The 57,487-nt window shown below is 40.5% G+C and carries 48 protein-coding genes, 3 tRNA genes, 1 other RNA gene and 3 pseudogenes; 7 read left to right on the top strand and 48 right to left on the bottom strand.

The window, feature by feature from the left end:
* Positions 1-268 precede the first annotated feature (268 nt).
* From HT678_RS04955 to HT678_RS04935, 5 genes are all read right to left on the bottom strand, one after another.
* Complete coding sequence (locus HT678_RS04955; protein ID WP_172924642.1) at positions 269-1,435, bottom strand: ATP-grasp domain-containing protein; 1,167 nt, start codon at positions 1,433-1,435, stop codon at positions 269-271.
* A 12-nt stretch (positions 1,436-1,447) separates the two neighbouring features.
* Positions 1,448-2,188, bottom strand: a complete 741-nt coding sequence (locus HT678_RS04950) for an esterase family protein (protein ID WP_119946949.1) — start codon at positions 2,186-2,188, stop codon at positions 1,448-1,450.
* A 20-nt stretch (positions 2,189-2,208) separates the two neighbouring features.
* Positions 2,209-3,033, bottom strand: coding sequence for an alpha/beta hydrolase (locus tag HT678_RS04945; protein ID WP_172924640.1), 825 nt, complete (start codon positions 3,031-3,033; stop codon positions 2,209-2,211).
* A 136-nt stretch (positions 3,034-3,169) separates the two neighbouring features.
* Positions 3,170-4,384 (bottom strand): tRNA uracil 4-sulfurtransferase ThiI, encoded by a 1,215-nt coding sequence (thiI, locus tag HT678_RS04940; RefSeq protein ID WP_001200054.1) that lies wholly within the window; start codon positions 4,382-4,384, stop codon positions 3,170-3,172.
* An 8-nt stretch (positions 4,385-4,392) separates the two neighbouring features.
* Entirely contained in the window at positions 4,393-5,535 is a 1,143-nt protein-coding gene (locus tag HT678_RS04935; RefSeq protein ID WP_000638947.1) for a cysteine desulfurase family protein, read from the bottom strand.
* Between the two features lie 139 nt (positions 5,536-5,674).
* Between HT678_RS04935 and HT678_RS04930 the strand changes: the two are divergent.
* Positions 5,675-6,107, top strand: a pseudogene (locus tag HT678_RS04930) (DUF6556 family protein).
* A gap of 164 nt (positions 6,108-6,271) precedes the next feature.
* Here HT678_RS04930 and HT678_RS04925 read toward each other — a convergent pair.
* The 4 genes from HT678_RS04925 to HT678_RS04910 form a co-directional block, all read right to left on the bottom strand.
* The gene (locus HT678_RS04925) at positions 6,272-8,575 is read right to left on the bottom strand and encodes a DNA translocase FtsK (RefSeq protein ID WP_078138006.1); all 2,304 of its coding nucleotides are present in this window, start codon (positions 8,573-8,575) and stop codon (positions 6,272-6,274) included.
* Positions 8,576-8,663: 88 nt separating this feature from the next.
* A complete protein-coding gene (locus tag HT678_RS04920) occupies positions 8,664-10,616 on the bottom strand; it encodes a fructose-specific PTS transporter subunit EIIC (protein WP_172924638.1) in 1,953 nt (650 codons plus the stop codon).
* Positions 10,613-11,524 carry a 1-phosphofructokinase gene (gene pfkB / locus HT678_RS04915; RefSeq protein WP_172924637.1) on the bottom strand — a complete coding sequence of 304 codons (912 nt, stop codon included), beginning with the start codon at positions 11,522-11,524 and terminating at the stop codon, positions 10,613-10,615. The genes HT678_RS04920 and pfkB overlap by 4 nt, the downstream gene beginning before the upstream one ends.
* On the bottom strand, positions 11,521-12,261 hold the full coding sequence (locus tag HT678_RS04910; protein ID WP_172924635.1) for a DeoR family transcriptional regulator: 741 nt from the start codon (positions 12,259-12,261) through the stop codon (positions 11,521-11,523). The genes pfkB and HT678_RS04910 overlap by 4 nt, the downstream gene beginning before the upstream one ends.
* 161 nt (positions 12,262-12,422) lie before the next feature.
* On the opposite strand from HT678_RS04910, the gene HT678_RS04905 reads away from it, so the two are divergent.
* A tRNA-Ser gene (locus tag HT678_RS04905) sits at positions 12,423-12,510 on the top strand.
* Between the two features lie 78 nt (positions 12,511-12,588).
* On the opposite strand, the gene HT678_RS04900 is transcribed toward HT678_RS04905, so the two are convergent.
* The 3 genes from HT678_RS04900 to cozE form a co-directional block, all read right to left on the bottom strand.
* Positions 12,589-13,923 carry an Nramp family divalent metal transporter gene (locus HT678_RS04900; protein ID WP_000094595.1) on the bottom strand — a complete coding sequence of 445 codons (1,335 nt, stop codon included), beginning with the start codon at positions 13,921-13,923 and terminating at the stop codon, positions 12,589-12,591.
* Positions 13,924-14,228: 305 nt separating this feature from the next.
* Positions 14,229-14,576, bottom strand: a transfer-messenger RNA (tmRNA) gene (gene ssrA, locus HT678_RS04895).
* Positions 14,577-15,116: 540 nt separating this feature from the next.
* Positions 15,117-16,226, bottom strand: a complete 1,110-nt coding sequence (gene cozE / locus HT678_RS04890; protein ID WP_050219086.1) for a cell elongation protein CozE — start codon at positions 16,224-16,226, stop codon at positions 15,117-15,119.
* Between the two features lie 102 nt (positions 16,227-16,328).
* Between cozE and pbp3 the strand changes: the two genes are divergently transcribed.
* Positions 16,329-17,570: a D-alanyl-D-alanine carboxypeptidase PBP3 gene (gene pbp3, locus HT678_RS04885; RefSeq protein ID WP_172924634.1), complete on the top strand. Its 1,242-nt coding sequence runs from the start codon at positions 16,329-16,331 to the stop codon at positions 17,568-17,570.
* Between the two features lie 226 nt (positions 17,571-17,796).
* Here the strand turns inward: pbp3 and sufB are convergent, their stop codons facing one another.
* The 24 genes and pseudogenes from sufB to parE form a co-directional block, all read right to left on the bottom strand.
* Positions 17,797-19,209 carry a Fe-S cluster assembly protein SufB gene (gene sufB, locus HT678_RS04880; protein WP_000797052.1) on the bottom strand — a complete coding sequence of 471 codons (1,413 nt, stop codon included), beginning with the start codon at positions 19,207-19,209 and terminating at the stop codon, positions 17,797-17,799.
* Between the two features lie 57 nt (positions 19,210-19,266).
* Positions 19,267-19,707 carry a Fe-S cluster assembly sulfur transfer protein SufU gene (sufU, locus tag HT678_RS04875; protein ID WP_001218477.1) on the bottom strand — a complete coding sequence of 147 codons (441 nt, stop codon included), beginning with the start codon at positions 19,705-19,707 and terminating at the stop codon, positions 19,267-19,269.
* Positions 19,694-20,920, bottom strand: coding sequence for a cysteine desulfurase (locus HT678_RS04870; protein WP_138704281.1), 1,227 nt, complete (start codon positions 20,918-20,920; stop codon positions 19,694-19,696). The genes sufU and HT678_RS04870 overlap by 14 nt, the downstream gene beginning before the upstream one ends.
* A gap of 10 nt (positions 20,921-20,930) precedes the next feature.
* Positions 20,931-22,193, bottom strand: coding sequence for a Fe-S cluster assembly protein SufD (gene sufD, locus HT678_RS04865; protein ID WP_138707233.1), 1,263 nt, complete (start codon positions 22,191-22,193; stop codon positions 20,931-20,933).
* Between the two features lie 27 nt (positions 22,194-22,220).
* The gene (gene sufC, locus HT678_RS04860) at positions 22,221-22,991 is read right to left on the bottom strand and encodes a Fe-S cluster assembly ATPase SufC (RefSeq protein ID WP_000114489.1); all 771 of its coding nucleotides are present in this window, start codon (positions 22,989-22,991) and stop codon (positions 22,221-22,223) included.
* Positions 22,992-23,255: 264 nt separating this feature from the next.
* Complete coding sequence (locus HT678_RS04855) at positions 23,256-23,450, bottom strand: DUF3272 domain-containing protein (protein ID WP_001041547.1); 195 nt, start codon at positions 23,448-23,450, stop codon at positions 23,256-23,258.
* 27 nt (positions 23,451-23,477) lie between these two features.
* Complete coding sequence (dnaX, locus tag HT678_RS04850; RefSeq protein ID WP_000283809.1) at positions 23,478-25,133, bottom strand: DNA polymerase III subunit gamma/tau; 1,656 nt, start codon at positions 25,131-25,133, stop codon at positions 23,478-23,480.
* A complete protein-coding gene (locus HT678_RS04845; RefSeq protein WP_000920156.1) occupies positions 25,133-25,630 on the bottom strand; it encodes a GAF domain-containing protein in 498 nt (165 codons plus the stop codon). The genes dnaX and HT678_RS04845 overlap by 1 nt, the downstream gene beginning before the upstream one ends.
* 86 nt (positions 25,631-25,716) lie before the next feature.
* The gene (rpsA, locus tag HT678_RS04840) at positions 25,717-26,919 is read right to left on the bottom strand and encodes a 30S ribosomal protein S1 (RefSeq protein WP_001001629.1); all 1,203 of its coding nucleotides are present in this window, start codon (positions 26,917-26,919) and stop codon (positions 25,717-25,719) included.
* Positions 26,920-27,081: 162 nt separating this feature from the next.
* Positions 27,082-27,153: transfer RNA gene (locus HT678_RS04835), tRNA-Gln, on the bottom strand.
* A gap of 9 nt (positions 27,154-27,162) precedes the next feature.
* Positions 27,163-27,243, bottom strand: a tRNA-Tyr gene (locus tag HT678_RS04830).
* A 49-nt stretch (positions 27,244-27,292) separates the two neighbouring features.
* Complete coding sequence (locus tag HT678_RS04825; RefSeq protein WP_172924633.1) at positions 27,293-27,523, bottom strand: DUF2969 domain-containing protein; 231 nt, start codon at positions 27,521-27,523, stop codon at positions 27,293-27,295.
* 167 nt (positions 27,524-27,690) lie between these two features.
* A complete protein-coding gene (pcp, locus tag HT678_RS04820) occupies positions 27,691-28,335 on the bottom strand; it encodes a pyroglutamyl-peptidase I (RefSeq protein ID WP_000699369.1) in 645 nt (214 codons plus the stop codon).
* Between the two features lie 14 nt (positions 28,336-28,349).
* A complete protein-coding gene (locus tag HT678_RS04815) occupies positions 28,350-29,273 on the bottom strand; it encodes a DUF979 domain-containing protein (protein ID WP_000137265.1) in 924 nt (307 codons plus the stop codon).
* Entirely contained in the window at positions 29,270-29,959 is a 690-nt protein-coding gene (locus tag HT678_RS04810) for a DUF969 domain-containing protein (RefSeq protein ID WP_000454809.1), read from the bottom strand. The genes HT678_RS04815 and HT678_RS04810 overlap by 4 nt, the downstream gene beginning before the upstream one ends.
* A 64-nt stretch (positions 29,960-30,023) precedes the next feature.
* Positions 30,024-31,989, bottom strand: a pseudogene (locus tag HT678_RS04805) (peptide ABC transporter substrate-binding protein).
* A 22-nt stretch (positions 31,990-32,011) separates the two neighbouring features.
* Positions 32,012-33,034 carry a branched-chain amino acid aminotransferase gene (locus HT678_RS04800; RefSeq protein ID WP_023936685.1) on the bottom strand — a complete coding sequence of 341 codons (1,023 nt, stop codon included), beginning with the start codon at positions 33,032-33,034 and terminating at the stop codon, positions 32,012-32,014.
* A 134-nt stretch (positions 33,035-33,168) separates the two neighbouring features.
* Positions 33,169-35,640, bottom strand: a complete 2,472-nt coding sequence (gene parC, locus HT678_RS04795) for a DNA topoisomerase IV subunit A (RefSeq protein WP_078929788.1) — start codon at positions 35,638-35,640, stop codon at positions 33,169-33,171.
* Positions 35,641-35,993: 353 nt separating this feature from the next.
* Positions 35,994-36,554, bottom strand: a complete 561-nt coding sequence (locus HT678_RS04790) for a GTP pyrophosphokinase (protein WP_050222938.1) — start codon at positions 36,552-36,554, stop codon at positions 35,994-35,996.
* Positions 36,551-37,411, bottom strand: coding sequence for an aminoglycoside 6-adenylyltransferase (locus tag HT678_RS04785; RefSeq protein WP_050222937.1), 861 nt, complete (start codon positions 37,409-37,411; stop codon positions 36,551-36,553). Before HT678_RS04785 ends, HT678_RS04790 begins: the two co-directional genes overlap by 4 nt.
* A gap of 64 nt (positions 37,412-37,475) precedes the next feature.
* Entirely contained in the window at positions 37,476-38,078 is a 603-nt protein-coding gene (locus HT678_RS04780) for a Fic family protein (protein ID WP_050222936.1), read from the bottom strand.
* Positions 38,079-38,112: 34 nt separating this feature from the next.
* Complete coding sequence (locus tag HT678_RS04775) at positions 38,113-38,931, bottom strand: Eco47II family restriction endonuclease (protein WP_050222935.1); 819 nt, start codon at positions 38,929-38,931, stop codon at positions 38,113-38,115.
* On the bottom strand, positions 38,928-39,929 hold the full coding sequence (locus tag HT678_RS04770) for a DNA cytosine methyltransferase (RefSeq protein WP_050207868.1): 1,002 nt from the start codon (positions 39,927-39,929) through the stop codon (positions 38,928-38,930). Before HT678_RS04770 ends, HT678_RS04775 begins: the two co-directional genes overlap by 4 nt.
* A 23-nt stretch (positions 39,930-39,952) precedes the next feature.
* Positions 39,953-41,896 carry a DNA topoisomerase IV subunit B gene (parE, locus tag HT678_RS04765; protein WP_172924632.1) on the bottom strand — a complete coding sequence of 648 codons (1,944 nt, stop codon included), beginning with the start codon at positions 41,894-41,896 and terminating at the stop codon, positions 39,953-39,955.
* Positions 41,897-42,031: 135 nt separating this feature from the next.
* On the opposite strand from parE, the gene plsY reads away from it, so the two are divergent.
* Entirely contained in the window at positions 42,032-42,673 is a 642-nt protein-coding gene (gene plsY / locus HT678_RS04760) for a glycerol-3-phosphate 1-O-acyltransferase PlsY (RefSeq protein ID WP_023936666.1), read from the top strand.
* Between the two features lie 37 nt (positions 42,674-42,710).
* Here the strand turns inward: plsY and HT678_RS04755 are convergent, their stop codons facing one another.
* The 9 genes from HT678_RS04755 to HT678_RS04715 all read right to left on the bottom strand — a co-directional run bounded on the left by HT678_RS04755 (position 42,711) and on the right by HT678_RS04715 (position 51,077).
* Positions 42,711-43,667, bottom strand: coding sequence for an ABC transporter permease (locus HT678_RS04755; RefSeq protein WP_023940960.1), 957 nt, complete (start codon positions 43,665-43,667; stop codon positions 42,711-42,713).
* 2 nt (positions 43,668-43,669) lie between these two features.
* Positions 43,670-44,728 (bottom strand): ABC transporter permease, encoded by a 1,059-nt coding sequence (locus tag HT678_RS04750; protein WP_172924631.1) that lies wholly within the window; start codon positions 44,726-44,728, stop codon positions 43,670-43,672.
* Positions 44,721-46,256 carry an ABC transporter ATP-binding protein gene (locus HT678_RS04745; RefSeq protein ID WP_000929841.1) on the bottom strand — a complete coding sequence of 512 codons (1,536 nt, stop codon included), beginning with the start codon at positions 46,254-46,256 and terminating at the stop codon, positions 44,721-44,723. The genes HT678_RS04750 and HT678_RS04745 overlap by 8 nt, the downstream gene beginning before the upstream one ends.
* A gap of 143 nt (positions 46,257-46,399) precedes the next feature.
* On the bottom strand, positions 46,400-47,452 hold the full coding sequence (locus HT678_RS04740; RefSeq protein ID WP_050222932.1) for a BMP family protein: 1,053 nt from the start codon (positions 47,450-47,452) through the stop codon (positions 46,400-46,402).
* A gap of 89 nt (positions 47,453-47,541) precedes the next feature.
* Positions 47,542-47,931 (bottom strand): cytidine deaminase, encoded by a 390-nt coding sequence (locus HT678_RS04735; RefSeq protein WP_050207872.1) that lies wholly within the window; start codon positions 47,929-47,931, stop codon positions 47,542-47,544.
* Complete coding sequence (deoC, locus tag HT678_RS04730; protein WP_050207873.1) at positions 47,918-48,580, bottom strand: deoxyribose-phosphate aldolase; 663 nt, start codon at positions 48,578-48,580, stop codon at positions 47,918-47,920. The genes HT678_RS04735 and deoC overlap by 14 nt, the downstream gene beginning before the upstream one ends.
* 19 nt (positions 48,581-48,599) lie before the next feature.
* Positions 48,600-49,877: a pyrimidine-nucleoside phosphorylase gene (locus HT678_RS04725; protein ID WP_050207874.1), complete on the bottom strand. Its 1,278-nt coding sequence runs from the start codon at positions 49,875-49,877 to the stop codon at positions 48,600-48,602.
* Positions 49,874-50,464, bottom strand: a complete 591-nt coding sequence (locus tag HT678_RS04720) for a class I SAM-dependent methyltransferase (protein WP_078374311.1) — start codon at positions 50,462-50,464, stop codon at positions 49,874-49,876. Before HT678_RS04720 ends, HT678_RS04725 begins: the two co-directional genes overlap by 4 nt.
* Before the next feature lie 208 nt (positions 50,465-50,672).
* Positions 50,673-51,077: a hypothetical protein gene (locus HT678_RS04715; RefSeq protein ID WP_050207875.1), complete on the bottom strand. Its 405-nt coding sequence runs from the start codon at positions 51,075-51,077 to the stop codon at positions 50,673-50,675.
* A 199-nt stretch (positions 51,078-51,276) separates the two neighbouring features.
* Here HT678_RS04715 and coaA point away from each other — a divergent pair, with 199 nt between their 5' ends.
* The 3 genes from coaA to HT678_RS04700 all read left to right on the top strand — a co-directional run bounded on the left by coaA (position 51,277) and on the right by HT678_RS04700 (position 53,066).
* Complete coding sequence (coaA, locus tag HT678_RS04710) at positions 51,277-52,197, top strand: type I pantothenate kinase (protein WP_050207876.1); 921 nt, start codon at positions 51,277-51,279, stop codon at positions 52,195-52,197.
* A 67-nt stretch (positions 52,198-52,264) separates the two neighbouring features.
* Positions 52,265-52,501 carry a 30S ribosomal protein S20 gene (gene rpsT, locus HT678_RS04705; RefSeq protein ID WP_001274000.1) on the top strand — a complete coding sequence of 79 codons (237 nt, stop codon included), beginning with the start codon at positions 52,265-52,267 and terminating at the stop codon, positions 52,499-52,501.
* A 52-nt stretch (positions 52,502-52,553) separates the two neighbouring features.
* A complete protein-coding gene (locus HT678_RS04700; RefSeq protein ID WP_000684199.1) occupies positions 52,554-53,066 on the top strand; it encodes a DNA topology modulation protein in 513 nt (170 codons plus the stop codon).
* Between the two features lie 94 nt (positions 53,067-53,160).
* Here the strand turns inward: HT678_RS04700 and deoD are convergent, their stop codons facing one another.
* The 3 genes and pseudogenes from deoD to HT678_RS11920 all read right to left on the bottom strand — a co-directional run.
* Positions 53,161-53,871, bottom strand: a complete 711-nt coding sequence (deoD, locus tag HT678_RS04695; RefSeq protein ID WP_000022090.1) for a purine-nucleoside phosphorylase — start codon at positions 53,869-53,871, stop codon at positions 53,161-53,163.
* Positions 53,872-54,631: 760 nt separating this feature from the next.
* Positions 54,632-55,552: a thiol-activated cytolysin C-terminal domain-containing protein gene (locus tag HT678_RS11925; RefSeq protein WP_283225753.1), complete on the bottom strand. Its 921-nt coding sequence runs from the start codon at positions 55,550-55,552 to the stop codon at positions 54,632-54,634.
* Positions 55,544-57,358: pseudogene (locus tag HT678_RS11920) on the bottom strand (discoidin domain-containing protein); the annotation flags it as partial. The gene HT678_RS11925 and the pseudogene HT678_RS11920, both read right to left, overlap by 9 nt.
* Positions 57,359-57,487 lie beyond the last annotated feature (129 nt).

Below are 57,487 nucleotides of genomic sequence, written 5' to 3'. Positions count from 1 at the left end.
ATTTTCATTGAGTATTAATAGACTTGTTTGGTATCTTGAAAACTATATCATATAGGTGTCGTCATGGATCCTTTTAGCTGATTTAAGGATACGAAAGCACAATACTATGACTAAATTGAAATGTTAAAATTCAATTTCTATCCACCTAATCCTGCTTCAAATAGTTATCGAACAAGTTCTATGATAGCTACCTTGTTAGGATGCTCTTATTTTTTATCAGACAAAACAAAAGGATTAAGGGAGTGAATTTCCTTAATCCGATAGTCTCTTAAGCCTGACGCTGACCAAAGTCCTTAATCATCTGATCCATTTCTTGTCGACTCGGAGTTGTCAACATATACAGGTAATCTCCTTGCAGTTCCGCAAAGGCAGCTGGCATGATTTTTTTAACCTTGAACTGCTGGCTATATTTGGCAAGCAAGTCCTCCTCAGAATAAACATAGTGAGCATTTGCACGACGGGATGTAGCTAAACAATATTGAGCTTCAAAGTCTGACGCTGGAAACTCTTCTCCTGCGACAATAGCTGCATAGCCACGATAGAGGTCCAAGGAATGAGCAAAGTTATAAACATCAATGGTGAAACCACCTGCAGGACGGTTATTGTACTCAATGGCAATGTAATCGTCCCCCTCACGGAAGAACTCAATATGGAAGAACCGTTCTTTCATACCAAATTCTTTGACAATCGCTTCTCCATACTTGCGTAGTTTGGGAACCATATCCTTGAGCACATAGTAGGAATTGTCCATCTTATAAATCATGAGATCAAGCGGTGTATAGGCGTAGTCAAAGGTTGTTGAGAAAACAATCTTTCCATCCTTGTCCACGAGCCCGTCAAAGGTACAGATTTCGCTGGAAGTGACAAATTTTTCAAAGAAATAACTGGTTGCGTGATTCCATTCTTGTTTGAAATGGTTCACATCTTCCTGGCTTTCCAGTTTAAAGGTTGCGGCTGCTCCCACTCCATTATCAGGTTTGGCAATCATTGGAAGGCCTATTTCTTTCACTGCTTGATCAACATCTGCTTCCGTCTTGATAACAGCTCCAGGTACCACAGGAACACCTGCTTTTTTGAAAAGTTTCTTCATTTCAGATTTAAATTTCGTCTTTTTTAGATCCTCTGGTTTGGCACCAAAAGCATTGAATTGCTCCCTGAGTGCTGCGTCTAGCTCAAGCCAGTATTCATTATGAGATTCGATGCGGTCGATAGGGCCATGTTTATAAAAGAGAAAAGCAGCTGCACGTTTGACTTCATCTATGTTCTCAAGGTTATCTACACGGAAATACTCGGTCAGGCTATTGCGTAAAGGTTCATCCAATTGCTCGTAAGGTTCTTGGCCAATTCCCAAGACTGTGATGCCTTTATTAACTAGCTCAATTGTAAACTGTTGAAAATTTTGCGGATAGTAGGGAGAAATAACAAGGTAATTCATAGGTAACTCCTTTTATAAATAGAGATTTCCAAGGAAATAAGGCATTTGTTTGCGCCACCATTCCCAGTCGTGAGCGACATCATGTCCCCATTCAGCAAACCAGGCTGGAATTTGTTTCTGCTCAAAGGCTTCTTTGAGCTTGTAGAAAGACGGTAGACCGTCTTGTTCCCAAGCACCAAGCCCCGTACAAAGCACAATCTCTGCCTGACGGTAACGGTCAATAAACCAGCTGTCGTTCTGATTCCAAATATAATCTACTGGCGAGTTTTGATAAATAGCATCATCGTTGTAGTAATCGCCGACAAAGAAACGTGCATCGTAAACACCACTAAGAGCAATCACTTTGGTAAAGACATCTGGATGCTGGAGGAAGAAATTGAGTGCATGATAGGCGCCCATGGAGCAACCTGTCGTCATCATGCCATCAAACCAACCTGTCTTATGCTTGATAAAAGGAATGGCCTCCTCAATCACATAACGTTCGTAGGCACGGTGCATTTCCGCTTGGTCGTGACCATTTTTCCAAGTAGCCAACCAGCTCTCACTGTCCACACTGGATAGGGTAAAGAACTGGACACGGCCTTCCTCGATAAAGGAAGCACAGGCGTCAATCATGCCAAAATCATAGTATTCATTGTGACTGCCACCTGATGAAGCAAAGACCACAACTGGAATTCCAGCATATCCATAACGATTGAGGTACATTTCACGGTTGAGATGGCCACTCCAGTGGCTAAGGTTTTCAATATGCATTGGCTTTCTCCTTTTCTAACTTACCATTTCTCTGCAAAAAATCTCAGACAGTCTGGTAAATTCTCCGACCAAGGGATTTCACTATGGATGGCACCAGACTGAACTTTTAAGACCAGATTATCTAAGTGTACCCCACCTGCTATCAAATCATGGTAATACCGAAGCGACGAGTCGATATAGGCTTGTTTGATATTGCCAGCCATCAAGGTCTTGTCTGTATCATCCGCTTCTTCCGTTCCCACATAGATGAAGAGGCGCTGGTCAGGCGATAGTTGCTGACGCTCGATATAGCGGTTAAAGGCTTCTTGGTGGAGCCAGTTGGCAGATGAAAAGACGCCCAAGCAACCAATTTGGTCTTGGTATTCCAAACCGATAAACTGGGTAATATTGCCTCCTAGTGAGGAACCAATCATAGCCGTATGCTGGCGGTCTGCTTTTGTACGATAGGTCTCATCGATAAAAGGCTTGACCACCTCCATGACAAACTCAGCATACTCCACACCCTTACCACCAAACTGCTGCCCTGGGATGGGAGATTCTTGGAACTTCCAAGCCGCATACTCATTCATCCGCCCCATACCATCATTGTCAATAGCAACGACAATCATGCGACTGATATCGGGATTTCGTTTGATAGCTGGGATAATCTTCCATGAATGACCAATGAAAGACTCCTTGCTATAAAAAACATTTTGCCCGTCATGAAAGTAAACAACAGGATAGGAACGATTCGTGTCTTTCTCATAATCTTTAGGCAGAAGAACACGCACACGGCGCTCCTTACCTGTATAAGGAACCTTGAGTTTGTGTTCTTTCATTTTTAGATAAAAATAGGATTGATTCATTGTCAGAAAACTCTCTATATTCAAAATTTTATCTCATTATATCATAAAAATAGAAAAAAAGTTAGTTTTTTACCTATTTTTTAGAGAAAAAACTAACTTTATTTCCTGATTTTCGCTATTCTTTTGCGTTTTCTGATTAGAGCAGATTGTCAATCAAGTCATCAACTTCATCTTTTTCAGCTTGAGGTGTAATCTCAGTAATCATGATTCCAGCAACTGCTCGCTCAACCAAATCTTCAACATCCATACGTGCTTCATACTGCTCTGCATTCTTAATCTTAGGATTTGTTTTTGGACGATCTGGTGCAAAAATGGTACAACAGTCTTCAAAAGGCTGGATTGAAATGTCAAAGGTATCAATTTCTTGTGCAATATCGATGATTTCCAACTTGTCCATGGTAACCACAGGACGAATGATGGGAGTGTTGGTCACAGCGTTAATAGCCTGCATGCTTTCGAGGGTTTGACTGGCTACTTGACCTAGACTTTCCCCATTGATGATAACCAAACCATTTCGTACCTCACGAATACGATCGGTAATCCGCATCATAAAGCGACGAGTTAGAGTCATCAAGTAAGCTTCTGGCGCTTTAGCCTTGATTTCCTCTTGAATCTCTGTAAAAGGAACTTCGATAAACTGGATATTGCCCCCAAACTTAGTCAATTTACGAGTCAAATCTTGGGCTTTTTTAAGGGCTCCAGGACTGGTGTAAGGTGGGCTGGCAAAGTGAACTGCCTCAATATCTACCCCACGCTTAAGCGCTAGATAACCAGCTACAGGTGAATCAATCCCTCCCGACAACATAAGCATCCCTTTACCTGAAGTTCCAACTGGCAAACCACCAGCCCCACGAATGGTTTCATAAGAAAGGTAGGCTGCCTCTTCTCGAATCTCCACTTGGAGATTGATATCAGGACTTTTCATTTGAGCTTGTACGTTTGGAATTGCTTCGAAAACAGCTCCTCCAAGCGTTTGATTGAGTTCACGACTGTCAAGTTCAAAGTTGTGGTCGCTACGCTTGCTAGAGATTTTAAAGGTCATGCCTTCCTTGTAGATGTCCTGCATAATCTCTTGGACAGAAGACTTCAAAACTTCTACAGATTTTTCAACCTTATATACTGGAGAAAAATTTTGAATCCCGAAGACTTGCTTGAGTGATTCTGCTACTGCTGTGTAATCAGCTCCATTGAGGTAAGCATGGGCACGGTCACGATCTGCCCTTACCTTAACTTGGGGATAGATAGACAAAACGTCTGAAATATTATTGCGAAGTTTATTGATGAAACGCATACGGTTTTTGCCTTTGGTTGACAGCTCACCGTAGCGAATCATAATTTCTGAATACTGCATAAATGCTCCTATCTTACTTTTCTAGTTTGGTTGTAAATTAATTTTAGCTTGGTCAAAAACTGATCGACCTGACTCATATCATTTTCAAGGTCTAGGCTAAGACGCACAGCTGACTGGGCCTTATCTTTATCTACTCCTATGGCAATCAGAGTTCCTGCAGGTTTCCCAGCCTTGGACGAACAAGCAGAGGTCGTTGAGATAAAAATATCATAGTCTTCAAAAGCGTGAACGATGACTTCACCACGAACACCCTTGATTCCAAAAGTCAGGATATGAGGGGCAAAGTCTTCCTCATCTGAAAAGACAAAAATATCTGGATAGTCCAGAAGGGCTTGACGAATCACTGCCTTCATCTGCCCAGTCTTGCTCCTAAAGGTATCTAGCTTTTCCATAGATAAACGGAGAGCCTTGGCTGTCGCTGCAATCCCTGCCACATTTTCAGTTGTCGAACGGTAATCACGCTCCTGACCTCCACCAGTCAACAGTGGCGTAATTTTCTTACCAGACTTGATATAGACAAAACCAACACCACGAACTCCGTGGAACTTGTGACCAGAGAAAGTCGCGAAATCCACTCGTTCTGTCAGATATTTTTCAGTTGTAATCTTAGCAAGTGCCTGAACCGCATCAACGTGGAAAGTAATAGTTGGCTTGTCTGCCAATAGTTTTGAAATAGCCTCAATAGGTTGGATAGAGCCTATTTCATTGTTCACAGCCATGATGGAAACGAGGATTGTATCAGGTCGTATCAAAACTGCTAGGGCCTCGACGTCCACAAATCCTTTCTCATCAACTGGAGCAAAATCCACTTCAAATCCTTGACTTTTCAGCCAGAGAGCCGATTCCTTAACTGCCGGATGTTCAATGGCTGATACGATGATGTGCTTGCCAAACTGGGCTTTTTCAAATGCTACTCCCTTGATGACCCAGTTATCTCCTTCTGTCCCACCAGATGTAAAGAAGATTTCATCACTTTTCTTACCGATTAAATCTGCAATCTGTTGGCGAGAAGCATCTAAGATTCGTGTTGCCTGGTCTCCCAAACGATGGAGACTAGATGGATTTCCTAAAATTTTTGAAGTCACCTGCATATAGGTTTCAAGGGCTTCAGGATAAGGCTTGGTCGTCGCCGAATTATCAAAGTAAATCATGTTTTCTCACGCTTTCTAAAATCACTCCTTCTATTGTATCATGAAACGGAGCCTGCGACAAGAAAGGGCAATTCCTCTTTTTTTAAGATTTTTTTTAAAGAAATGCGGTATAATAAATTTTAATCAAAGGAGAGAATGTATGTCTAACTATCGTAGAACTTCAAAACCAAAAACAGAACATATCAAAAAAGGCTTTACTGTTTTTCAAAAAACCATTACTACTATCGCTAGTATCCTCGGCTTGATTACTGCGACTATCACGATTATGAATGCCTTGGATAATAATAAAAATACCAAAAAAGAACCGACGACAACACCGACGACAACCATTGTCAAAGAAATTCAAAAGGAATCCCCTCAGGAAAATACTAGTCCCAATAAGGAAAATAATACTAGTCAAGAAAAAAAAACAACAAGAGGAAACGCCAAAATCTAGCGGCAAGGAAGAGAAAAAAGAAGAGCAGAAAACAGCAACTCAGGATTCTTCTACTCCTGCTCCTACTCCAAGTAAACCTGCCGCTGATAATGAAAAACAGTCCAATACTCCAACTTCAGAAAATAATACTCAATGAAAATCAAAGAACAAACTAGGAAGCTAGCCGTAAGCTGCTCAAAACACTGTNNCATATATACGGTAAGGCGAAGCTGACGTGGTTTGAAGAGATTTTCGAAGAGTATAAAAGTAATCAATAGCCAATAAAATAGCTCCCTCCAAACTTGGAAAGAAGCTATTTTTTTATTGTTCCAATACTTTTCTTGGCTTGGTACCTTCAGCTGGACCGATGACACCTGCCATCTCAAGCTCTTCCATGAGACGGGTCGCACGGTTAAATCCAACTGACAAACGACGCTGAATCATAGATGCACTGGCTTTCTGAGTTTCGATTACCAAAGCCTTGGCTTCTTCAAAGAGCGGGTCACCACCAGATTCACCATCTGAAAATTCACCGTCGTTTTCAGAAACCTCACCTGGTTCAAAACTATCATCGTAGTCCGCATCTGCCTGAGCCTTGATGAAGTTCACAATGCGCTCAACATCGTCATCCGAGATAAAGGAGCCTTGGAGACGAACTGGATGATTTTCATCAATCGGTTTAAAGAGCATGTCTCCTCGACCAAGAAGTTTTTCTGCTCCATTTTCATCCAAAATCGTACGGGAGTCTGTTCCTGATGAAACCGCAAATGCTACACGAGATGGGACATTAGCCTTGATCAGACCAGAGATGACATCAACGGATGGACGCTGGGTTGCAAGAATCATGTGGATACCTGCAGCCCGCGCCTTCTGTCCTAGACGGATGATAGCATCTTCCACTTCCTTGCTTGCTACCATCATGAGGTCAGCCAACTCATCCACAATCACAACAATAAGTGGTAGTGGAATCTGCTTGTACTCAGACTGAGCATTAAACTCTTCTACCTTGGCATTAAAGCCTGCAATATTACGAACTCCCACCTTGGCAAAGAGTTCATAGCGGTTTTCCATCTCATCCACAACCTTTTGCAGGGCCTTGCTGGCCTTGCGTGGATTGGTCACGACTGGAATCAAGAGGTGGGGAATATCATTGTAAACAGACAACTCAACCATCTTGGGATCCACCATCATAAACTTGACCTGGTCGGGTCTTGCTTTCATCAGAATGCTAGCAATAATGCCGTTAACTGCTACTGACTTCCCTGAACCCGTTGAACCTGCGACGAGCAAGTGGGGCATTTTAGAAAGGTCAAAAGCTCTTGCGGTGCCATTAACCGCCTTTCCTAGAGGAATTTCCAAGAGATTTTCTGCTTTCGTTTGAGATTGTTCCCATAGTTCGCGGAAAGAAACTGTCGCAATCTCAGAGTTAGGTACCTCAATTCCCACTAAAGATTTCCCTGGGATAGGTGCTTCGATTCGGACATCCTTGGCCGCCAAGGCTAGAGCGAGGTCATCTGCTAGATTGGAAATGCGGTTGACCCTTACACCCACTGCAGGCTTGACTTCATACTTGGTCACTGATGGCCCAATTTCAGCCCGTTCAACCGTTACCTTGATACCAAAGCTAGCAAAGGTTTCTTCTAGGATTTTGATGTTTTCTCGGACGATTTTCTTCTCTTTAGACTGGTCCTTTGGTTTATCTGGGGCAAAGAGTTGTAAGCTTGGAAGTTTGTATTCAAGAGCCTCCCTGGCTGAAAAATCGACCTGAACATCTTCGTCATCAGAGCCATCTTCCTGCTCAGGGAATTCAAGTTCGGCTTGAGGCAGGATGATTTCTGGTTCCACCCAGTCTTCTTCAGGTATAGGTGGAACGTCAAGTACAACATCTGCTGTCAGAATTTCACCCGTTTCCATATCAACAGGAGGCAAATCGAGTAAGGCTTTTTCGGTCTCTTCTTGTTCTAATCTAGCCTCTTTCTCATCCTTTTGGCGAGCTTTTTCTTCTTGTTTGACAAAGCGTTCCTCTTTTCGACGCTCATGCCCTTCCCACCATTTGGCAAATCCTCGACTGAAAAATTCAGCAATATCATAAACAGACCAAGGACTGACTAGGAGGGCACCCACTAAAATCAAGATAGAACCAATAAAGTAAGTGCCGATATTTGAAAAGAGAAAGGCGGTTGGAATATAAAGAGCGACACCAATCAAGCCTCCACCAGCAAAACTGGTCGTTCGAAAACCAGTCAAATCCGTCACAACCTGAGCCATGGTTCCTTTTAGAACGGACTTATCCAAACCATATTTCCAAACCAAGTAGGCCTCAAAAATCAGGAGCAAGCCTGCAAATATGATGAAAAAGCCAGATAAGAGTCCTTCCTGTTTTCGTATCCACTTGAAAAAGAAGAGATAGAACAAGAGGCCAAATATTGCTAGATAAGCTAGGCTCCCCACCAGCAAGCGAATTAAATTGTAAAGGGTTATACCTGCAGCCCCTAATTTGAAGGCTGCGAAAATCAATAAAATCGCGATTCCCAACGAAATCAACATTCGTTGGATCGCTTCTTTTCTCTCGAGTTCTGCTTTAGACGGTCTCCGTCTTGTTTTACTTGTATTCTTGTTTGCCATTCTTCTATTATACCATATTTCACAAACATTTCGGAAAGAGAAAAAGACTGCACCAAACGGTCCAATCTTTTCATTTTATATCTATTTTTTATGCTTGGGGTTTACGTAGGTAACCATATACCACACCACTTACGATTGCTCCTACCAGGACAGAAACGAGGTAAAGAAGAGCATTTGAAGTAAGGGCAATCACGAAGATTCCTCCGTGTGGTGCCATGAGTTTGATACCAGTAAGACCAACGAGGCCACCTGCTACTGCTGAACCAAGAATGAAGCTTGGAATAGCACGAGCTGGGTCAGCGGCACCAAATGGAATCGCTCCCTCAGTGATAAATGACAAGCCCATGATGATGTTTGTCAAACCTGAGTTGCGTTCTTCCTTAGTAAATTTATCTTTGAAAAGAAGAGTTGCGACAAAGATTGCAAGTGGTGGCACCATTCCTCCAGCCATAACTGCTGCCATAGCCACAGAACCACCTGAAGAAACAGTAGCTGCAAGCGTACCTGTACCAAAGACATAAGCCGCTTTATTGACCGGTCCACCCATGTCAACAGCCATCATTCCACCAAGGACGATACCAAGAAGGACAGCCGAACCTCCTCCAAGACCACCTAGGAAGTCATTCATAGCAGTGTTGATTGCTGCCATCGGGATATTAACAGCTAGCATGACAAATCCAGTCAAGATTGTTCCAAGAAGTGGCAATAGAAGGATTGACTTAGCACCTTCAAGTGAACGTGGAACTTTGACATATTTCTTAATAGCAAGAACCAGGGCACCTGCGATAAATCCACCAACAAGGGCACCTAGGAAACCAGATGAGACACCTGCAAGAGTTGAAGTTGCCTCACCACCTGCAGCATAAGGAATTTTACCAAAGGCAAAACCTTCTTTGGCAATAGCACCAGCCACGAAACCTGCTACTAAGCCTGGTTTTTCAGCAATAGAATAGGCAACATAACCTGCAAAGACTGGAAGCATCAAACCAAAGGCTGCACCACCGATTTTCATGAACATAGAAGCTAGCTCATGATAAGAACCAAGATTTCCAAGGTTTTCATTTGGCACACCCAAAGCACCATCAATCAAGAAGGCAAGCGCAATCATGATACCACCACCGATAACAAATGGCAGCATTTGAGATACACCACTCATCAAGTGTTTGTAGAAGGCACCACCAAGGCTTTGTTTTTCGTTAGAGGCTGTTGCAGCTTTTGCACCATTAGCGGCACGGTAGACTTCCGCATCTCCTGAAAGAGCCAAGTTAATCAACTCTTCTGTCTTACGGATACCGTCAGCAACTGGACGATTGATCAATGGTTTGCCATCGAAACGATCCATTTCAACGGCCTTGTCTGCTGCGATGATAACAGCTTTAGCCTTGCGGATGTCTTCAGCAGTTAGTTGGTTTCCAACACCGCTAGCACCGTTGGTTTCTACCTTAATTCCAACACCTATTTCAGCAGCCACTTTTTGAAGGGCCTCTTGGGCCATGTAAGTGTGGGCAATACCTGTCGTACAAGCTGTAACAGCAACGATAAAGTCACCAGATTCATTAGCAGGTGCTTGAACAGCCTCTTCCGTTTTTTCTGAAGCTTGGTTAAAGAGGTCAATAACTTGATCAGCTGATGTTACTTGACGAAGTTTATCAGCAAAGCCGTCTTTCATCAAGTATTGAGACAATTCTGCCAAGGCTGCTAGGTGAGTATCATTGGCACCTTCTGGAGCCGCAATCATGAAGAAGAGGTCAGTTGCTTGTCCATCCAAGCTCTCATAGTCAACTCCCTTGTTTGACTTAGCAAAGAGAACTGTCGCTTCTTTGACAGCAGCATTTTTACTGTGAGGCATTGCGATTCCGTCACCCAAACCAGTAGAAGTCAGAGCTTCACGCGCCAAAATGCCTTCTTTAAAGATTTCAAAATCTGTCACATAACCGTGATCTACCAAGCTTTTAATCATCTCTTCGATGACAGCAGTTTTTTCAGTCGCCTGCAAATCCAGCAACATAACATCTTTTCTCAATAGGTCTTGAATTTTCATCTTTTTTCTACCTCAACTTTTTCATATGTTTCTTTAATAAATTCCGCCGTTGCCAAGTCATCCGAGAAGGTGGTTGCCGTTCCGCAAGCTACTCCCCATTTGAAGGCTTCTACTGCGTCTTTTGCTTTGACAAATTCACCTGTAAATCCAGCGACCATAGAGTCACCAGCTCCGACTGAATTTTTCACTGTTCCTTTGATTGGTTTAGCGAAATAAGCTCCCTCAGATGTGACAAGAAGAGCACCGTCACCAGCCATAGAGATAATGACGTTTTGAGCACCCTTAACCAGTAACTCTCGAGCATATTTCTCAATCTGGTCCAAACTGTCAAGTTTAACCCCAAAGATAGCTCCAAGTTCATGATTGTTTGGTTTGACCAAAAGTGGCTGGTGGTCCAAACTATCAATTAAGGTCTGTCCTTCAAAGTCACAAACCACTTGCGCACCCGTCTGACGCGTCAAGGCAATCAAATCCTTGTAAATGACATTGCCCAGATTTTTAGCACTTGAACCCGCAAACACCACCGTATCTTCTGCTGTCAGACTAGATAAAATAGCTTTCAATTCTTCTAGCTGAGCTGGTTCCACATTTGGACCAGTCCCATTGATTTCTGTTTCTTGGTCTGCTTTGATTTTAACATTGATACGAGTATCTTCTGCCACTTGGACAAAACGTGTCTCAATTTCTTCATCAGCCAAAGTATCTGTGATAAATTTACCAGTAAAACCTCCGATAAATCCAGTTGCTGTATTGGGAATATCCAAGCGTTTCAAGACACGACTGACATTGATTCCTTTCCCACCAGCAAACTTATCATCACTATCCATACGATTGACACTACCGACTTGGACTTGGTCCAAACGAACGATATAGTCAATGGATGGATTGAGTGTGACTGTATAAATCATACTTCTATTACCTCCGTTTTCTCCTTAATAACCTGCAAGAGCTCATGCCCTTGACTTGTGATAACAATAGCTCGTTTAAGTGGTGCTACCTTAGCAAAGCAAGTTTGTCCAATTTTAGACGAATCCACCAAGACATAGGTCTGTTTGGCATTCTCTAAAATAGCACGCTTCACAGCTCCCTCCTCCATATCAGGAGTCGTATAATAGCCATCGTCCACACCATTCATCCCGATAAAGGCACGGTTAAAGTGCAATTGGTTAATCTGGTTAAGAGCAACGCCCCCGATGCTAGCATCTGTCGCCATCTTGACACTTCCTCCAACCATGACCGTTGGAATCTGCTTTTCAACCAACTGAGCGGCATGGTGAATCGAATTGGTCACGACTGTAACATTCTTATTGACCAATTCATGAATCAAAAAAGCAGTTGTTGTTCCAGCATCGATAAAGATGACATCTTGTTCCTTAATGAGAGAGGCTGCTTTCTGAGCCAACAACTTCTTCTCTTGAAGGTTTTTGACAGATTTTTCTTGAATGGTTTCTTCTTCCTGCAAGGAATGGGGTAATTCTGCTCCACCATGCACACGACGAAGCTTGTTTTCTACCTCCAACTCATCCAAGTCTCTTCGAACCGTTGATTCTGACGTTTCTAGCAAACTAACTAATTTTTCTAGAGAAACTACACGATGTTGATTTAACTCCTCTAAAATCAGTTGTTTACGTTCTGTTTTTAACACCGAATCACCTCCTGTTATCGTTTACACTATTCATTCTATCACACTTTCTTTCAAAGTCAAGCGTTTTTTATCATTTTCTTTCAAAATCTATCATTTTTCTTATTTCCAGAATTTTTATTGCAAGATAAGAGCCTTTATGGTAGACTATTTGAGTAAGCATTGGAAGATTACTCAAGAGGCTTAAGAGGCCGTGTTGGAAACGCGGTAGGCGTGTAATAGCGTGCGTGGGTTCGAATCCCATGTCTTCCGTTTATTTTAAAAAAGATACCCAAGAAATCTTGGGTATCTTTTTTCTTATATGCTTGTTTTATAACTCGGGTGAATTTCTTAGAAAATATCAAATAACAATTTCACATTGAGAATTGTTAAGATAATGGAAACAATATAACCAAGGATGGTATTCCATTTAGCATTGGTAAATTCGCCCATCAGTGATTTCTTAGAAGTTAAATAAATCAAAGGGAAGATTGAAAACGGAAGAGCGATTGAAAGAAAGACCTGTGAATAGACCAATAACTGATCCAAGGTTTTTTCCTGATGACCAAACAGAACTGCAACTATCATGACAGGTAGCAAGGCAAAGAGGCGAGTCGCCAAACGAATGAACCATTGAGGCAATCTCATATGCAAGAAACCTTCCATAACGATTTGTCCAGTCAAGGTACCCGTAATTGTCGAATTCTGACCACTGGCTAATAAAGCCAAGGCAAACAAGGTTGATAAGGTCGAGCTAGCTATAGCTCCTGCAATAGTAGAATCCTGCAAGGCATTATACATTTGAGAGAAGGCAGAAATCTCGGATGCATGGCCGAAAAAGAGAGCCGCTCCTAAGATCAAAAGAAGGGAGTTAACGACAAAGGCCAAGGATAACTCGAGATTAGAATCCCAGGTCATAAAGCGTACGGCTTTTCGAACATCATTTTTGTCCTTGTGATTGATTTTACGAGTCTGTGACAAGGATGAATGCAAATAGAGGTTATGAGGCATAACAGTTGCTCCCACGATCCCTAGTGCCAAGGTTAATTGACTTTCATGCCCTGGCAAAGGACTTTCAAATAAGGTTGCATTCGGTAGATAACCCTCAACGATTCCTTGGAAGCTTGGATGTGACAAGGCTACAAGATAGGTAAAAATTGCTAGAATGGTTAAAATCAGTGTTGTCACAATAGCTTCAATCTTCTTAAAGCCAAATTTCATCAGAAGCAATAAGAGAAAAACATCCAACACGGTCAAGAGGATGGCTATCATAATCGGAATCTTAAAGAGAAGATTGAGAGCAATCGCTGAACCTAGAACTTCTGCCAGATCTGTCGCCATCAAGGCTAATTCTAAAATCACCCATAGACTATAACGAAGCCATTTAGGTGAATGATGAGCCGTTGCTTGAGCCAGGTCCATCTGGGTTACAATACCAAGCTTTCCTGCCATCTGCTGAAGTTGCATGGCAATGAGAGATGAAATCAAGATAACAAACAAGAGACTATACTTATAGGAAGCACCACCGACTACACTGGTAATCCAGTTTCCTGGATCCATATAACCAACTGCGACAAGAGCACCCGGACCTAAAAAGGCCTTTAAATTTTGCCAGAAATGATTGTTATTTGGAGTATCGATAGATTGATTAATCTCAGAGAGTGACACTTTTTTATGAGAAGACATAGATACTTACCTCTTTCTAAACCTACTTTTTCATTATTTTCTATTAGAGAAAAATAAGATTGACTTTAAACTATTAAAACAATGAAAACTATATGAAAAACATTTAGTTTTTTCATTATTTTTCTTAAGGCACCTTAATTATAACAGAAAATATGATAAAAACTTAAGAAAATTCAGGACTTGATTTAATATTTAGGATACAACAAAATGTTGTATTCTTTTTTTGCAAAAGAATACCAAAGAATAAAATAAAAAACGTTGTAAAAACAACGTTTTAGAAAGATTTACAAAACAATGTAAATTATCAATGGAGCCGGTGGGAGTCGAACCCACGTCCAAACACCTGCCAACATATTTGTCTACAACCATAGGTTATGTATTAGTTTAACAGCCCCTCGACACATAACTCAAGCCTAGAAACTGCGAGTCTATCAATCTCTTATCAAGCCGCTAGACAAGACTCAATCGTATCTCGCTAATAATAAGACCTGTCATTGAACACGAGCAATCCAAATCGGGTCACGCCTGCTGGTTTTTAGGCAGCTAGAGCGTAAGAAGTGTTATTTTTTGCAGTTATATTTAACTGAGCGTTTACGTCGCCACACGAGTCGCAAAATATGCCTCATAATGCCTGTCGAATCCGTAACGACCCCAAAAGACAATAAAACTATTATACCTTATCTAACACAAAAATGCAAAAAGAAATCACATACCTAAAAAAGATACTATTCGAGAAATTTAGCAAACTGGGATACTAACTACAACTTTCTCAGTGCATAACTTTACGATTATGAATAGAACTTACGAAATCCAATTAACACATACCTAAGATGAAGCTATCTGTTTTGAAGAAATTCACGAAGAGAATTATTCTAAAATACTTTCAGATGAGAATTTTCCTACTCTCTTTGTTTCAATCCATTTGAGTTTAAAAACTATAAAATCAATCCTTATATTATTCGGACTACGTTTTACTTGTTGTGCTAAAATAAATAAATTTCATTCAAACTTTAATAGACTATGAAAACCAGTGGAACTTACCCTGACACGGAATTCCACTGGTTTTTTCGATTTTTACCAGATTAACTTCTACTATTTTTAGCTGTGAAAATTAGTTTAGGACTTTAACTTATTTTCAATCTTCTAATCTAAAGGCCACTTCTAGTAAAGAAAAATCAGGGTTCTCCTGACTTTTACTTAGCTAATTCTCTTTCTCGTTCTTTCATTATTTTATGATTTTCATACAAACGGGATAAGAACTTAGAAATTTCTTTTAAGATAGAATAGGTTGGCACTGCGACAATCATTCCAACTACACCATAGATATTGCTTGACAACAAAAGTAAAACTAAAATCGTGATTGGATGAACCTTCATAACACTTCCTACGATTCGAGGATATAAGATATTGCCATCTACCTGCTGAACAACAAGCATATAAATCACTGCAATCAGCATTCTATGGGGATCAGTGAATATATTTGCAATAATCATAGGAATCAAACCAATACTTGGCCCCACATAAGGAATTAAATTGGCTACACCAGAAAAAATAGCAAAAACTAAAGCATATTTTAAACCAATAATACTATAGCCAATATAAGCTAAACAACCTATAATGATTGCGTCAATCGAAACTCCACTAATATAGCGAGCAATCGTCGCATTCAAATTCTTTAAGAGGCCTGCAATATGCAAACGATCCCTCTTTAGAATCGTTCTTTCAAGCATGGGCAAGAATTTATGTCCATCTAGTAAGAAATAAACCAAAAAAACTGGAGTCATAATCAAAATCAAAACAGTACTGATAAGAGCTGACAAGACGCTCCCCACACTATTTGATACGCTATTTAGGATCTTTTGAAGAATATCAACATAGGATAAGTTTAACTGCTGAATTGTAGCTTCTACATCCAAATTCTGGAGCGCAGGATAATTAGATAAGTCTATGATTAAGTCCTGTACTCGACTATAAATAGTTTGACTAGATATAATCAAGCTAGATAACTGATTAATCAAAATAGGTAAGAGATAGACAACACCTATGACCATCCCCCAGACCAAAGCACACAAGGTAATTAAAATACCAAGCAAACGATTGAGTTTACAGACTTTATTTAAGAAAGTAACAATAGGGTTTGTCAAATAATAAAGAAAGCCCCCTAATAAAAATGGAATCATAATTGTATTAAGCACGCTAACAAAAGGGTTAATCAAAGACCCCATCTGTCTCCATAGGTAAAAGATGATTGTTAAGAGTAAAATTTCTGTGGTCCAAAAAAATAATTTATTTCTACGAAACATGAGTTACCTCCCTCACTCTATTTTACCATATTTTCAAAAAGCTTAACGGATGAATTATTAAAGCAAGAATATTTTTTTTCTTTATGATAGAATAAGACTACTATGAAAAAAATATTTTTAACTTTATTAACTGTCTCCCTTTTAGGAGGTGCTTCTACTGTTGCTGCTCAAGATTTTAATATTGCTGCAAAACATGCCATTGCTGTTGAAGCAAATACTGGAAAAATACTTTATGAAAAAGATGCAACTCAGCCAGTCGAAATCGCTTCTATTACAAAACTGCTTACCGTTTACCTGGTCTATGAAGCTCTGGAAAACGGAAGTATTACCCTCTCCACCCCAGTAGATATTTCTGATTATCCTTATCAATTGACGACAAATTCTGAAGCCAGTAATGTTCCTATGGAGGCTCGTAATTATACTGTTGAAGAGTTACTTGAAGCAACTCTGGTATCTAGTGTCAACAGCGCCGCTATTGCCCTAGCTGAGAAAATTGCTGGCTCAGAAAAAGATTTCGTCGATAGGATGAGGGCAAAACTCTTGGAATGGGGAATCAAAGATGCCACGGTTGTCAATACAACTGGTCTTAACAACGAGACTCTAGGAGATAACATTTACCCAGGTTCTAATAAAGATGATGAAAATAAGCTCAGTGCTTATGATGTTGCCATCGTTGCCCGCAACCTCATCAAAAAATACCCACAAGTTTTGGAAATCACCAAAAAACCTTCTTCTACTTTTGATGGGATAACAATCACTTCAACCAACTACATGTTAGAAGGTATGCCTGCTTACCGTGGTGGTTTTGATGGACTGAAAACAGGAACAACAGATAAGGCTGGAGAGTCTTTTGTTGGTACTACTGTCGAAAAAGGCATGAGAGTCATCACAGTTGTTTTAAATGCAGACCATCAAGACAATAATCCTTACGCTCGGTTTACAGCTACCTCTTCCCTAATGGATTATATTTCTTCTACATTTACACTTCGCAAAATCGTTCAGCAAGGCGATGCCTATCAAGATAGCAAAGCCCCTGTACAAGATGGAAAAGAAGATACGGTCACTGCAGTGGCCCCAGAGGATATCTATCTAATTGAACGTGTTGGGAACCAATCTTCCCAATCTGTTCAATTCACACCTGATTCCAAAGCAATCCCAGCACCACTTGAAGCTGGAACAGTGGTTGGCCATCTGACTTACGAAGACAAGGACTTGATCGGTCAAGGTTACATCACCACAGAGCGCCCTAGTTTCGAAATGGTTGCAGACAAGAAAATGGAAAAAGCCTTCTTCTTAAAAGTTTGGTGGAATCAGTTTGTCCGCTTTGTTAACGAGAAATTATAAAAAAATCGCGATTTAAACCGCGATTTTTTTTATTACAAATTCATCTTCAAAGTTCTTGATTTTGAGTAGATCTAATGCTCAATGAAAATCAAAGAGTAAACTAGGAAGCTAGCCGTAGGTTGCTCAAAGCACCGCTTTGAGGTTGTAGATAAAGCTGACGTGGTTTACACTTTGATTTTCGAATAGTATCAAAGTCCTTGATTTTGAGTATATCTAAAACCAAATTTTACCCAACTGACCCTTCCATCTCATAGCTAATCAAGCGGTTCAGCTCAACAGCATATTCCATTGGAAGTTCTTTTGTGAAGGGTTCAACAAATCCCATAACAATCATCTCAGTTGCCTCAGATTCTGACAATCCACGACTCATGAGGTAATACAATTGTTCTTCTGAAATCTTAGAAACCTTAGCTTCGTGTTCCAAAGCAACTTGCGAGTTGTGGATTTCATTAAATGGAATAGTATCTGATGCCGACAAGTCATCCATGATAATGGTATCACATTCAATGTGAGAAACAGATTTCTTAGAGTTCTTGTTAAAGGTTACTTGACCACGGTAGTCAACCTTTCCTCCGCCTTTAGCGATGGATTTAGACACGATAGACGAACTGGTATGTGGAGCATTGTGAATCATCTTGGCACCAGTGTCCTGGTGTTGCCCTGCATTAGCAAAGGCAATAGAAAGCATAGTACCACGCGCCCCTTCTCCATCTAGGCAAACAGATGGGTATTTCATGGTTGTTTTGGCACCCAAGTTTCCATCAATCCACTCAACAGTCGCATCTTTCAAGGCTTTGGCACGTTTCGTTACCAAGTTATAGACGTTGTCAGACCAGTTTTGAATGGTTGTATAACGCATATAAGCTCCTTTTAAGGAAAAGATTTCTACAATGGCAGCATGCAAGCTGTTACTTGAATATGTTGGCGCTGTACACCCTTCAACGTAGTGGACACTTGCTCCCTCATCAACGATAATCAAGGTACGTTCAAACTGACCTGTATTTTCGTTGTTGATACGGAAGTAAGTTTGAAGTGGAATATCCACTTTGACCCCTTTTGGTACATAGATAAAGGTTCCACCTGACCATACTGCCGAATTGAGGGCAGCCAACTTATTATCTGTTGGTGGTACCAACTTAGCAAAGTATTGTTTAAACAAATCTGGGTATTCCTTGAGAGCAGAATCCGTATCTGTAAAGATAATACCTAACTTCTCAAATTCTTCCTTCATGTTATGGTAAACTACTTCGGACTCATACTGGGCAGAAGCTCCAGCAAGATAAGCACGTTCAGCTTCTGGAATCCCAATACGTTCAAAGGTTTCTTTAATTTTTTCAGGAACCTCATCCCAGGAACGAGCTGGTTTATCAGATGGTTTTTGGTAGTAGATCAAGTCATCAAAATCAATCTCTGATAAGTCTGCTCCCCAAGTTTGCATGGGCATTTTTTTGAAGGTTTCATAAGACTTCAAACGGAATTCTAACATCCACTCAGGTTCTCCCTTGGCAGCTGATAGTTCACGAATGACATCCTCATTCAATCCTTTTCCTGTCGATAGGACAGGCTCTACATCATCATGGAAACCAAATTTATATTCACCAAGATCAATTGGTTTTGGTTCTACTCTTTCTTCAGCCATAATATCCTTTCTTTCATTCTTCATTTCTACTGATTCATAAGACAAAAGAAACTTGTCTTATTGATTTTCTTGATTTTCAATTGTTTTCTTCAGGGCATTCCAAGCTAGAGTTGCACACTTGATTCGTTGAGGGAATTTGGCAACACCTGACAAGAAGGCTGCATCTCCAAGACTATCTTGTCTGTCATCTTTTTGCCCTTGAACCATTTCAGAAAAAATAGTTGCAAGTTCTAAAATTTCTTGTTTGGTTTTTCCTAAAACTGCATCTGTCATCATGCTGGCAGAGGCAGTTGAGATGGTGCAACCTGAATTTAGAAAAGCAATATCTTCCAAACGGTCCTCTGCATCAAACTTGACAGAGAGGTTGATGACATCTCCACAGGTCGGATTGTTGAGACTGATTTGCTCAGCGTCTTCTAACTTCCCTTGGTGATGTGGATTTTTCGAATGGTCTGCTACCACTGCCATATAAAGGCTATCTAGTTTAGAAAGTGCCATTGAAAAACTCCTTTGTCTTTTGTAAGGCATCGACTAGCTTATCGCAATCTGCCTTGGTATTGTAGATATAAAAACTTGCACGTGCTGTTGCTGGAACATCCAAATACTGGAGCAAGGGTTGCGCACAGTGGTGACCCGCACGAACTGCCACACCTTCATAATCCAAAGCCGTTGCAAGGTCGTGAGGATGAAGGTCGCCTAGGTTAAAAGCAATGACACCTGAACGTTGAGCCAAGTCCTGTGAACCATAAATAGTCAGTCCTTCAATCTCCTGCAGTTTTGGATAGACGTATGCGATCAATTCCTGTTCATGGGCTTCAATGGCATCCATACCAATCTTTTCCAGATAATCCACTGCTGCTGCCAGTCCGATAGCACCTGCCATGTTAGGAGTTCCAGCCTCGAATTTCCAAGGTAATTCCTTCCAACTAGCAGATTGCTCGTAGACAAAATCAATCATCTCGCCGCCAAATTCAAGGGGTGACATTTGTTCTAAATACTTCTCTTTTCCGTACAGAACACCGATACCAGTCGGACCAGCCATCTTGTGACCTGAAAAGGCAAAGAAGTCCACATCCAAGTCCTGGACATCGATCTGCATATGAGGCGTAGATTGAGCACCATCCACCACCATGATGGCACCAACTTGGTGGGCTAATTGAGTGATTTCCTTTATCGGATTGACCACACCAAGAACATTGGAGGCATGAGCTAGGGAAACAAATTTAACCTTATCAGTCAATTTAGCTCGCAAATCCTCCATATCCAAGGCACCATCTTTAAGATAGACATAGACAAGCTCTGCCCCAGTCTTTCGACAAGCTTCCTGCCATGGAATGATATTAGAATGGTGTTCCATTACTGAAATCAAGACCTGGTCTCCCTCAGTCAAGACTTCCTCAGCATAACGCGCTACCCAGTTCAGACTGGTTGTCGTTCCTCTGGTAAAGAGAACTTCCTTTGTAGAGTCTGCATTGATAAACTTACGAATGGTTTCACGAGCCACCTCATAAGAAGCTGTCGCCCTTTCTGCCAAGGTATGAACACCACGGTGAACATTGGCATTGTCGTTCTCATAGTAGCGGTTGATTGTTTCCAGTACTGCTAGTGGTTTTTGTGTCGTCGCAGCATTGTCCAGATAGACCAACGGTTCATCGTTGACAATCTGGTCTAAAATTGGAAAATCCTTGCGAATCGCTTCTACATCTAACATCGGCTTCCCCTTAGCGTTTTGACAATTTTTCTTCGATAGTCGCAATCATTTCATCACGAACTTCCTTGACTGGAATCTCAACGATAACGGAGCCAAGGAAACCACGGACAACCAAACGTTCTGCAGTTGCTTTGTCCAAGCCACGGCTCATGAGGTAGTACATATCTTCTGGATCTACCTGACCGATAGAAGCCGCGTGTCCTGCAGTTACGTCATTTTCATCAATCAAAAGAATTGGGTTAGCATCTGAACGCGCTTGGTCTGAAAGCATGAGCACACGGCTCTCTTGTTGGGCATCTGCTCCCTTAGCACCCTTGATGATGTGACCGATACCATTGAAGGTCAAAGTTGCTTTTTCAAGAATAACCCCATGTTGGAGGATATTTCCGATTGAGTTGCAGCCATAGTTTGTTACGCGAGTGTCAATTCCTTGCACCTGACGGCCACTTGAAAGAGCTACAACTTTCAGGTCAGCATGGCTACCGTTACCAATCAAATCGCTATCAAAGTCAGCAACGACGTTTCCTTCGTTCATGACACCGATTGCCCAGTCAATACTTGCATCGTTGCCTAACTTACCACGACGGCTAATATAGGCAGTAACGTTTTCACCTAGACGGTCGATAGCCGCAAACTTGACTTGAGCACCAGAACGTGCAATGACTTCTACTGTGATATTAGCAGTTGCTTTAGCACTTCCTTCACCGCGTGACTCTAAACGCTCCAGATAACTAATCTTAGAATTTTTACCAGCGATAATCATAATATGTTTGTTAAACGGCACATCGCTATCGCTATCTTGGTAGAAAATACCCTCGATTGGTTCTTTAATCTCAACATTATCAGGAATATAGAGAACAGCACCACTATTGAAATAAGCTGTATGGTAGGCTGCCAACTTATCATCATCATACTTAACAGATGACATGAAGAATTCTTCGATCAGCTCTGGAATTTCTTCTAAAGCTGAATGGAAGTCTGTAAAGACGACACCCTGTTGAGACAACTCAACTGGAATTTGCTCAAAAACAGTTTGCGTTCCTACTTGCACCAACTTCAAGTGGTTATCTAAAGTTGTGAAATCTGGAACATTTACTGATGGCTCGCTTTCTGTAATCGTTCCATCACCCAGATTCCAACGGTGGAATTTGACACGCTCAATAACTGGTAATTCTAAACTCTCAATCTTATCAAAAGCTTTTTGACGGAGGTCAGCCAACCAGCTTGGTTCAGCGTGCATTTCTGAAAAAAGTTTAATATTTTCTTTAGTCATTTACTTCTCCTAAAAGATACGAGGGAATTACAATTCTTCCTTGTAGTCGTAGCCAAGTTCTTCAGCTAGTTTTGCGTATCCTTCACGTTCCAAACGTGCAGCCAATTCTGGACCACCTGAAAGGACAACACGCCCTTCCATCATCACGTGTACCACATCAGGTGTGATGTAGTTCAAAAGACGTTGGTAGTGAGTGATGATCATAGCACCAAAGCCTTCACCACGCATAGCATTCACACCTTTAGAAACAACTTTAAGGGCATCAATATCAAGACCTGAGTCAATCTCATCCAAAAGAGCAAAAGTTGGTTCCAGCATCAAGAGTTGAAGAATTTCATTACGTTTTTTCTCACCACCAGAGAAACCTTCGTTGAGGTAACGCTCTGCCATTTCTTCTTTCATGTTGAGCAATTCCATTTTTTCATCTAGCTTAGTAATAAACTCACGAACTGAAATCTTCTCATCATCTTCTTTACCAGCATTCATAGCGGCACGAAGAAACTCAGCGTTAGTAATACCAGGAATTTCTGATGGGTATTGCATAGCAAGGAAAAGTCCCATACGCGCACGCTCATCCACTTCCAACTCAAGGATGTTTACGCCATCAAACAAAACTTCACCTTTAGTTACTTCATAGTTTGGATTTCCCATGATAGCGGCAGAAAGAGTCGATTTACCTGTACCATTTGGTCCCATGATAGCGGCAATTTCTCCTGTTTTCAGGGTCAGGTTCACCCCTTTTAAAATTTCTTTTCCTTCAATCTCAACGTGAAGATCTTTGATTTCTAATACTGACATGATAGTTCCTTTCTTTTTCAAGACCTTTACAGTGCTTACTAGAAACATACTTGATTTCCCTAGAAAGTACGGTAATACTCAATGAAAATCAAAGAGCAAACTAGGAGGCTAGCCGCAGGTTGCTCAAAGCACCGCTTTGAGGTTGCAGATAAAGCTGACGTGGTTTGAAGAGATTTTCGAAGAGTATAAAAGGTCTATAAATATACTTTTATAGTATAACAAAAAAAAGCCTAAAAGGCTTTGATTTTGTCTGGAAGCTGAGGGCTAGTCTTTCCTATTAAAATGCTGATCGATGACATCAACGATTTTGCCCATCACATAACTGACTCGGAAATTTCTGAAGAGTAAAATTGCCCAAAAGGCTGCCATAATATAGCGACCAGTCATCCAAGCTTCATTGAAAAAATAGGTCTCAGCAGCTGTAAACAGCGCCATAATAATAAATTGTTGTTTATTCATAAACTTATTGTATCATGAAATCTTTCTTTAGTCTTCCTCTACCTTCACTTTATCAGCCAAAAATTCAAATCCTTCTGGAATCAGACTTTCTTCTGCTTCTTTTTCAGTTTGAGAAGATTTGGCTTTAGCTGAAAAGGCTGCGCGAACTTCTTTCCATTCCTCCATGGAAATGGCTAAAATCTCAGGTGAAAAACCTGCTGCCTGACTGAGAATGTTGCCAAACATAGTGTTGAGATTGTCTCGTTTCATGGTTTGACCAGCATTGAAGTTAGATTCAAAAGCAAGAATGGCATGGTGTTCATTGGCTGCAACCGGTTGAGAACCAACTAGTAGAGCCTTATCAGGACCTCCAAGACTTTCAATCACCTCTCCCCAGGCATTCTGCAAGCGAATCAGATTTTGACGTGCTAAATCAGGATTTTCGACAGCCTCTTGTAAGATAGATTGAACTTTATTGCGATCCACACGATAGACTGTCTTGCCTGTTGCTGGGCGACTAGGAGTTGGACTAGTTGGCTTGGGCACAGTTCCCACATTGGCGAGTTCTTGTTTGAGACGTGTCACTTCCTGTCTCAGTGCAGAAATTTCATGTTCAACTGCACCAGAAAGAGCTAGTTCAGGATTAATCTCCGCTAAACGAATAGTCATCATCTCAGCATAAATCTTGGGCTGCAAACTAGACTTAATATCTGCTAAACTCACTGTCGCTAAGCGAATCATTTCAAACAGATTTTCTTGAGGAAGTGCCAAATTTTCTACAAAGACTGGACTATGATGAGTATTTTCTCCCCCTGTTTGAACAATTAACAAGTCTCTTAAATAGTGCAAAAGATCGGTCACAAAACGAGTCATGCTCTTACCATTGTCAAAGAGAAGATTTAAGCAAGCTAATGCTTTGGGAACATCCTGCTGGGACAAGGCAGCCACATAATCATCTAAGGCTGATAGGCTAATAGTGCCAGTAATTTCTTCAGAGATGGCAGTCGTCAGCTCATTTCCCTGTGTCAAACTCAGGGCTTGATCCAAAATAGACAAGGCGTCTCGCATTCCACCTTCAGCCCGTCTGGCAATGATTTCCACAGCCTCTGGCTCAGAACTGATATTTTCTTTTTCTAAGATATAGCGGATATGTTCCTTAATATCCTGTGTTTTAATCGATTTAAATTCAAAACGTTGGACACGGGATAGAATAGTGGCAGGAATCTTGTGCAATTCAGTAGTAGCCAAAATAAAGACCACATTCTGTGTTGGCTCTTCCAACGTCTTTAGAAGGGCATTAAAAGCCCCTGTAGACAGCATGTGAACCTCATCTATGATGTAAACCTTATAACGAGCAAGGCTAGGCGCATAGGTAGATTTATCACGAATTTCGCGAATTTCATCCACCCCATTATTAGAGGCTGCATCCATTTCAATGACATCTTCTAAACTACCGTCCGTCACTGCCTGACAAATATAGCAGTTATTACAAGGTTCACCACCCACTTGATTGGGACAGTTCATAGCTTTGGCAAAAATCTTAGCTACACTGGTTTTTCCCGTTCCACGTGGACCAGAAAAAAGATAGGCATGACTTATTTTCTCTTGTTCTACTGCTTGTTTAAGAGTCTTAGCCACAACTTCTTGACCAACCAACTGGGAGAAGTTTTGACTTCTATATTTTCGATAAAGTGCTTGATACATTAAGATTTTTCCCCAAACATTGTAAAGTCCCATGCTGTCTTTTCAAGCAAAATAGCGACAAATTGTTCCAAATAATCTCGATCCATTGCATCGTAATCCTCAATCTCTGAAGAATCCAGATCCAGAACTCCAAGTAGTTGGCCATTCTTTATCATCGGCACCACAATTTCACTTTTAGCTAGACTATCACAAGAAATATAGTTGGGATAGGTCCTTACATCACCAACCAGGACTGTTTCCTGCAACTCAGCAGCTTCACCACATACGCCCTTGCCTAGTGCAATACGGATACAGGAAACACCTCCTTGGAAGGGACCTAAAACCAATTCCTTTCCATCGAACAAATAAAAACCTGCAAATACGGTATTAGGAAAACGTGATTTTATGAGAGCACTGGCGTTGGAAAGATTAGCCAAAACATTGGTTTCGCCTTCCAATAGGAAGGACAATTCTTCATTTAACATTTGATAACGTGATTGTTTTTCTGATTTTAACATAGAACTATTATATCAAAAAAGGAGCAGAGACAAAAGAAAAAATCCCTTGTTTAGTAAACAAAGGATTTTGTGAATTTTCAATTTGATTAAAGTTCGATATCACCAAACAAATCAGCCATTGAAAATCCTGTTTGTGTTTCTGGAAGTTCGAAATCACGCTTCTCTTGACGTCTTGGACGACGTGGACGAGCAGCACGTTTTTCTTCTTTTTGTCCTTCTTCTTGAGCTGGACGTTCTTCAAGAGCTTTAATAGAAAGTGATACACGCTCTGCATCTGCGTTAACTTCAAGAACTTTAACTTGAACTTCTTGACCAACTTTAAGAGCTTCTTTTGGATTTTCAATACGTTTGTGTGAAATTTGTGATACGTGAACAAGTCCATCGATACCTGGCAATACTTCAACAAATGCACCGAAGTCAGTCAAACGTTTAACTGTTCCTTCTACTACATCACCTTTAGCCAATTTTTGCTCAACACCATCCCATGGTCCTGGTACTGTTGCTTTAAGTGAAAGTGATACACGTCCTTCTTCTTCGTTAAGATCAAGGATTTTCACTTCAATTTCTTCACCAACAGTTACAACTGATTTTGGTGAAACGTTACGTTCATGTGACAATTCAGTCAAGTGAACCAATCCGTCAACACCACCAAGGTCGATGAAAGCACCGAAACTTGTGATACGAGCAACTTTACCAGTTACAACATCACCAACAGCAAATTTACCAAATACTTCAGCGCGAGCTGCTGCTGTAGCTGCTTCAACAACTTCACGACGTGAAAGGATGAAGCGGTTTTCTTTAGCATCAACTTCTTTGATTTTAGCGTCAAATTCTTGACCTACAAAACGCTCAGTGTTACGTACGAAACGAGTATCCAACATTGAAGCTGGGATAAATCCACGAACACCTTCAAATTCTACTGAAAGTCCACCTTTAACGGCACGAGTTCCTTTAACAGTAACAACTTCTTCTTCGCGACCAACAAGTTTGTCCCATGCTTTGCGAGCTTCAAGGCGTTTTTTAGATACAAGGTATGTAACTGTATCAGTATCTTTACCAACTACTTGACGAAGTACAAGAACATCCAATACTTCTCCTACTTTAACAAAGTCATTGATATCTGCATCGCGATCGTTTGTCAATTCGCGAAGAGTCAAGACACCTTCAACACCAGTTCCAGAGATTGCAACGTTAGCTTGAGTCGCATCAACTGTCAATACTTCAGCACTAACAACATCACCAGTCTCAACTTGGCTAACGCTATTTAGCAAATCTTCAAATTCGTTCATCTAAAAAATCCTCCAACAATCAAGTTTTTTCTTAAACTTGACATACTTATAATTTTTTTCCTAAGCACTCGCAAGGACATGTTCATATCGTTCACGTCTTTCAATTATAAAAATAAAATACCCTAAGATATTTTGCTTTTTATCTTGATTATTACCTAAGAACTGGGGTAGCTGGATTCGAACCAACGCATGAGGGAGTCAAAGTCCCTTGCCTTACCGCTTGGCTATACCCCATTGATGAAATGGAGAGAGAGGGATTCGAACCCCCGAACCCGAAGGAGCGGATTTACAGTCCGCCGCGTTTAGCCTCTTCGCTATCTCTCCTACAATCAACATGGACTATTATATCATGAAAATTTCAAAAAAACAAGACTTATTTTGCTAAATTATAATTTTCAATCAAAATTTCCACAGCTTTTTCCAATTTTTTATAAAAACTATCGACATTCCCATTCTTTATGATGGCAAATTGTCCCTCTAATCCGGCAATTTCTCCGATAACTTTTTTACCAATGATCAAGGTATAGCCTTCAAAACTGTCTTTTCCTACATTAACTTTGGCATCTGCTACTTGAATTTCGATTTTTTTATCTTTCTTACTCATTTCATACCTCTCTTCACTTTTTCTATTGTACAAGAAAATCCTAAAACTAGCAAGAAAAAACTCTATATCAGGCTTGTCTGATATAGAGTTTTATGTAAACAACCTCAATCGATTTAGCATAGCTAATAGTTAGTAAACAAGCATAATTGACTATCCTTTTTAGGTTATCAGTGAGTCTCACCACCTACTAACTGCAAATCCTTATCTTTGTAGTCTACAATAGCTTCAATAGCTACCTCTATGCCTCTTACAATATCGCATAGACTCATTCCTGCAGTATTCGGCTTATTTACTACTTGTTCCATCATATATGGAATATGCATGAAACCTGCTCTCATATTAGGGAATTTTTTATCCACTAAATAAAGAGCTTGGTACATCAAATGATTGCAAACAAAGGTTCCTGCACTATTGGACACAACTGCTGGAAGTCCCTGTTTTTTAATAGCTTGTACCATCGCTTTGATAGGTAAACTACTAAAATAGGCCGATGCTCCATCAATACGAATCGGTGTATCAATTGGTTGATTGCCTTCGTTATCAGGTATGCGAGCATCATCTTGATTAATAGCCACTCGTTCAGGTGTTAAGCCGGTCCTGCCGCCTGCTTGTCCAATACAAAGTACAGCATCTGGTTGATATCGTAATATTTCTGCCTCTAAAACTTCTGACGACTTATAAAAAACCGTTGGAATTTCTACCCAGCGAACTTCGGCCCCATTAATCTCAGATGGTAATAATTTTACAGCCTCCAAAGCTGGATTAATCTTTTCACCTCCAAAAGGATTAAAACCTGTAACCAATATTTTCATTTTATTTTCCTTTACTAAAATGCGAGAAAGTACATTAAGAATATGTGAATAACAATCATTACTAGAGCAACACCTGCTTGAGCCTTTATAACGCCATTCTGATCTTTCATATCCATCAATGCTGCTGGTAGAGCGTTAAAATTAGCAGCCATTGGGGTCAATAAGGTCCCACAATAACCTGCTGTCATGGCAAGAGCACCAGCCACAATTGGATTAGCTCCTAGAGCAAATACAAAGGGAACTCCAACACCTGCTGTAATAACGGTGAATGCTGCAAAAGCATTTCCCATAATCATTGTGAATAGAACCATTCCAAGAACATAGGCCAAAACTCCTATAAAGCGACTATCTGAAGGAACAATACCGCTAATCAGATGAGAGATAACATCACCAACACCTGCTACAGTAAAAATAGCCCCCAAAGCCCCTAATAATTGAGGAACAATCCCACTTGTTGAAACTTGCTGAGTCATTCGATTATTTTCTGATAACAGACTCTTAGGGTGACTATTGGTAATCACAAGAACAGAAATTGTAGCAAACAAGGCGGCAAGGCTAATCGAAATCTTGCTAAATTCTGGAATCATTTGCGCTAAGACCAACGCAAGTATTGCCATCAGCATAACTGGAATAAAAATTTTATTTTTCAACCTGTTAGATTCAATATTGGCTTTCATTTCATCTAAGGATGGCAAGGTTCCGATACGGACTTGCTTAAACAATGTTAGCAGCGATAATAGGATTACAATAATACCAATACTCATATTTGGCATATAGGAACCACCTATAAACGTAATAGACAATAGAGTCCAAAATGCAGATGTCCCAAGTCGAACTGGGTTTGTTTTATCTTTATAACTACAATAGGCTGTATGGAGAAATTGACAACCAATCACAATATAGGTCAACTCTAATAGTTGCTTTGCCAACTCTGTCATTTTTGTTCTCCTCCCCTAGTCTTTTTTGATATCAATTTTTTATCAAATAAATAATTGTAAATCCCTACTACAATAAGTGTTATAACAGCAACAATAATAGATGTAGAAGCAATCCCTGCATAATTGCTTTCATAGCCTAACTGATCTAATGTTCCCCCTATCAAGAGGACTCCCCCAGCACCTACAAACGTATTTTGAGCAAAGAAATTTCCAAAATTTTCATTTGCAGCCGCACGCGCTTTTATTGTCTCATCTTCAACCTCTGTTAACTTTCTACCTAATTGAGACTCTGCTGCTGCTTCTCCCATAGGTTGAACCAAAGGTCTGACAAACTGAGGGTGTCCTCCTAGACGAATTGAAAAGAAACCAGCTAACTCTCGAATAAAGAAATAAACTGTATAGAAGTTTCCAACTGTCAGACCTTTAATCTTTCGAATCAAATCAATTGATCGTTGCTTGAGTCCAAAGGTTTCTGACAGTCCCACAAGAGGTAAGGTAACCATAAAAATCGTGAGCACTCGCTGATTGCTAAATTCTTTTCCCAAAATCTCCAAAAATTCAACGAGAGAAACACCTGAAACTAAAGCTGTAACCAAACCAGCTAAGACTACTGTTGCAATTGTATCAAATTTTAAAATAAAACCCACAACAATGATTGCTATTCCTATTAATCTAATCCACTCCATATCAAACTCCTTTATATCCAAAATGACAGTATTTTTAAAATTTTATCAAGATCAATACCATTCCTTATTTAATGTGTTTTTCTAGTTCTTTTTGGTATTTGCTATTGGATTCCAATTTTTCTTTTTGCCATTTTTCAAGAGCTTCGTCATATTCTTTTGTTGTAACAATATCTTTTTGCAATCTCATTCCTTTAAAGATATATGGATCCCCCTTAATACCAACTTGTGAGTATGGTTTTGAGAATGGCACGACATTACTTACAACTGGAGAACCACCAGATGAGGCTGTTGGCATCAATAATGAACTATCTGTCAACCAAGCTTGAGCTTTTGCATATTTTTCATATCTCTTCTCTAGGTCAGTGGTCTCAGAAACAGCATCTTCTAACAATTTCTTATATTGATCCAAACCAAGTTTCGCTACAACATCCTTATCTTTTCCTTTAATAATACCAAGGTGTTTCATGGCAGAACCAGATTTTGGATCCATAATATTCAAGTAAGACGCTGGATCTTGATAGCTTGGAGCCCATCCTGTACTGTTCAAATCATAGTCTTTTTGAGAAGGAACACGCGCTTGTGAAGTGATTGTTTCCTTTTCATTATCTGTCATTTGAAGAACGTCGATAACAACATTTTCAGCACCAAGAGTTGATTCGATTGACTGTTTGAAAGAGTTGCTTTGTTGAACGGCGATGGTATCTGTTTGTTCAACTGGGACATCCAAGTGAATTGGGAAAGTGACCCCTTTAGATTCCAAGTCTTTCTTAGCTTTTTCGAACGTAGCTTTAGCCTTGTCAGGGTTGTAAATAGAGTCCTTACCGTCAACTAGCTCAACACCTTTCCATTGGTCACCGTAGTTCACCAACTCTGCTTGAGCGATTTGACCAAAGTTCTTACCCCCTGCTTGTACAAAGTTGTCAGGAACGAGGCTGTTACGAATAATCTTGTCCGCACCATCTTCACCGTTTAGCTGGGCAGCATACGAATGACGGTTGAAGGCAAAGTTGATAGCCTGACGGAAGTCCTTATTAAGCATAGCTTCTTTTGTAGAAGTCTTTTGCTCTTCGCTTGTTTTCGCAGTTTTATTGTATGACTGACGATTTACGTTAAAAGTAAAGTAATAACTACTTGAGTCCTGTGGGCTATAAGTGATTTTATCTCCGTATTCTTTCAAAGTCGAAGCAAAGTTTGAGCTGCTTGGGAAGAGACGGGCTGTCGTATAAGCACCAGAGGAGAAGCTACGGATCAAAGACTCCTAATCTGAACCATCGTAGTAGGTCAATTTAATCTTCTCAATTTTAACATTTTCTTTATCCCAGTAATTTGGATTTTTTTCATATTCAATCAACGATTTAGAAGTCAATGTTTTTAAGAAATAAGGTCCATTGTAGAGAATCCCTGCTGGGCTAACCTCTCCGTAATTCTTTCCAGATGCCTTTAAAAACTCTTCATTTACAGGCAACATCGTCGCTGTTGTAACTTTTGAATTCCAGAAACTTTCTGGCGCATTCAATGTATACTCAACTGTGTAGTCATCCAAAGCTTTAACACCAACTGCAGAGAAATCATTGGTTTCACCAGTCATATAGGCGTCCAAGCCTTTGATTGAATTTTGGATGAGAGAGACACCGTCTGACTTACCATCAGCAACGTGTTTTAGTCCTGTCACAAAGTCATGGGCTGTTACTTCTGCGTATTCTTCGCCTTCTGATGTGTACCATTTCACTCCTTTACGAAGTTTATAGGTATAAGTCAATCCATCTTTTGAGACAGACCAATCCTCAGCCAAAGAAGGAATAACATTACCATATTTATCATTTTCCATCAAACCATCAACGACATTTCCGATAATATCTGTTGTGGATGTACGCGTTGCTATGCTGTAGTCCAAGGATGCTGGATCCACTGCATAGACATAAGAAAATGTTGTCGGAGCATCTGCTTCTTTATCAGCTTTTCCACAGGCTGCTAAAAGATGTTGTGCTTAGGATAAGTCCTGTTGTTAAAATCCACTTTTTCGATTTCATAAAAATCTCCTTTAATATATTTTTAATCTACTTTTACAATCCAACCTTCTGGCGCTGGAATATCACCAAACTGAATACCTGTCAATTCATCATAGAGTTTACGAGTCACAGGACCTACTTCTGTTTCGCTATAGAATACATGGAAATCATTACCGTGTTGAATGCCTCCAATTGGAGAAATAACCGCTGCTGTACCACAGGCACCTGCCTCTACAAAACGGTCAAGGTTATCAATTGGAACATCACCCTCAATAGGAGTTAAACCCAAGCGGTGTTCTGCCAAATAAAGCAAAGAATACTTGGTAATAGATGGCAAGATAGATGGACTCAATGGTGTTACAAATTCATTATCAGCTGTAATTCCAAAGAAGTTAGCTGATCCGACTTCTTCAATCTTTGTATGTGTTGATGGATCTAGGTAGATAACATCTGAGAAATGACGTGACTTGGCCAATTTCCCTGGCAAGAGACTGGCAGCATAGTTTCCACCAACCTTAGCCGCACCTGTACCATTTGGAGCAGCACGGTCATATTCATCCTGAATCAAGAAGTTGGTTGGGACCAAACCACCCTTAAAGTAATTTCCAACTGGCATAGCAAAGATAGTAAAAATATACTCCTCTGCTGGTTTTACCCCGATAATATCTCCGACACCAATCAAAAGAGGGCGAAGATAGAGGGTTCCACCTGTTCCGTATGGTGGTACGTATTCTTCATTGGCACGGACAACTGCTTTACAAGCTTCTACAAACATTTCTGTCGGAACTTGTGGCATCAAGAGACGGTCACATGTCCGTTGCAGGCGTTTGGCATTTTCATCAGGACGGAACAGTTGAACACTGCCATCCTTAGTACGATAAGCTTTCAAACCTTCAAAGGCTTGTTGACCATAGTGAAGACTTGGAGAAGACTCTGAAATATGCAAGGTTGCATCTTCTGTAAGTTCTCCTTGATTCCATTGTCCATTTTTAAAATGAGCAATATAGCGATAAGGTAATTTCATATAGGAGAAACCAAGGTTTTCCCAATCAATCGTTACTGTCATATTCCACTCCTTATTCTAAAAACCTATTTCTTATATTCTACACTATTTTTCTAAAATAGCAAGTATATTTTGTAATTTTCAGAAAATTTCTTCAATAAAAAGAACCAGCTCTTAGAACTGACTCTTCATTTCACTTATTTAGCTTCTGTAAATACTTCTTTAAGATAAGCGTCAAAAACTTCTTCATCTGAAATCGTGTCAGAAATGAAGCTTCCATTGCTAGTGCGTTCTGACAAGTTCAAGTCTTGCAATCGGCTTTCATAGATTGTTCCTTTATTGGATTGGACAAGCAGAATTTGATCGTTCCCGTCCACTTCTGTACTGAAGAGGTCACCAACGAAGCCTTGTTCTGCAACTGCACCAGCCAAGAAGACACGGTGCGGTTTGTTTTTCAACTCACGCAAGACTTGTAGTCCTCGTTTGGCACGGCTGGTTGCCGGAATTTCGTCAATAGAAACACGTTTCAAACTTCCACGTTGGGTCAAGAGGTAGAAGGATGAGGTATTGCAAATAAAGGCAGACTGGAGAACATCATCTTCTTTCAAGTTCATAGCCTTGACCCCTGCAGCCTTGGCACCGACAACCGGAACCTCTTCAATATTGAAACGAAGGGCATAACCGTTTTGGCTAATCAAGACAACATCATCCAATTTAATTGGAGCCACTGCTACAATCTGGTCTGTCTCGTCTTTGAGCTTAGCATACTTGACAGACTTAGTTTTATAGGTCCGCCATGGAGTGAATTCTTTTCGTTCTACCCGTTTGATTTGACCAAGACGAGTAGCTGCAAAATAAGTTGTCGCATCATCAAACTGATCCACAACTTCCACATAAAGGATTTCTTCATTCGTTTCAAAATTGGTAATAGTTTGGCTCAAATGCTCTCCGATGTCCTTCCAGCGAATATCTGCTAATTCATGGATTGGTCTGTAGATGACATTTCCAAGAGTCGTGAACATCAAGAGATGCTGGGTTGTCTTGGCAGATTGAACAAAAATCAAACGGTCGTCATCACGTTTGCCAATTTCCTCTAGCGTTGAAGCCGCAAAGGAACGCGGGCTGGTACGCTTGATGTAACCTGCCTTGGTTACGCTGACGTAGGTATCTTCCTCGGCGATCAGACTAGCTGTATCAATCTCGATTGCTTTCGCAGTGTCTTCTAAAGTACTCAAACGTGGAGTCGCAAATTTCTTCTTGACCTCACGAAGTTCTTTCTTCATGAGATTGTACATGGTCCGTTCATCACCGATAATCGCCGCAAGCATAGCAATCTTTTCACGAAGTTCTGCTTCTTCTTCCTGCAAGACAACTACGTCTGTATTGGTCAAACGGTACAGTTGCAAGGTTACGATAGCCTCAGCCTGTTCTTCCGTAAAATCATAGCTAACTTTGAGGTTTTCCTTGGAGTCAGCCTTATTCTCAGAAGCGCGGATAAGAGCAATGACTTCGTCCAAAATCGAAATCACACGAATCAAACCTTCGACAATATGGAGACGCTTCTCAGCCTTCTCCTTGTCAAAGCGGGAACGAGCCAAAATCACTTCACGACGGTGGGCGATGTAGCTAGACAAGATTGGAACTATCCCAACCTGACGAGGCGTGAAATTGTCAATCGCCACCATATTAAAGTTGTAGTTGATTTGCAGGTCTGTGTATTTGAAGAGATAGTTGAGAACGAGCTCCGTATTAGCGTCTTTTTTGAGCTCAATCGCAATACGAAGACCATCACGGTCAGACTCATCACGAACCTCAGCAATGCCTGCCACCTTGTTATTGACACGAACATCATCGATTTTCTTGACTAGATTGGCCTTGTTGATTTCATAAGGAATCTCAGTAATAACGATTTGTTCCTTACCACCTTTTAGCTTTTCAATTTCAGTCTTGGAACGAACAACCACGCGCCCTTTCCCAGTCTCATAAGCTTTCTTGATTTCATCACGACCCTGAATAATAGCCCCTGTAGGGAAGTCTGGTCCAGGCAAGAATTCCATGAGTTTATCAATCTTTGCAGTTGGGTGGTCAATCATGTAAACTGCAGCATCTATGACCTCAGCTAAATTATGGGGAGGAATGTCTGTGGCATAACCAGCCGAAATCCCAGTCGAACCATTGACCAAGAGGTTTGGAAAGGCTGCTGGCAAGACTGTCGGCTCTTTCTCGGTATCGTCAAAGTTCCAAGCAAAAGGAACAGTCTTTTTATCGATATCTTGAAGAAGGTAGCCAGCAATTTCAGACAAACGCGCCTCAGTATAACGCATAGCCGCAGGCGGATCTCCGTCCATAGAACCGTTGTTACCGTGCATTTCGACCAAAATCTCACGATTTTTCCAGTCCTGTGACATACGAACCATGGCATCATAGATGGAACTGTCACCGTGTGGGTGGAAATTCCCCATGATATTCCCGACAGACTTGGCCGACTTACGATAGCTCTTGTCAAAAGTATTTCCATCTTTATTCATCGAATAAAGAATACGACGCTGAACCGGCTTCAAGCCATCACGAATATCTGGCAAAGCCCGGTCTTGAATAATGTACTTGGAGTAGCGACCAAAGCGCTCTCCCATGATGTCCTCTAGGGACATGTTTTGAATGTTAGACATATAGGATACAGAGCCCGTAAAATACCAAGTGAAAATAGAAAATTCTTGAAGTAAGCAAGCTCACCAGAGAATTTATCTTTTTCACGCATCATTTAGGGCGTGTTCAACTCCTTTCAAAGAATATAGAGTATGTGTAATGATAAAAGGATTAGTCCAATGTTCAGTTACCGTAAGTAACCAAACTATCCTTTCTGTAATTTAATATGTTGCTTCAGTTAACAAGGAATTTCACATAGCATTTAGGGCATGTTCAATTTCTTTCGAAGAATGTAGTGTATTTTTTATGGAAAAAGAAAAAATATAGAGTAAGTGAGTTTCATCCAATTCCTGTATCGCCATTTCCACTTGAAAGTCTACTCCACAAATCCTCGTTTATACTTGATATGACTGGCGATATTGCTATCTACATCTTTCTTATCCCAAAGTTGGAGTTCCCATGGGTAGTAAAAATTACTTTTATTTTTAAAATAGATATGAATACCGACATAGCCATCTTTATCACGTAAATACCAGTTTTTTAGTCCGTACAGCTCTTGCCAATCATCTAGTTTCTCCATAACTTGAGCTATCTCTTTGGAACTTAAAATCATACGAGCACCAAAAATATCATTAAGAATTGAATTCACAGGATAGCCCTCTTGACGCTCTGAAAAACGTGTAATTTTATCTAAAATAGACTCAGAAGTTTTGACACGATAAACATAGGCAATATCTTGGACATCCGCTTTCATCAGATAATCATTAATTGACTCATGTAAATTCAGACGGTAGGCCAAAATCGCTTTAGTCGGAACTTTTGAAAAGGTATGCTTGAGATTGATTTTTTCCACCTTACCCGTTTCAAAATAATCTTTAGAATATTCTCGATGAATACGATTAATCTCTGTAATGAGGCGTTCCACTTTTTCAATCATGAGTCTTCTCCTCTCGCTTTTTCATTTTTCCAGTTATTCCCAAACTTCTTCACTCTTTCCTTAGCATACTCAATCATCTTCTCAGCCACTTCTTTATCGTAGTCAAATCCCATTTTTTGAGCAAGAAATTGAGCTTCTTGGTGGAAAAGTTGCATCGTAGCCAATAAAGACTGAGTAATTTTATCTATACTTGAAAAATCAAGCAAATCTGAGAATTCCTTTTCTTTATCAGTGGGTAAATAGTTAAAAAGATACTTATAATTCTTGCCGACGTCTACTGTTCCCTTATCACTTGCGACCTGCCAAGCCAAGATTTTCAAGAGTTCTTGTTGGCAAATACCATAGAGATGGTCAGTAGCATAGAATACCTGCTTGCGACAAATCCCTTTGACAACGTAGGCTGACACCCACCAAAATTCATTACAGGAATTTTTAAAATCCGTTTCAGTAGCTGGGGTTATCCAGTGACGCTTTGGACTGGGAGAATAGGACTCAAATAAGTCCTTCTCATCTTCCAAAACTATGAATTTCGACTCGCTATCTACCCATTCTTTCATGTGTTCTTTAGGACATAGGGTTAAATCAATGCGGTTACCATCCTCAAAGAGCATGAGATAAAGATGTCGCTGGTCAAGTAGGACATGCTGTTCAATCAGGCGTTTGCCAAAATGCTCCAACCAAGAAAGGTCACTCGTCAGATTATCTAAATCATCCACGACATAGACCACGTCATAGTCTTGAAATTCATCTTTTAGGGCCTTTGGATTTGCCCGTGAACCAGACATGGCGACAGCTTTAACTTGTAAAGTTTTGGCAGTTTGTAAAATCAGATTTAGCATTTCTGTCTCAGCTCTCATGTCAGTACCTTCTCATTTTATAGATTACTAGGTGTCTACTTCTTCTTACTGGATAGTTTTTATATTATAATTCCCTTGTCTTGTAAAGACTGTATCCTTCGTAGTAGTATGAAGCATCTACTCCCTTAAAGAAACTGGTCTGACTGAGGTCATCCGTCAAGTTATTGAGGAGTAAATACTTGAGTTCTCCAGTCGATACTGCACTACGCTTCATGGCATTCAGGTATTCATCCTTATCAATGGCGTTCCAATCTACCACCTTACCCAGCTTCTCACGAAGCATACAATCTAGCCAAATCCGCATGGCGCGTCCATTTCCCTCACGGAAAGGATGGGCAATATTCATATCCGCATACTTATCAACCACTTGATCAAAATTGTCATGAGGAAGTTTGTCAATATACTGTAAGGATTGCTCTAAAAAAATACGGGGGGCAAATTGAAAGTTATCCTTTGCAATATTGACATCACGGATTTTTCCAGCGAAATCATAGATACCTGAAAAAAGATAGTGGTGAATAGCTGACAGCCCTGCAAATGTCCCAACTTCCATCTTGAACAAGTCTCCTGTCTGAAAAAGCAGGGCGGCTTGTTTTTTTGTCAGTTTTTCTTCTGCATCTGCCAGCTGGGCTGAGTTTGTAATGCCTAGTTTATTTTCCAATACCATATCTTCCCCTTATTAACGCCATTTTGTTATGAAATCATGTTCTATCAAAACCTAAATAAGTTGAAAATCCTAGAAGATAGATCACTCTTGCAACTGCCAATTCACTATCATCTTCAATATTTCCTTCTGCTTTCATAATGATTTCTTCAAAAACAGTATCATTTGGCACGATCTCTGTTCCCATTTTTTCTACTGCCTTCTCAGCTACTGATGGTAAATTCATACACATCTTATAAAAGGCATCTTTTTCACCCGTTACCATGAAATAAAATTGATCCAGGCTAACTCTACGAATAAATTTGTGACCAACTTTTTCCCCGTCAACTTTAGGTTCCCATTTAATATTTTGAGATTGCTTTGAAATTGCTTCGACCAAGAAACAGGCACAATCGTCATCCTTCAATAACTGATTTTGCATCTTGATAAAAGTCTTCCCTGATGATGCAGAATTCATAGTATTGTGTTTATTTTTCATTTCAACATAAATTCTACTTACACGCGAACCATCAGGTAAAGAAATTCCTTCTGGATTCTCATATATAACATCCCAGCCACCTTCTTTTCCATTATCTGGGACACGACAATTCTTCATATATCTGAAAATAGTTTGATGGAAATAGCCAATATCATTATTATTTGATTTATCTCTTTGGCGAAAAATTTCATTACTAATAATTTCATCCCAAGAACTACGATAAACCGACTTATCAAAAATTAATTTTACAGGATCTACAATATTCTTATTAAATCGTTTCAAATCAAAAGATTTCAATTTTTCACCATACTTCGAAATAGTATCCTGAACATGTTTTAAAAAATCTTCTTCACTAATAAAATCTACATCCCAAGTCATAATTGCTCCAAACTTTCTTTTATCTTTATCCCCACTTCATAAGCCAAGTTAACTGGAACAGCATTCCCCACTTGCTTATATTGATTTCCTATGCTCCCTTGGAATATCCAATCATCTGGAAAACTTTGAATGCGAGCATTTTCACGAACTGTAAAAGGACGAGCCTCCAATGGATGGCAACGTTCTGTTTGTTTTTGGGTAGGAGATGTTAAAACTGTTAAAGATGGTTCATCTAAACTCATTCTTCTCAAAATACCTGTCCTGCCCCCAGTCATATCCCAAGTTGACTTCATATACTCTTTTGCAATATCTTCTGGAATATCACGCCAATAGCCACCTGGGGGAACTAATTCAAAAATTTTTCTCTTGTAATCAGAATATTGTGCACCAACACTAGGCGGACTATCTAATAATATATCTCTCAATACTGGCTTATATTCATGTGGTTCTGGATAATCAAACGAAATAATATCAGCTAAGTCATTTCTAACCCCAACCATAATCATACGTTCACGTTTCTGAGCCACTCCATAATCCCAGGCATTTAAAACCTTCCATTTAACCGTGTAACCTTCATCCGAAAAAATATCCATAATAGTTCGAAATGTTTTTCCATGATCATGAGAAACTAGGCCACGTACATTTTCAAAAACAAACATTTTCGGTTGAAGTTTATTTAGAAATATTGCATAGTGGTAGAATAATGTACCTCGAGCATCCTCTAAACCTAAACGTTTCCCAGCATAAGAAAAAGCTTGACAGGGAGCACCTCCGCTCAACAGTTCTAGTTCTCCCTTTTTTATATTAAAATATTCCTCCAAATCAAGAGATGAAATATTTGCAATATCATCATGAATGACATTCCAACTAGGTCTGTTGTGTTTCAATGTTGCCGCTGCTGCTTTATCAAACTCAATCAAACCAATGGCTTCGAATCCAGCTTTTTCTATTCCAAGTGCCAAACCACCTGCACCTGCAAATAATTCAATAACTCTCACTCTTATTTCCTCTTTAAACTAACTTAAAACACTGTCGCTTCTTCCAGCGTAAACCTGACATTATCTTCAATCCACTTACGGCGTGGTTCGACCTTATCTCCCATGAGAACATTGACACGACGTTCGGCGCGTGCTAGATCTTCGATGGTGACACGTATGAGGGTACGGGTTTCTGGATTCATGGTTGTTTCCCAGAGCTGGTCCGCATTCATCTCACCAAGACCTTTATAACGTTGGAGTGTAGCACCTTTACCGAACTGCTTGCGGAGTTCTTCTAGCTCTCCATCCGTCCAAGCGTAGGCTACTTCTTCTTTCTTGCCTTTACCTTTTGACATCTTGTAAAGAGGCGGAAGGGCGATGTAGACATGACCTGCCTCAACTAGGGGACGCATGTAGCGGTAGAAAAATGTCAAGAGTAAAGTCTGAATGTGGGCACCGTCGGTGTCCGCATCGGTCATGATAATGATCTTATCATAGTTGGTATCTTCAATAGAGAAGTCTGCTCCAACACCTGCACCGATGGTATAAATCATGGTATTGATTTCCTCATTTTTTAGGATATCCGCCATCTTGGCCTTGGCTGTATTGATAACCTTACCACGAAGAGGTAGGATAGCCTGGAATTTACGATCACGACCTTGTTTGGCAGAACCACCGGCAGAGTCCCCCTCGACTAGATAGAGTTCATTCTTAGCTGGATTCTTGGACTGGGCTGGGGTTAATTTACCAGACAGCAATCCCTTATCTTTCTTATTTTTCTTGCCATTTCGGCTCTCATCACGTGCCTTACGGGCTGCCTCACGAGCATCACGGGCCTTGATAGCCTTGCGAATGAGATTAGAAGCCAATTCCCCATTTTCCATAAGGAAGAAGGTCAACTTATCTGCCACAATTCCATCCACAACTGGGCGGGCAAGAGGGCTTCCTAGTTTGTCCTTGGTCTGTCCTTCAAACTGGAGGTGTTCTTCAGGGACTAGAATAGAGAGAACGGCTGCTAGCCCCTCACGATAGTCTGATCCTTCAAGGTTTTTATCTTTTTCCTTGAGAAGACCTGTCTTACGCGCGTAGTCGTTCATAACCTTGGTAATAGCGGACTTGAGTCCTGTCTCGTGCGTTCCACCGTCCTTGGTGCGAACGTTATTAACAAAGGACAAAATATTATCTGAAAATCCGTCATTGTACTGGAGGGCCACTTCCACTTGAAAACCATTGTCTTCCCCTTCAAAGTAAAGAACCGGCGTCAATGTTTCCTTGTCTTCGTTCAGATAAGAAACAAAGTCCTGCACCCCATTCTCATAGTGGAATTCAATCGCTTCATCTGTTCGTTTATCAGTCAAAGACAAGGTCACATTTTTCAAAAGAAAGGCTGATTCATTGAGGCGTTCTGAAATGGTATTGTATTTGAAGTCTGTCGTAGAAAAGATAGTCGCATCAGGCATGAAGGTAACCTTGGTACCTGTTTTAGTCTTGGGTGCAGTACCGATTTTCTTCAAGGTCGTGACAGGTTTTCCACCATTTTCAAAACGTTGCTTATAGATTGCCCCGTCACGGATAATTTCAACTTCTAACCAACTAGAAAGGGCATTAACAACGGAAGAACCCACCCCGTGCAGACCACCTGATGTCTTATAACCACCTTGACCGAATTTCCCTCCGGCGTGAAGAATGGTAAAGATAACCTCAACAGTTGGAATTCCCATAGCGTGCATACCAGTTGGCATCCCACGTCCATGGTCTTGAACCGTTAAACTGCCATCTTTATTGATGGTCACATCAATACGGTCACCAAATCCAGACAAGGCTTCATCGACAGCATTATCGACGATTTCCCAGACTAGGTGGTGGAGCCCAGCGCCATCGGTCGATCCGATATACATCCCTGGACGTTTTCGGACCGCATCCAACCCTTCTAGCACCTGAATGGCATCATCATTATAATTATTAATATTGATTTCCTTTTTTGACACAAGGAACCTCCTATTCGTTCATCTTTACTATTCTACAGGTTTTCCAAGGATTTTGCAAAATTTTTCTTTCTCCGCTGTGACAATTTCAGAAGAGATTCTCTGCCTTTCTTCTCCATTTCATGATATAATAGGAGTATGATTACAATAGTTTTATTAATCCTAGCCTATTTGCTGGGTTCGATTCCGTCTGGTCTCTGGATTGGACAAGTATTCTTTCAAATCAATCTGCGTGAACACGGTTCTGGAAATACTGGAACAACCAATACTTTCCGCATTTTAGGTAAGAAAGCTGGTATGACGACCTTTGTGATTGACTTTTTCAAAGGAACTCTAGCAACGCTTCTTCCAATTATGTTTCATCTGCAAGGCGTTTCGCCTCTCATCTTTGGACTTTTGGCTGTTATTGGCCATACCTTCCCTATCTTTGCAGGATTTAAGGGTGGTAAGGCTGTCGCAACCAGTGCTGGAGTGGTTTTCGGATTTGCGCCTGTCTTCTGTCTCTACCTTGCAGTTGTTTTCTTTGGAACCCTCTATCTTGGTAGTATGATTTCACTATCTAGTGTCACAGCATCTATCGCAGCCGTTATCGGAGTTCTACTCTTTCCACTTGTTGGTTTTATCCTGAGTCACTATGACCCTCTCTTCATCGCTATTATCCTAGCACTTGCTAGTTTGATTATCATTCGTCATAAGGACAATATCGCTCGTATCAAAAACAAGACTGAAAATTTGGTCCCTTGGGGATTAAACTTAACCCATCAAAATTCTAAAAAATAAACGCCAGTTTGAACAGAACTGACGTTTTTTTGTATACTTATTTTGATTTGATATAGTTGATACCATCTGCTTTTGGTGCAACTGCTTTTCCAAAGAAGGCTGCCAAGACAAGAATTGTCAAAACATAAGGTGCGATTTGAAGATAAACCGCAGGCACACCTTGTAGGAACGGTAATTGAGAACCGATAACAGCCAAACTTTGTGAAAGTCCAAAGAAAAGACTAGAAAGCATGGCTCCGATTGGATTCCATTTTCCAAAAATCATAGCAGCAAGGGCGATAAATCCAGGTCCAACAATAGTTGTCACTGAGAAGTTAACTGAGATTGATTGAGCATAAATCGCTCCGCCAATTCCACCTAGGAAACCTGAAATAATAACCCCTAAATATCTCATCTTGTAGACATTGATTCCCAACGTGTCCGCTGCTTGAGGATGTTCACCAACAGAGCGGAGACGAAGACCAAAGCGAGTTTTGAAGAGAATAAACCAAGCAAGGAACGAGAAGGCAATCGCCAAGTAACCAAGAAGGCTAGTTGACTTGAAGAAGATATCACCGATTACTGGGATATTTGCCAAGACTGGGAAATCAAAGCGTCCAAAAGTCTGACTTAGGTTGTCGGTTTGTCCTTTGTTATAAAGGACTTTCACTAAGAAAACAGCCAAGGCTGGCGCCATCAAGTTCAATACCGTACCGCTGACAACATGGTCTGCACGGAAATGCACCGTCGCAGCTGCGTGAATGATAGAAAAGATTCCCCCTACCAATCCTGCTACAAGCAAGGATAGCCATGGAGTTGCTGCTCCAAATTGTTCTGCAAATTCAAGGTTAAAGACAACTCCAGAAAAGGCACCCATAACCATAATTCCTTCAAGACCGACGTTTACCACACCACCACGTTCAGAGAAAACACCACCAATACTTGTAAAGATGAGGGGTGCTGAATAAATCAGCATAGAAGACACCAAGAGGGTGAGCAAGGTTGTAATAGACATCTTTACTTACCTCCTTTAACTTGTTTTTTCGGTTTGACAAAGCGTTCGATAAGGTAATGAACACCGACAAAGAAGATAATAGACGCTGTTACAATGCTAACAAGCTCAGACGGTACCTGCGCCGCATTCATACCAGGAGCTCCAACTTGGAGAACACCAAATAGAAAGGCTGCAAAGAGAATACCAATTGGTGAGTTGGCCGCAAGCAGACTAACCGCCATCCCGTTAAATCCAACAGCCAATGACGCCCCTTGAACATAGACATTCTGGAAGGTTCCAAGTCCTTCAACAGCTCCACCAAGACCTGCCAAGGCACCTGAAATAATCATTGATAGGATAATCGTTCGTTTTGCAGAAATACCAGCGTATTCTGAAGCATGTGGATTAAGACCAACAGCACGGATTTCAAAACCAAGGGTTGTTTTCTTGAGCATGAACCAAATAACTGCAACAGCAATGATGGCAAAGAAAATACCAATATTCATCCGCGAATTACCAGTCAACTCAGCCAACCAAGGGGTCTGATAGGTTGCATTAGCCCCAACACGAATGGTCGAATCTGTACTTTGCATAAAGTCTTTAGGGAAGGCATGGATAAAGGCATTCCCTACATACAAGACAATGTAGTTCATCATGATGGTTACGATAACCTCTGAAGTCCCGAGATAAGCTCTCAAAACACCTGGAATAGCTCCGACAATCCCACCAGCAATCAAAGCAATCACGATAGTTGCTAGAATCATCAAGGGACGTGGCATATCTGGATGCGACAGGGCAAACCAACCACTGAGAATCCAACCTGCCAAAGCCTGACCAGGAAGCCCAACGTTAAAGAAACCTGCACGACTGGCAACAGCAAATCCAAGACCAATCAAGACCAAAGGCCCCATTGCACGGAAGATTTCTCCAATCCCACGCAGGCTACCAAAGGCTGTATAGAACAATTCTTCGTAGCCCCAAATAGCATCATAGCCGAAGATCCACATGACAATGGCTCCAAGTAAAATTCCAAGGAAGACAGAGATCAAGGGAACCGAAATTTGTTGTAATTTTTTAGACATCACTCTTCTCCTTTCCCAAGTTTCCACCAGCCATCAAGACACCAAGTTCTTGTTTATTGGTTGTTTCTGGTGACACAATACCTTGAATCTTACCATCATGAATAACGGCAATACGGTCTGAGACGTTTAAAATCTCATCCAATTCAAAGCTGACAACTAGAACAGCCTTACCATTATCACGCTCTTCAATCAAGCGCTTGTGGATATATTCAATGGCACCGACATCCAACCCACGAGTTGGCTGGCTGACGATAAGGAGATCAGGATCACGATCAATTTCACGAGCAATAATTGCTTTTTGTTGATTTCCTCCTGAAAGTGCAGCTGCAGGAACAAATTCACTGGCAGCACGAACATCAAATTCTTCCATTAGCTTTTTAGCATAAGAAGTAATATTTGAATAGTTCAAAATTCCATTTTTACTATGTGGTTCTTTGTAGTAGGTTTGAAGGGCAATATTTTCAGAAATCATCATCTCTAAAATCAAACCATCACGGTGACGGTCTTCTGGAACGTGCCCAACACTTAGCTCTGTAATTTGTCGTGGATGCAAGCCTACAATTGAATCTCCTTTTAGCTCAATGCTACCAGATTCAACCTTGCGAAGACCTGTGATGGCTTGAATCAGTTCAGACTGACCATTTCCATCAATCCCCGCAATTCCAACAATCTCTCCAGCACGAACATCCAAGGACAGATTTTTCACAGCTGGGACACCGCGGTTTTCATTGACCACCAAGTCTGTAATAGACAAGACCACTTCTTTTGGTTGAGAGGCTTGTTTCTCCGTTTTAAAGGAAACAGAACGTCCCACCATCATTTCTGCCAAATCAGCATTGGTAGCCCCTGCAATTTCGACGGTTTCAATTGATTTCCCACGACGGATAACTGTAACGCGGTCAGAAACTGCGCGAATCTCGTCCAACTTGTGGGTGATCAAGATAATTGATTTTCCTTCTTTGACAAGATTTTTCATAATAGCCATCAACTCATCAATTTCTGATGGAGTCAAAACAGCCGTTGGTTCGTCAAAGATAAGGATATCAGCCCCCCGATAAAGGGTTTTTAAAATTTCTACACGTTGTTGGGCTCCGACTGAGATGTCTGCTACCTTGGCAGAAGGGTCAACAGCTAAGCCATAACGTTCAGAAAGAGCCTTGATTTCTTTGCTAGCTCCAGCAATATCTAGTACACCATTTTTAGTCAATTCACTTCCTAAAATGATGTTTTCAGCCACCGTGAAAGCTTCTACCAACATAAAGTGCTGGTGAACCATTCCGATTCCCAAGCCAGCTGCTTTAGATGGTGAATCGAGATTGACAACTTGACCGTTGACCGCGATTTCACCACTAGTTGGTTCAAGAAGTCCTGCTAACATGTTCATGAGCGTGGACTTTCCAGCCCCATTTTCTCCTAAAAGTGCATGAATTTCACCCTTTCGTAGGTGCAGGTTGATGTTGTCGTTGGCAACAAATTCGCCAAACACCTTGGTAATATCACGCATCTCTATGACATTTTCGTGTGCCATGTGCTCTTCCTTTCAGAGTCTTATTTTATTTCAATAAAACTTGCTAGTTTGTCTAGTAGCAAGCTTTACTGAGACAAAATGACTTTGTCTCAACTCTTAAAAAAGCGACCGAGGGCCGCTTCCTAAGAAATGACTTCCATCCATTATTTTGCAGGAACTTTTACGCTTCCATCAAGGATTTTAGCTTTAGCATCTTCGACAGCTTTTTTACCTTCTTCTGAAAGGTTTGTTACTGCCAAGTCAACCCCTTTATCTTTCAATGAGTAAACGATCACTTGACCGCCAGGGAATTCACCTTTTTCTGCCTTGTTAGAAATATCTTTTACAGTTGTACCAACTTGTTTCAAAGTAGATGCAAGAACAAAGTTTGATTCTTTGCCATCTTTAGAAGTGTATTTACCTTCTGCTTCTTGGTCACGGTCAACACCGATAACCCAAACTTTTTCATTTTCAGGACGGCTTTCGTTGAGTGATTTTGCTTCTGCAAAGACACCAGCACCTGTACCACCAGCTACTTGGTAAACAATATCTGCACCAGCTGCGTATTGTGCTGCTGCAATTGTTTTACCTTTAGCAGCATCACCAAATGAACCAGCATAGTCAACTTGTACTTTGATAGATGGGTCTACTGAGGCAACACCTGCCTTGAAACCAGATTCAAAACGAGAGATAACTTCTGACTCCTGTCCACCTACAAAACCAACTTGTTTTGTTTTAGTTGTTTTGGCTGCAGCTACACCTGCAAGGTAACCTGACTCATTATCAGCGAAAGTTACGCTCGCAACATTCTTTTTATCTTTAATCACATCATCAATCAAGACATAGTTCAAGTCAGAATGTTCTTTAGCTGCTTCTTCAACCGCATTGTGAAGGGCAAAACCAACACCGAAGATTAGGTTGTAACTTCCAGCCGCTTGTTGCAAGTTGTTAGCGTAGTCAGCTTCACTTGTTGATTGGAAGTAAGTGAAACCGTTATCTTTTGAAAGATTGTGTTCTTTACCCCAAGCCTGCAAACCTTCCCAAGCTGATTGGTTGAATGATTTATCATCAACACCACCAGTATCAGTGACGATTGCTGCTTTTGTCTTCACATCAGAAGATGAATCTGCCTTACGAGAAGAGCGGTTACCACATGCAGCAAGTCCAACTGCTGCCACTGCTACTAGGCCAAGACCTAGCCATTGTTTCTTGTTCATTACTGAACCTCCTAAATAAGATGTGCAACGATGTTGCAAGTATGGATTGGTTGGCCACAAGGACCGTGCCACTCAGAGAGCGACTCAGACTAAGTTAAGTCTGTAAAAGAGTATGGAAGTAACTCCCCGACCGTCATCTCGACCGTCGATTTATCTTTTGCGACTAAGGTCACTTTTAGATCTTGTTCAAAAAATTCGACCATTACTTGGCGACAAGCACCACATGGTGAGATTGGTTTTTCAGTCTGTCCATAGACAATCAATTCTGAAAACTCTCTTTGTCCTTCAGATATAGCCTTAAAAATGGCTGTTCTCTCACCGCAATTGGTCAAAGGATAGCTAGCATTTTCGATATTCACTCCCGTGTAAACACTTCCGTCTTTGGCTACTAAAACTGCTCCGATAGGAAAGTGAGAATAGGGGACATAGGCTTTCTTGCTGGTTTCAATTGCCAGTTCAATCAACTCAGTAGTCGCCATCTGCCAATTCTCCTTTTAGAATTGCTACTCCAGCTGACGTTCCGATACGGGTCGCACCTGCTTCGACAAAGGCAAGAGCATCCTCATAAGAACGAGCTCCACCAGCAGCCTTGACACCCATATCAGACCCAACTGTTTCACGCATCAATTGAACATCTGCTATCGTAGCGCCACCAGTTGAAAAGCCAGTAGATGTTTTAACAAAATCAGCTCCTGCTTTTTGGGCTAATTGACAAGCCACAACTTTTTCTTGATCTGTCAGAAGGCAAGCTTCAATAATGACTTTCACTAACTTGTCACCACTTGCTTCTACAACAGCACGGATGTCCGATTCAACCAAGGCTAAATTACCTGATTTGAGAGCCCCAACATTGATCACCATATCAATCTCATCTGCACCATTTTGGATAGCTTCTTTTGTCTCAAAAGCTTTCACAGTTGAAGTTGTTGCTCCCAAAGGGAAACCTACTACTGTGCAGACCTTGACATCTGTGCCTTCAAGCTCTTTTTTAGCATGTTCAACCCAGGTCGGATTAACGCAAACACTGGCAAAATCATACTCTCTAGCCTCAGACAACAAACAATCAATTTGATTTTCTGTTGCATCTTGTTTTAAAAGCGTATGATCGATATATTTATTTAATTTCATATTCGGATTCTCCTGCGGTTTATGAGATAATTTCTATAATTTCTCGTAAACTTTGCACCCTATCATTTATTTTAACATATTTTTGAAAATCTGTAACTAGCTGATGAGAAATTTTTCCATTTGTGTATACTTTTGCAACAATTTCTCCCTTTTGAACGGAATCTCCAACTTTCTTTTCAAAAACAATTCCTGTTTCATAATCCAAGGCATCAGACTTGACTGCACGGCCTGCCCCCAGTCTCATAGCATAAAGCCCAAATTCCATAGCTGGAAGAGCTGAAATAACACCCGTCTCCTGAGCAGGGATTTCCACCACATGGGACACATTTACAGGACGATAGAGGTCTTCTAAGTCTCCACCTTGGGCTTGGACCATTTCCTCAAACTTAGCCAGCGCTTGGCCATTTTCAAGATGTTGGCGAACTTCTTCAACTGTTTTATTTACATTTGCCAGACCAAGCATAATTTGAGCCAATTCACAAATAAAGTGGGTAATATCCTGACGTCCTTGACCTTGTAGAATCTCCAATGCTTCAAGGATTTCCAGACGATTTCCAATCGCACGCCCTAAAGGCTGGCTCATATCCGTAATCACCGCTACTGTCTTCCGGCCAACAGCCTTACCAAGTTCCACCATGGTTTGAGCCAACTCACGCGCCTCATCAACCGTCTTCATGAAGGCGCCCTCACCGACAGTTACGTCTAGCAAAATAGCATCCGCTCCTGCCGCGATTTTCTTGCTCATCACCGAACTCGCAATCAAAGGAATCGTGTCGACAGTTGCGGTCACATCACGGAGGGCGTAGAGAAGTTTATCTGCTTTAACCAGCTGGTCTGATTGCCCAATGACAGATACACCAATATCCTGAACCTGACGAATAAAATCCTCTTGACTGCGCTCGACTTGATAGCCTTTAATGGACTCCAATTTATCAATTGTCCCACCAGTATGACCAAGGCCACGACCACTCATTTTTGCCACAGGCACACCAAAGCTAGCAACAAGAGGAGCTAAAATCAAGGTTACCTTATCGCCGACACCACCAGTAGAATGCTTGTCAACTTTCACACCATCAATGGCAGACAGGTCAAACTCTTGCCCTGTCTTGACCATCTTCATGGTCAAATCAGATATTTCTCGAGTCGTCATTCCTTTAAAATAAACAGCCATAGCAAAGGCAGACATCTGATAATCAGGAACAGTTCCTGATACATAGCCTTCTATCAGCCATTCAATTTCACTTGAAGTCAGTTCTTGACCGTCTCGTTTTTTTTGGATTAAATCAACTGCTCTCATTCTTTCACACTTCTAAGGATATAGTATCCCTTATCTTTTTTAAGGATTTCACAATTGCCAAACACATCTTCCATCTTAGACTTGGCACTTGGAGCCCCTTGTTTTTTCTGGATGACGATGGTCAAATCTCCACCAATTTCCAAGAAATCTTTACTTTTCTCGATAATTTCATGAACGACTTTTTTTCCAGCACGAATAGGGGGATTGGAAATGACATGTTCAAATTTCCCTTCAACTTGTTCATAGATGTTGGACTGGAAAATCGTCGCTTCTACTTTATTTCGTTCAGCATTTTGTCGCGCCAAACCCAAGGCACGATTATTGATATCGACCATGGTAGCCTGAACGCCATAAGCCTTAGCTAAAGACAAGCCCAAAGGTCCGTAACCACAGCCTACATCAAGGACAGTTTCTCCTTGGTTGACCTCCAGACACTTGAGCAAAAGCTGACTTCCGAAGTCAACCATCTTCTTGCTAAAAACACCTGCATCCGTCAGAAAGGTCATTTTTTCTCCCAACAATTCTACTCTCAACTCATGAATGTCGTGAGCAGCGTCAGGATTTTCTGCATAGTACATTTTATTCATAACCCTATTCTATCATATTTTGGATCGAATTGTAAATCGTTTACATATCCAAAATAAAACAAAAAGATTGAAGGAAGGTGCGTTACAATAGCTCCCCTTCAATCTCTTTCAACTTTTATAAGCAACTTGTATTTCATCTAGGACTACAGCTATCATTGCCATGATAAAACAACAAATTTATTGTCTATAATCAAGCGCATTTTTATTACTATTGCTTAACCTTCAGATACTTAATTATCAACAAAATTCCCAACAAAATATTTAGATAAAAGCCCAATTGATACGTTTGTGTCAGGATTTCCAAACTTGTCCAAAGTCGTATCAAATCTTCTAGTGACATGCGGAAGAAATAACCCTCTGTCGCAATCCATAGAACTAAAAAGCAATAACTACCAGCAGCAAGCCATTTCGCCCATCGTTTTTTTAGGAAGAAAGCAATCAAAAGCGAACAGATAAAGACAGCTGTTACAATGGCATGTTCCATCAAAAAAGTAAAACCGTAATAGATTTCCACAAAGCGTCTACCATTATCCGCATTGACTCCTTTTATAAAAGGTAAGGCAAAACTTAAAATAAAACAGAGTTCCAATAGGTAACGTTTCAAGATTTTCATAGTACACCTCCTATAAGTTATAAACCCCAAAGCCCCCTTTATAGCTGATAAGTCAGTAGAAAGCAGCTCCTACTTCATCAATAAATTGTTCATCCTCTATCTACTTATATTATATACTATTGACTTACCACATTCAAGAAACCGCTTTATTTTTTTAACTTTTTATGGTATGATAGACAAAATATCTAGGGGAAAACAAATGACCAACGAATTTTTACATTTTGAAAAAATCAGTCGCCAGACTTGGCAATCTTTACATCGAAAGACGACACCTCCTTTGACAGAAGAGGAATTAGAATCCATCAAGAGTTTTAATGACCAGATTAGCTTGCAGGATGTTACCGATGTCTATCTCCCCCTAGCCCATCTCATCCAGATTTACAAGCGTACCAAGGATGATTTGGCCTTTTCAAAAGGGATTTTCCTTCAACGTGAAAGCAAATCCCAGCCTTTTATCATTGGGGTTTCTGGGAGTGTTGCCGTTGGAAAATCCACAACCAGTCGCCTACTTCAAATCCTACTGTCCCGTACACTTACAGATGCTAGGGTTGAGTTGGTAACAACTGACGGCTTTCTCTATCCCAACCAGACCTTGATTGAACAAGGGATTTTAAATCGTAAGGGATTTCCTGAAAGCTATGATATGGAAGCTCTTCTCAACTTCTTGGACTGCATCAAAAATGGACAAGATGTGGATATTCCTGTCTACTCTCATGAAGTCTATGACATCGTCCCTGAAGCAAAACAACGAGTAAAAGCTGCTGACTTTGTGATTGTCGAGGGGATTAACGTCTTTCAAAATCCACAAAACGAGCGTCTCTATATTACTGACTTCTTTGACTTTTCCATCTATGTTGATGCTTCAGTTGATGACATCGAGAGTTGGTATCTAGACCGTTTCTTGAAAATCCTGAGCCTAGCCCAAAACGACCCTGATAGCTACTATTATCGTTTTACACAAATGCCGATTGGGGAAGTGGAATCCTTTGCCCATCAGGTCTGGACCAGTATCAATCTCACAAATCTACAAAATTATATTGAACCAACTAGAAATCGTGCAGAAGTGATTCTTCATAAAACAAAGAACCATGAAATCGATGAAATTTACTTAAAAAAATAATTTTCCCTTGTCAAAACGTAAGTTTTCAGATATAATGGTATAGTTAGTAAATATGGAGGTAAGAACATTGGCAAACATTAAATCAGCTATCAAACGCGCTGAATTGAACGTTAAACAAAACGAAAAGAACTCAGCTCAAAAATCAGCTATGCGTACTGCTATCAAAGCTTTCGAAGCAAACCCATCTGAAGAACTTTTCCGTGCTGCTAGCTCAGCTATCGATAAAGCAGAAACTAAAGGTTTGATTCACAAAAACAAAGCAAGCCGCGATAAAGCTCGTCTTTCAGCTAAACTTGCTAAATAAGAAACAGTCCATAGAGGCTGTTTTTTTGTCTCCAAATAGGAAAAGGTAGAAAATGAAAATTGCAATTATCGGATATTCTGGTGCTGGTAAGTCAACGCTAGCTGAAAAGTTATCTCTCTACTACTCCATCCCAAAACTTCATATGGACACACTCCAATTTCAACCTGGTTGGCAAGACAGTGACCGTGATTGGATGTTAACCGAGATGAAAAATTTTCTCACCAAGCATGAAGCTTGGGTCATCGATGGTAATTATTCTTGGTGTTATTACGAAGAAAGAATGCAGGAAGCTAACCAAATCATCTTTTTAAACTTCTCTGCTTGGAATTGTTTGCTAAGAGCCTTTAAGCGCTATTTAAAATACAGAGGAAAAGTGAGAGAAAGCATGGCTAAGGGATGCCCCGAGCAATTCAACTGGGAATTTATTCGTTGGATTCTCTGGGATGGTCGAACAAAAAATGCTAAGGATAGATACCAATATTTAAACAATACTTACCCAGAAAAGATGCGTATTCTCCATTCTCAAGCAGAGATTGATTGTTTTTTGCAATCTCTTAAAAAATAGACGGTAGAGCAACATTTCATTAAGGTCACAGTATGGACTGAATGACTAAAAAAGGAAGATTTTCATCCAGAAAGTCTTCCTTTTGTGTTCTCTTTTATTCAGCAATCAAGGTTTCTAATCCAACCTTCATCATATCGGTGAAGGTATTTTGACGTTCTTCTGCAGTCGTGTCCTCATCTGGATTAACCAAGCTATCAGAGATTGTCATAATAGCTAGCGCGTCAACATGGTGTTGGGCTGCCAGATAGTAAAGTGCTGCTGCTTCCATTTCCACAGCCTTGACTCCCCATTTACCAAGCTCGATGTTCTTTTCAAAGTAGTTTGAATAAAAGACATCAGATGACAAAACGTTCCCAACGTGGGTTGTCATACCGAGATTTTTGGCAATATGATAAGCCTTATCTAGCAAATCAAAGCTAGCGATTTGTGGGAAATCGTACTGTGGCCAGTCATTGCGGATGATGTTAGAGTTGGTTGCAGCTGCCTGCGCCAAAACCAATTCACGTACGTGGACATCTGCATTCAAAGATCCTGCAGTTCCCACACGAATCAATTTTTTCACTCCGTAGTCAACAATTAACTCACGCGCATAAATCGAAATAGATGGCATTCCCATCCCAGTTCCCATAACAGATACACGGTGACCCTTGTAAGTACCAGTGTAACCAAACATGTTACGCACTTCGTTAAAACAAACAGCATCTTCAAGGAAATTCTCCGCAATAAATTTCGCACGAAGAGGATCCCCTGGAAGAAGAATTTTATCAGCAATTTCACCCTGCTGAGCAGCAATATGGATAGACATAATTTATGATACAAAGAGCGACAAGAAAACGACTGAAAATTAGGAATCTGACGAGAAATCCTGATTTTTCAGTCAGATTATCTATTTTCCAAGTTTTCCGCTCGTGTTCAAATCAGAACACACGCTCTACCTTTCTTTATTTTATATTGAGAAAGATACCAAACCCGTCAAAAAGCAAAGGGAAAATAGGAGTTGGGCGCAGTGAGCGATGCTCGCTAGACCAACTATCTTTTTCCCACTGCTTTTAGGGTGGGGTCAATTCCTTTCTTAATTTTGATGATATTGAGAAGATTAGAACGGCTTCAATTCAAACCCGAACTCCCCTTCTCTTCTGAGTTTTTAGAAAAGTTTTCCGCTCGTGTTCAAATCAAAACACGCGCTCTACCTTTCTTTTTTATATTTTATATTGAGAAAGATACCAAACCCGTTAAAAAGCCAAAGGGAAAATAGGAGTGGGGCGCAGTGAGCGATGCTCGCTAGACCAACTATCTTTTTCCCACTGCTTTTATGATGGGTTCAATTCCTTTCTTTCTTAATTTTGATAATATTGAGAAGAGTAGATCGGATTCAATTCAAACCCGAACTCCCCTTCCTTTCTAAGTTTTTAGAAAAGTTTTTCCGCTCATGTTCAAATTAGAACACCTCACTATACCTTTCTGTTTAATTTTGTTCTCTCACAGATAGCTACCTGAGTTCTATTCAAGCTCAGGTAGTACTTTCTTATAAACTAAATCATCTCATTCTTGAATAGTAGGATTTTTTACAAGACATCGTCATCAGAAATCTTAGAATTTAATGTTGTTCCCCAATGGGTAATTTTACGGTGGGGTTGAGCTAAAATTGGTCTGTTTTCATAGATTGTTTGCCATCTATTCCATAGTAGACCTGTCTTTTTCTCAATCTTAATTCGCAGATTTCTCATGTTTCCTTTGATTGGGAGGTTGAGGACAAAACCTGCAGTCTGGTTGCGACCGTTTCCTTCCCAAGAACGACTACGAACAACTTGGTTTCCATCTTTGTCTACTGTAACTTCTTCCCAAGTTATAGAGTAGCGGGCAATATAAGCTCCACTATGTTGAATTGTCAATGTTTTGTCTTTCACAGGCGTTTGACTGATTGGTTGAACTGGCTTAGAAACTTGTGTCGCCGTCTCACCATTCGTAGCGATAAAGCGGAAAACTTCTACTTCTGCAAGACTGAGGGCTTGATTGTTCTTACGTAGTTGCACACGAACACGGCGTCCCAATTTCCCATTTAATTGAACATCCAAGCTCGTTCCGTCAAGTTTAGCAACATACTGTCTAGCAACTTCTTTCCCTTTTTCATCATATAAAATCACATCAAAGTCTGACAGACGTTTAGAAAGCTCTCCATCCCCACGGTTATGAAGGCGAACAAGTCCTACCTGTTCTGTACGACCTAAATCAACTTCCCACCAAGGCTGGTTTTCAAATTTTGTATGGGTAATTGATTGCTGGCTATAACTACTATTGGTATTGCCATCCAAGGCACGACTAGCATCTCCACCAAAATCAGTAGAACTTTGCTTAGCTTGTTTTTTCCAAGCGATATTCTCAGCACGATATACTTGGACTTCTGCAAGACTGAGGGCATTATAGCCTTCTAGCTCAATCCGAACATAGCGCGCTTTTTTATGGTTAATCGCAATTTGTGCTGACACATCTTTAAGAGATGTTATTCGTTTTCTCTCAATTTCTTTACCAGAACTGTCTAACAGAATGACATCAAAGTTTGCCAATCTATCCTGGGCAGTGTCTGTTCGGTTGTAAATATTGATTTGGCGAATGGTTTCTTCTTTAGCCAAATCTACTTGCCACCAAGGCTTAGATTGGAAGTTGGTATGAGTGACAGAATTGTGACCATAGTTACCATCAACTTTGCCATCCACAGCTCTTCTAGCATCTCCTTCGAAAGCTGTCGAACTTTGAGTAACCTGTTTCCCTAAGGTAATATTTTCCATTGGTTCCGCGCTTGGTTGACTAGAAGATTGGGGCAGAGCCTGTTTCTTAAAGAATCGCACTTTATCCAATTTTGGATCACGATAACCATGTTTATCCAAGGTAGTTCGTTTACCAATATTAAAGTTAGGAATATCATTCATTCGACTTTCAAAATAGCCACGAGAACGGTGTTTAAAGCGTGAATTACCTGTAAATGTAACAATATCACGATCGTTATGAATCAAGGGAGTCACAACATTATCATTATCAACCACATAATGCTTAATTTTTCCACTAACAGCTAATTTACGGCTTTCCAAACCAACATCCCAGAAATCATTCTCAGCATTCCAAACCGCTCTGGAAGTAATCACTTTAGGCGCACTGAAAGTCGTCACTTTTCGCAATACATGGTTATAAAAATCAGGATATTTTTGGTAAGCTTCAACCGCTGCAATCTGAGCTAGGTAGCCTCCAAGAGAATGGCCTGTCATATACAACTTGGTAATACTTGTATCCTTGGCTAATTCCCCAACAACCTTGCGGATATCATCCGCTTGCGCTGGTTTATTTCCTCCTAACAAAACAAAATCTGCACTTAAATCTTTTGCATCATTCCGTCTTGTTCCACGTATAGCCAACATGTGCACCGTTCCATCTTTGAGATAAGGAAGGTCGCTCTTGGTCTCAAATAAGAAAGCATCCAAGCCACTATCTGTATGATAGGCTTTTTTCATCTTCCAGAAAGAAGCCAATTCATTGTGCATGAGTTTGTATTCTTGACGGTCAAGATAGAGACTAGGGAAAGGATTCTTATGATCTAAAATTTTCTCAATATAATCATCGTCTCGATAGGCTAACTCCATAAAGAGAAGAGAATCACGGTCTGTGACATACCATTCTTTCTTATTGTCATCTTCTCCATCTGCCAAACCATCCCCATCACTGTCTGCTAGCAAGGGATGACTGTTATATCCTAGATAATCCTTACCATCTTTGTTGTACACATAAAGTTCATCTTTGTTTTTGATGCCATCTTGGTCATCATCCCCTTCCAAATCAAGAACTTTTTCACCGTAGAGAGATTCATCAATCAAATCATTTTCTAAATGCAATTCCCCTTTGGAAATCTTCACCAAATCTTCTGCTGTTAGAGAACGAGTATTTGTTGGTTTTTCTGTCACAGCTTCTTCTTTAGTTTCTTCTACAGGAGCAAGAATAGGTAAGTATTGAGCTGGCTCGGTTATCTCTACTTTTGACTCTTCCCTTTTGTTTTCAAGAACTTCACTTGCTTCCGGAAGCGTTTGAGGAGCTAGTCTTGACTCCTCTCTAAGAGGAGTTTCTAGTTTTGGAGTAGCATTTTCCGGCTCTCTCAATTCCTCCTTAGGATCTAGCACTCTTGTTGCCACTTCAGATGTTACATCTTGCTGTAGTTCATTGGCTGAAATTCCAGCTGGAGCTAGAAATGCAAAGCCGACTGCAACAGATACAACTCCGATACTTAATTTTTTTATGCCAAAGCGCATCATTCGTTGACCAATTTTCATTATTCTTTATCTTTCTTTTCGTTTATTTGTAAGCAGACTCAAGCGAAATCTCCTTGTCCCCTATATAGGACAAGACTGAGAAATTCAGAAAGTAATACTCTTCGAAAA

The sequence above is a fragment of the Streptococcus sp. 3167 genome (assembly GCF_013277175.1).
GTDB classification, from domain to species: domain Bacteria; phylum Bacillota; class Bacilli; order Lactobacillales; family Streptococcaceae; genus Streptococcus; species Streptococcus pseudopneumoniae.
This window is presented reverse-complemented; position numbering and strand designations above follow the sequence as displayed.

Excerpts from the sequence above, each read along its gene's own strand:
- HT678_RS04955 (WP_172924642.1), bottom strand. The coding sequence starts at position 1,435 with ATGAATTACCTTGTTATTTCTCCCTACTATCCGCAAAATTTTCAACAG.
- HT678_RS04950 (WP_119946949.1), bottom strand. The coding sequence starts at position 2,188 with ATGCATATTGAAAACCTTAGCCACTGGAGTGGCCATCTCAACCGTGAA.
- HT678_RS04945 (WP_172924640.1), bottom strand. The coding sequence starts at position 3,033 with ATGAATCAATCCTATTTTTATCTAAAAATGAAAGAACACAAACTCAAG.
- thiI (WP_001200054.1), bottom strand. The coding sequence starts at position 4,384 with ATGCAGTATTCAGAAATTATGATTCGCTACGGTGAGCTGTCAACCAAA.
- HT678_RS04935 (WP_000638947.1), bottom strand. The coding sequence starts at position 5,535 with ATGATTTACTTTGATAATTCGGCGACGACCAAGCCTTATCCTGAAGCC.
- HT678_RS04925 (WP_078138006.1), bottom strand. The coding sequence starts at position 8,575 with ATGGCAAACAAGAATACAAGTAAAACAAGACGGAGACCGTCTAAAGCA.
- HT678_RS04920 (WP_172924638.1), bottom strand. The coding sequence starts at position 10,616 with ATGAAAATTCAAGACCTATTGAGAAAAGATGTTATGTTGCTGGATTTG.
- pfkB (WP_172924637.1), bottom strand. The coding sequence starts at position 11,524 with ATGATTTATACAGTCACACTCAATCCATCCATTGACTATATCGTTCGT.
- HT678_RS04900 (WP_000094595.1), bottom strand. The coding sequence starts at position 13,923 with ATGTCTTCTCATAAAAAAGTGTCACTCTCTGAGATTAATCAATCTATC.
- cozE (WP_050219086.1), bottom strand. The coding sequence starts at position 16,226 with ATGTTTCGTAGAAATAAATTATTTTTTTGGACCACAGAAATTTTACTC.
- pbp3 (WP_172924634.1), top strand. The coding sequence starts at position 16,329 with ATGAAAAAAATATTTTTAACTTTATTAACTGTCTCCCTTTTAGGAGGT.
- sufB (WP_000797052.1), bottom strand. The coding sequence starts at position 19,209 with ATGGCTGAAGAAAGAGTAGAACCAAAACCAATTGATCTTGGTGAATAT.
- sufU (WP_001218477.1), bottom strand. The coding sequence starts at position 19,707 with ATGGCACTTTCTAAACTAGATAGCCTTTATATGGCAGTGGTAGCAGAC.
- HT678_RS04870 (WP_138704281.1), bottom strand. The coding sequence starts at position 20,920 with ATGTTAGATGTAGAAGCGATTCGCAAGGATTTTCCAATTTTAGACCAG.
- sufD (WP_138707233.1), bottom strand. The coding sequence starts at position 22,193 with ATGACTAAAGAAAATATTAAACTTTTTTCAGAAATGCACGCTGAACCA.
- sufC (WP_000114489.1), bottom strand. The coding sequence starts at position 22,991 with ATGTCAGTATTAGAAATCAAAGATCTTCACGTTGAGATTGAAGGAAAA.
- HT678_RS04855 (WP_001041547.1), bottom strand. The coding sequence starts at position 23,450 with ATGAATAAACAACAATTTATTATTATGGCGCTGTTTACAGCTGCTGAG.
- dnaX (WP_000283809.1), bottom strand. The coding sequence starts at position 25,133 with ATGTATCAAGCACTTTATCGAAAATATAGAAGTCAAAACTTCTCCCAG.
- HT678_RS04845 (WP_000920156.1), bottom strand. The coding sequence starts at position 25,630 with ATGTTAAAATCAGAAAAACAATCACGTTATCAAATGTTAAATGAAGAA.
- rpsA (WP_001001629.1), bottom strand. The coding sequence starts at position 26,919 with ATGAACGAATTTGAAGATTTGCTAAATAGCGTTAGCCAAGTTGAGACT.
- HT678_RS04825 (WP_172924633.1), bottom strand. The coding sequence starts at position 27,523 with ATGAGTAAGAAAGATAAAAAAATCGAAATTCAAGTAGCAGATGCCAAA.
- pcp (WP_000699369.1), bottom strand. The coding sequence starts at position 28,335 with ATGAAAATATTGGTTACAGGTTTTAATCCTTTTGGAGGTGAAAAGATT.
- HT678_RS04815 (WP_000137265.1), bottom strand. The coding sequence starts at position 29,273 with ATGACAGAGTTGGCAAAGCAACTATTAGAGTTGACCTATATTGTGATT.
- HT678_RS04810 (WP_000454809.1), bottom strand. The coding sequence starts at position 29,959 with ATGGAGTGGATTAGATTAATAGGAATAGCAATCATTGTTGTGGGTTTT.
- HT678_RS04800 (WP_023936685.1), bottom strand. The coding sequence starts at position 33,034 with ATGACAGTAACGATTGATTGGGAAAACCTTGGTTTCTCCTATATGAAA.
- parC (WP_078929788.1), bottom strand. The coding sequence starts at position 35,640 with ATGTCTAACATTCAAAACATGTCCCTAGAGGACATCATGGGAGAGCGC.
- HT678_RS04790 (WP_050222938.1), bottom strand. The coding sequence starts at position 36,554 with ATGATTGAAAAAGTGGAACGCCTCATTACAGAGATTAATCGTATTCAT.
- HT678_RS04785 (WP_050222937.1), bottom strand. The coding sequence starts at position 37,411 with ATGAGAGCTGAGACAGAAATGCTAAATCTGATTTTACAAACTGCCAAA.
- HT678_RS04780 (WP_050222936.1), bottom strand. The coding sequence starts at position 38,078 with ATGGTATTGGAAAATAAACTAGGCATTACAAACTCAGCCCAGCTGGCA.
- HT678_RS04775 (WP_050222935.1), bottom strand. The coding sequence starts at position 38,931 with ATGACTTGGGATGTAGATTTTATTAGTGAAGAAGATTTTTTAAAACAT.
- plsY (WP_023936666.1), top strand. The coding sequence starts at position 42,032 with ATGATTACAATAGTTTTATTAATCCTAGCCTATTTGCTGGGTTCGATT.
- HT678_RS04755 (WP_023940960.1), bottom strand. The coding sequence starts at position 43,667 with ATGTCTATTACAACCTTGCTCACCCTCTTGGTGTCTTCTATGCTGATT.
- HT678_RS04750 (WP_172924631.1), bottom strand. The coding sequence starts at position 44,728 with ATGTCTAAAAAATTACAACAAATTTCGGTTCCCTTGATCTCTGTCTTC.
- HT678_RS04745 (WP_000929841.1), bottom strand. The coding sequence starts at position 46,256 with ATGGCACACGAAAATGTCATAGAGATGCGTGATATTACCAAGGTGTTT.
- HT678_RS04740 (WP_050222932.1), bottom strand. The coding sequence starts at position 47,452 with ATGAACAAGAAACAATGGCTAGGTCTTGGCCTAGTAGCAGTGGCAGCA.
- HT678_RS04735 (WP_050207872.1), bottom strand. The coding sequence starts at position 47,931 with ATGGCGACTACTGAGTTGATTGAACTGGCAATTGAAACCAGCAAGAAA.
- deoC (WP_050207873.1), bottom strand. The coding sequence starts at position 48,580 with ATGAAATTAAATAAATATATCGATCATACGCTTTTAAAACAAGATGCA.
- HT678_RS04725 (WP_050207874.1), bottom strand. The coding sequence starts at position 49,877 with ATGAGAGCAGTTGATTTAATCCAAAAAAAACGAGACGGTCAAGAACTG.
- HT678_RS04720 (WP_078374311.1), bottom strand. The coding sequence starts at position 50,464 with ATGAATAAAATGTACTATGCAGAAAATCCTGACGCTGCTCACGACATT.
- HT678_RS04715 (WP_050207875.1), bottom strand. The coding sequence starts at position 51,077 with ATGAAAATCTTGAAACGTTACCTATTGGAACTCTGTTTTATTTTAAGT.
- coaA (WP_050207876.1), top strand. The coding sequence starts at position 51,277 with ATGACCAACGAATTTTTACATTTTGAAAAAATCAGTCGCCAGACTTGG.
- HT678_RS04700 (WP_000684199.1), top strand. The coding sequence starts at position 52,554 with ATGAAAATTGCAATTATCGGATATTCTGGTGCTGGTAAGTCAACGCTA.
- deoD (WP_000022090.1), bottom strand. The coding sequence starts at position 53,871 with ATGTCTATCCATATTGCTGCTCAGCAGGGTGAAATTGCTGATAAAATT.